At 71.4% G+C, this 47,522-nt stretch carries 42 protein-coding genes and 1 riboswitch; of the genes, 12 read left to right on the forward strand and 30 right to left on the reverse strand.

The window, feature by feature from the left end:
• Window positions 1-141 precede the first annotated feature (141 nt).
• Window positions 142-1,497, reverse strand: coding sequence for a class II 3-deoxy-7-phosphoheptulonate synthase (locus ACZ6SQ_RS04275; protein ID WP_386384815.1), 1,356 nt, complete (start codon window positions 1,495-1,497; stop codon window positions 142-144).
• A gap of 121 nt (window positions 1,498-1,618) precedes the next feature.
• Here ACZ6SQ_RS04275 and ACZ6SQ_RS04280 point away from each other — a divergent pair, with 121 nt between their 5' ends.
• On the forward strand, window positions 1,619-1,675 hold the full coding sequence (locus ACZ6SQ_RS04280) for a trp operon leader peptide (protein WP_356689156.1): 57 nt from the start codon (window positions 1,619-1,621) through the stop codon (window positions 1,673-1,675).
• 132 nt (window positions 1,676-1,807) lie between these two features.
• Window positions 1,808-3,703 (forward strand): anthranilate synthase family protein, encoded by a 1,896-nt coding sequence (locus ACZ6SQ_RS04285; RefSeq protein WP_469556632.1) that lies wholly within the window; start codon window positions 1,808-1,810, stop codon window positions 3,701-3,703.
• On the opposite strand, the gene ACZ6SQ_RS04290 is transcribed toward ACZ6SQ_RS04285, so the two are convergent.
• From ACZ6SQ_RS04290 to ACZ6SQ_RS04310, 5 genes are all read right to left on the reverse strand, one after another.
• Window positions 3,655-4,650 (reverse strand): 2-hydroxyacid dehydrogenase, encoded by a 996-nt coding sequence (locus ACZ6SQ_RS04290; protein WP_469556634.1) that lies wholly within the window; start codon window positions 4,648-4,650, stop codon window positions 3,655-3,657. The two genes, ACZ6SQ_RS04285 and ACZ6SQ_RS04290, sit on opposite strands and share 49 nt — an antisense overlap.
• A 306-nt stretch (window positions 4,651-4,956) precedes the next feature.
• The gene (locus tag ACZ6SQ_RS04295; protein WP_469556636.1) at window positions 4,957-5,985 is read right to left on the reverse strand and encodes a 6-phosphofructokinase; all 1,029 of its coding nucleotides are present in this window, start codon (window positions 5,983-5,985) and stop codon (window positions 4,957-4,959) included.
• A gap of 170 nt (window positions 5,986-6,155) precedes the next feature.
• The gene (locus ACZ6SQ_RS04300; protein WP_386384809.1) at window positions 6,156-6,833 is read right to left on the reverse strand and encodes a response regulator; all 678 of its coding nucleotides are present in this window, start codon (window positions 6,831-6,833) and stop codon (window positions 6,156-6,158) included.
• Window positions 6,830-8,044 (reverse strand): MacS family sensor histidine kinase, encoded by a 1,215-nt coding sequence (gene macS / locus ACZ6SQ_RS04305; RefSeq protein ID WP_469556638.1) that lies wholly within the window; start codon window positions 8,042-8,044, stop codon window positions 6,830-6,832. The genes ACZ6SQ_RS04300 and macS overlap by 4 nt, the downstream gene beginning before the upstream one ends.
• A gap of 32 nt (window positions 8,045-8,076) precedes the next feature.
• Window positions 8,077-8,817, reverse strand: a complete 741-nt coding sequence (locus ACZ6SQ_RS04310; protein ID WP_469557197.1) for a lysophospholipid acyltransferase family protein — start codon at window positions 8,815-8,817, stop codon at window positions 8,077-8,079.
• Window positions 8,818-9,012: 195 nt separating this feature from the next.
• Here ACZ6SQ_RS04310 and ACZ6SQ_RS04315 point away from each other — a divergent pair, with 195 nt between their 5' ends.
• On the forward strand, window positions 9,013-9,792 hold the full coding sequence (locus ACZ6SQ_RS04315) for an alpha/beta hydrolase (protein WP_469556640.1): 780 nt from the start codon (window positions 9,013-9,015) through the stop codon (window positions 9,790-9,792).
• The gene (locus ACZ6SQ_RS04320) at window positions 9,785-10,378 is read left to right on the forward strand and encodes a hypothetical protein (RefSeq protein WP_469556642.1); all 594 of its coding nucleotides are present in this window, start codon (window positions 9,785-9,787) and stop codon (window positions 10,376-10,378) included. Before ACZ6SQ_RS04315 ends, ACZ6SQ_RS04320 begins: the two co-directional genes overlap by 8 nt.
• Here the strand turns inward: ACZ6SQ_RS04320 and ACZ6SQ_RS04325 are convergent.
• The 6 genes from ACZ6SQ_RS04325 to ACZ6SQ_RS04350 form a co-directional block, all read right to left on the reverse strand.
• Complete coding sequence (locus ACZ6SQ_RS04325; RefSeq protein WP_469556644.1) at window positions 10,375-11,154, reverse strand: endonuclease/exonuclease/phosphatase family protein; 780 nt, start codon at window positions 11,152-11,154, stop codon at window positions 10,375-10,377. The genes ACZ6SQ_RS04320 and ACZ6SQ_RS04325 overlap by 4 nt on opposite strands.
• Before the next feature lie 122 nt (window positions 11,155-11,276).
• Window positions 11,277-12,230 (reverse strand): ROK family glucokinase, encoded by a 954-nt coding sequence (locus ACZ6SQ_RS04330; RefSeq protein ID WP_386384801.1) that lies wholly within the window; start codon window positions 12,228-12,230, stop codon window positions 11,277-11,279.
• A gap of 120 nt (window positions 12,231-12,350) precedes the next feature.
• Window positions 12,351-12,815: a DUF5304 domain-containing protein gene (locus ACZ6SQ_RS04335; protein WP_469556645.1), complete on the reverse strand. Its 465-nt coding sequence runs from the start codon at window positions 12,813-12,815 to the stop codon at window positions 12,351-12,353.
• Window positions 12,816-12,872: 57 nt separating this feature from the next.
• Window positions 12,873-14,048, reverse strand: a complete 1,176-nt coding sequence (locus tag ACZ6SQ_RS04340; protein ID WP_469556647.1) for an ArsA family ATPase — start codon at window positions 14,046-14,048, stop codon at window positions 12,873-12,875.
• Between the two features lie 204 nt (window positions 14,049-14,252).
• Window positions 14,253-14,693 carry an SRPBCC family protein gene (locus tag ACZ6SQ_RS04345; protein WP_469556648.1) on the reverse strand — a complete coding sequence of 147 codons (441 nt, stop codon included), beginning with the start codon at window positions 14,691-14,693 and terminating at the stop codon, window positions 14,253-14,255.
• A 108-nt stretch (window positions 14,694-14,801) separates the two neighbouring features.
• Window positions 14,802-15,590 (reverse strand): metallophosphoesterase family protein, encoded by a 789-nt coding sequence (locus tag ACZ6SQ_RS04350; RefSeq protein WP_389329714.1) that lies wholly within the window; start codon window positions 15,588-15,590, stop codon window positions 14,802-14,804.
• 319 nt (window positions 15,591-15,909) lie between these two features.
• Here ACZ6SQ_RS04350 and ACZ6SQ_RS04355 point away from each other — a divergent pair, with 319 nt between their 5' ends.
• Complete coding sequence (locus tag ACZ6SQ_RS04355; protein WP_469556650.1) at window positions 15,910-17,706, forward strand: AMP-dependent synthetase/ligase; 1,797 nt, start codon at window positions 15,910-15,912, stop codon at window positions 17,704-17,706.
• A 19-nt stretch (window positions 17,707-17,725) separates the two neighbouring features.
• Here the strand turns inward: ACZ6SQ_RS04355 and ACZ6SQ_RS04360 are convergent, their stop codons facing one another.
• Together ACZ6SQ_RS04360 and ACZ6SQ_RS04365 are read right to left on the reverse strand one after the other, a co-directional pair.
• Window positions 17,726-19,342 (reverse strand): GMC oxidoreductase, encoded by a 1,617-nt coding sequence (locus tag ACZ6SQ_RS04360; RefSeq protein ID WP_469557199.1) that lies wholly within the window; start codon window positions 19,340-19,342, stop codon window positions 17,726-17,728.
• 713 nt (window positions 19,343-20,055) lie between these two features.
• Window positions 20,056-21,198, reverse strand: a complete 1,143-nt coding sequence (locus ACZ6SQ_RS04365) for a glycosyltransferase family 4 protein (RefSeq protein ID WP_469556651.1) — start codon at window positions 21,196-21,198, stop codon at window positions 20,056-20,058.
• Window positions 21,199-21,320: 122 nt separating this feature from the next.
• Between ACZ6SQ_RS04365 and ACZ6SQ_RS04370 the strand changes: the two genes are divergently transcribed.
• On the forward strand, window positions 21,321-22,556 hold the full coding sequence (locus ACZ6SQ_RS04370) for a glycosyltransferase 87 family protein (protein WP_469556653.1): 1,236 nt from the start codon (window positions 21,321-21,323) through the stop codon (window positions 22,554-22,556).
• A gap of 168 nt (window positions 22,557-22,724) precedes the next feature.
• Here ACZ6SQ_RS04370 and ACZ6SQ_RS04375 read toward each other — a convergent pair whose 3' ends face one another.
• From ACZ6SQ_RS04375 to ACZ6SQ_RS04395, 5 genes are all read right to left on the reverse strand, one after another.
• Window positions 22,725-23,915, reverse strand: coding sequence for a hypothetical protein (locus ACZ6SQ_RS04375; RefSeq protein ID WP_469556655.1), 1,191 nt, complete (start codon window positions 23,913-23,915; stop codon window positions 22,725-22,727).
• 29 nt (window positions 23,916-23,944) lie between these two features.
• Complete coding sequence (locus ACZ6SQ_RS04380) at window positions 23,945-24,961, reverse strand: C40 family peptidase (RefSeq protein ID WP_469556656.1); 1,017 nt, start codon at window positions 24,959-24,961, stop codon at window positions 23,945-23,947.
• Window positions 24,962-25,155: 194 nt separating this feature from the next.
• A complete protein-coding gene (locus ACZ6SQ_RS04385; RefSeq protein ID WP_469557200.1) occupies window positions 25,156-26,190 on the reverse strand; it encodes a C40 family peptidase in 1,035 nt (344 codons plus the stop codon).
• 276 nt (window positions 26,191-26,466) lie between these two features.
• Window positions 26,467-27,816: an NYN domain-containing protein gene (locus ACZ6SQ_RS04390; protein ID WP_469556658.1), complete on the reverse strand. Its 1,350-nt coding sequence runs from the start codon at window positions 27,814-27,816 to the stop codon at window positions 26,467-26,469.
• Between the two features lie 35 nt (window positions 27,817-27,851).
• Window positions 27,852-28,091: a hypothetical protein gene (locus ACZ6SQ_RS04395; protein ID WP_469556660.1), complete on the reverse strand. Its 240-nt coding sequence runs from the start codon at window positions 28,089-28,091 to the stop codon at window positions 27,852-27,854.
• 155 nt (window positions 28,092-28,246) lie between these two features.
• Between ACZ6SQ_RS04395 and ACZ6SQ_RS04400 the strand changes: the two genes are divergently transcribed.
• Together ACZ6SQ_RS04400 and ACZ6SQ_RS04405 are read left to right on the forward strand one after the other, a co-directional pair.
• Window positions 28,247-28,993: a rhomboid family intramembrane serine protease gene (locus ACZ6SQ_RS04400; protein ID WP_469556661.1), complete on the forward strand. Its 747-nt coding sequence runs from the start codon at window positions 28,247-28,249 to the stop codon at window positions 28,991-28,993.
• Window positions 28,990-29,271 (forward strand): Lrp/AsnC family transcriptional regulator, encoded by a 282-nt coding sequence (locus tag ACZ6SQ_RS04405; RefSeq protein WP_386384776.1) that lies wholly within the window; start codon window positions 28,990-28,992, stop codon window positions 29,269-29,271. Before ACZ6SQ_RS04400 ends, ACZ6SQ_RS04405 begins: the two co-directional genes overlap by 4 nt.
• A 264-nt stretch (window positions 29,272-29,535) precedes the next feature.
• Here the strand turns inward: ACZ6SQ_RS04405 and ACZ6SQ_RS04410 are convergent, their stop codons facing one another.
• The 6 genes from ACZ6SQ_RS04410 to ctaE form a co-directional block, all read right to left on the reverse strand.
• Window positions 29,536-30,897 carry an aminotransferase class V-fold PLP-dependent enzyme gene (locus ACZ6SQ_RS04410; protein WP_469556664.1) on the reverse strand — a complete coding sequence of 454 codons (1,362 nt, stop codon included), beginning with the start codon at window positions 30,895-30,897 and terminating at the stop codon, window positions 29,536-29,538.
• Window positions 30,898-31,095: 198 nt separating this feature from the next.
• Window positions 31,096-31,211, reverse strand: a riboswitch (SAM riboswitch).
• Between the two features lie 74 nt (window positions 31,212-31,285).
• A complete protein-coding gene (gene trpD, locus ACZ6SQ_RS04415) occupies window positions 31,286-32,350 on the reverse strand; it encodes an anthranilate phosphoribosyltransferase (RefSeq protein ID WP_469556665.1) in 1,065 nt (354 codons plus the stop codon).
• Between the two features lie 121 nt (window positions 32,351-32,471).
• On the reverse strand, window positions 32,472-34,133 hold the full coding sequence (gene qcrB, locus ACZ6SQ_RS04420) for a cytochrome bc1 complex cytochrome b subunit (protein ID WP_386384770.1): 1,662 nt from the start codon (window positions 34,131-34,133) through the stop codon (window positions 32,472-32,474).
• Window positions 34,130-35,197: a cytochrome bc1 complex Rieske iron-sulfur subunit gene (gene qcrA, locus ACZ6SQ_RS04425; protein ID WP_386384767.1), complete on the reverse strand. Its 1,068-nt coding sequence runs from the start codon at window positions 35,195-35,197 to the stop codon at window positions 34,130-34,132. Before qcrA ends, qcrB begins: the two co-directional genes overlap by 4 nt.
• Window positions 35,194-36,006 carry a cytochrome bc1 complex diheme cytochrome c subunit gene (qcrC, locus tag ACZ6SQ_RS04430; RefSeq protein WP_386384765.1) on the reverse strand — a complete coding sequence of 271 codons (813 nt, stop codon included), beginning with the start codon at window positions 36,004-36,006 and terminating at the stop codon, window positions 35,194-35,196. Before qcrC ends, qcrA begins: the two co-directional genes overlap by 4 nt.
• Before the next feature lie 78 nt (window positions 36,007-36,084).
• A complete protein-coding gene (gene ctaE, locus ACZ6SQ_RS04435) occupies window positions 36,085-36,705 on the reverse strand; it encodes an aa3-type cytochrome oxidase subunit III (protein WP_469556667.1) in 621 nt (206 codons plus the stop codon).
• 147 nt (window positions 36,706-36,852) lie between these two features.
• On the opposite strand from ctaE, the gene ACZ6SQ_RS04440 reads away from it, so the two are divergent.
• On the forward strand, window positions 36,853-37,254 hold the full coding sequence (locus ACZ6SQ_RS04440) for a response regulator (RefSeq protein WP_386384761.1): 402 nt from the start codon (window positions 36,853-36,855) through the stop codon (window positions 37,252-37,254).
• A 339-nt stretch (window positions 37,255-37,593) separates the two neighbouring features.
• Here the strand turns inward: ACZ6SQ_RS04440 and ACZ6SQ_RS04445 are convergent, their stop codons facing one another.
• The 4 genes from ACZ6SQ_RS04445 to ctaC form a co-directional block, all read right to left on the reverse strand.
• Window positions 37,594-38,856 (reverse strand): L,D-transpeptidase, encoded by a 1,263-nt coding sequence (locus tag ACZ6SQ_RS04445; protein ID WP_469556668.1) that lies wholly within the window; start codon window positions 38,854-38,856, stop codon window positions 37,594-37,596.
• Between the two features lie 130 nt (window positions 38,857-38,986).
• Complete coding sequence (locus tag ACZ6SQ_RS04450; protein ID WP_386384757.1) at window positions 38,987-39,385, reverse strand: cytochrome c oxidase subunit 4; 399 nt, start codon at window positions 39,383-39,385, stop codon at window positions 38,987-38,989.
• Window positions 39,382-41,121 carry an aa3-type cytochrome oxidase subunit I gene (ctaD, locus tag ACZ6SQ_RS04455; RefSeq protein WP_386384755.1) on the reverse strand — a complete coding sequence of 580 codons (1,740 nt, stop codon included), beginning with the start codon at window positions 41,119-41,121 and terminating at the stop codon, window positions 39,382-39,384. The genes ACZ6SQ_RS04450 and ctaD overlap by 4 nt, the downstream gene beginning before the upstream one ends.
• Entirely contained in the window at window positions 41,118-42,077 is a 960-nt protein-coding gene (gene ctaC / locus ACZ6SQ_RS04460; protein ID WP_469556671.1) for an aa3-type cytochrome oxidase subunit II, read from the reverse strand. Before ctaC ends, ctaD begins: the two co-directional genes overlap by 4 nt.
• A 263-nt stretch (window positions 42,078-42,340) precedes the next feature.
• Here ctaC and ACZ6SQ_RS04465 point away from each other — a divergent pair, with 263 nt between their 5' ends.
• Window positions 42,341-43,726, forward strand: coding sequence for an aminotransferase class V-fold PLP-dependent enzyme (locus tag ACZ6SQ_RS04465; protein WP_469556672.1), 1,386 nt, complete (start codon window positions 42,341-42,343; stop codon window positions 43,724-43,726).
• A 254-nt stretch (window positions 43,727-43,980) separates the two neighbouring features.
• Here the strand turns inward: ACZ6SQ_RS04465 and ACZ6SQ_RS04470 are convergent, their stop codons facing one another.
• Entirely contained in the window at window positions 43,981-44,955 is a 975-nt protein-coding gene (locus tag ACZ6SQ_RS04470) for a carbohydrate kinase family protein (RefSeq protein ID WP_386384748.1), read from the reverse strand.
• Window positions 44,956-45,085: 130 nt separating this feature from the next.
• On the opposite strand from ACZ6SQ_RS04470, the gene ACZ6SQ_RS04475 reads away from it, so the two are divergent.
• Both ACZ6SQ_RS04475 and ACZ6SQ_RS04480 read left to right on the forward strand, forming a co-directional pair.
• Window positions 45,086-45,298: a hypothetical protein gene (locus ACZ6SQ_RS04475; RefSeq protein ID WP_389329775.1), complete on the forward strand. Its 213-nt coding sequence runs from the start codon at window positions 45,086-45,088 to the stop codon at window positions 45,296-45,298.
• Between the two features lie 149 nt (window positions 45,299-45,447).
• Complete coding sequence (locus ACZ6SQ_RS04480; protein ID WP_469556674.1) at window positions 45,448-47,316, forward strand: hypothetical protein; 1,869 nt, start codon at window positions 45,448-45,450, stop codon at window positions 47,314-47,316.
• The last annotated feature ends 206 nt before the right edge of the window (window positions 47,317-47,522 follow it).

The raw sequence follows: 47,522 nt of genomic DNA on the forward strand, positions 1-47,522 counted from the left end.
CGCAGGGGGTTCCCGGAGGGGGGGGGAGCCCACCCCACCCCCCCCGGGGAGCCAGAAAGGAAAAGGGGGGGGGGGGGGGGGGGTTGTGTGCCCCCCCCCCCCCACTTCATGGCCGAAAACAGCCGGTGACCGGCCGGTCCGTCACTGGTCCCGGTACATCTCCGCGACGAGGAAGGCCAGGTCAAGGGACTGGCTGCGGTTCAGACGCGGGTCGCAGGCCGTCTCGTAGCGCTGGTGCAGATCGTCGACGAAGATCTCGTCGCCGCCGCCCACGCACTCGGTGACGTCGTCACCGGTGAGCTCGACATGGATGCCGCCCGGGTGGGTGCCCAGCCCCTTGTGGACCTCGAAGAAGCCCTTGACCTCGTCGAGCACGTCGTCGAAGCGGCGGGTCTTGTGGCCGGAGGCGGCCTCGAAGGTGTTGCCGTGCATCGGGTCGGTCACCCAGGCCACGGTGGCACCGGAGGCGGTGACCTTCTCGATCAGCTCGGGCAGCTTGTCGCGGACCTTGTCGGCGCCCATGCGGACGATGAAGGTCAGCCGGCCCGGCTCGCGGTCCGGGTCAAGGCGCTCGATGTACTGCAGCGCCTCCTCGGCCGTCGTGCTCGGGCCGAGCTTGATGCCGATCGGGTTGCGGATCTTCGAGGCGAACTCGATGTGCGCGTGGTCCAGCTGCCGGGTGCGCTCGCCGATCCACACCATGTGCCCGGACACGTCGTAGAGCTGTCCGGTGCGGGAGTCGACACGGGTGAGCGCGGACTCGTAGTCGAGCAGCAGCGCCTCGTGCGAGGAGAAGAACTCGACGGTCTTGAACTCCTCCGGGTCGGCCCCGCAGGCGTGCATGAAGTTCAGCGCGTTGTCGATCTCGCGGGCGAGCTGCTCGTAGCGCTGGCCGGAGGGCGAGGACTTCACGAAGTCCTGGTTCCAGGCGTGCACCTGGCGCAGGTCGGCGTAACCGCCGGTGGTGAAGGCGCGCACGAGGTTCAGCGTCGAGGCGGACGCGTGGTACATCCGCTTCAGCCGCTCCGGGTCCGGCACCCGGGAGGCCTCGGTGAAGTCGAAGCCGTTGACGGAGTCGCCCCGGTAGGTCGGGAGCGTCACCCCGTCACGGGTCTCGGTCGGCTTGGAGCGCGGCTTGGAGTACTGGCCGGCGATACGGCCGACCTTCACCACCGGCACCGAGGCCGCGTACGTCAGGACGGCGCCCATCTGGAGCAGCGTCTTGAGCTTGGCCCGGATGTGCTCGGCACCGACCGCGTCGAAGGCCTCGGCGCAGTCGCCGCCCTGGAGGAGGAACGCCTCCCCCTTGGCGACGGCCGCCATACGGGCACGCAGTTGGTCGCACTCGCCGGCGAAGACCAGCGGTGGATAGGACTCCAGCTCGGCGATCACCGTGCGCAGAGCCTCAGTGTCGGGGTATTCGGGCTGCTGCGCCGCGGGCAGGTCTCGCCAGCTCGCTTGAGCAGCGACGGCTTGGGAATCAGCGTTCACGGTCACGACGTCAACACTACGGGGTCGGATCGGCGTCTCCGGGCCATGACCATCAAGTGAGACACCCGCTACATTCCGTGGACAGGGCTTCCGCCGGGCCCCCGGGGCATGCGGTAGGGTTCCCGGCATGTTCGCGCATTCCGACCAGAACTGGTGGTGGACCGCTCATCCGGCGGCCCACTGACTGCGCGTACGCAAGACTTCGCGAAGGCCGCCGAGGGGCGGCCTTCGGCGTTTCCGGGGTCCGTTCCTCCTGAGTGACTTCCCAGTGCGCTCCGAGTGAGCCACAAGCGCTCCCACGAGAAGGACACGGACCATGCATCTGCTCGACCTGCTCGACGACCCCCGCCCCTTCGCCCTGCTGCGCCGCCGCACGCCGGGGCACGACGAGAACACCGTCGAGGTGCTGCTCGGCCCGGTCGCCTCCTGCGAGCGGCTCGCCGACCTCCCCGACGAGGGGCTGGCGCTGATCCCGTTCCGGCAGATCCGCGAGCGCGGCTTCGACGTCCGCGACGACGGCACCCCGCTGTCGGTGCTCGTCCCCGAGGAGTCGCACACGCTCACCCTCCAGGAGGCCCTCGCCCAGCTCCCGGCGCACGAGGTCGAGGTGCGCGGGGGCGGTTTCGACGTGGACGACGAGGCGTACGGCGAGATCGTCGGCCGGGTGCTGCGCGAGGAGATCGGCCGGGGCGAGGGCGCGAACTTCGTCATCCGGCGGACCTACGAGGGTGAGATCCCCGGCTTCTCCCGGGCGGACGCGCTCGCCCTGTTCCGGCGGCTGCTGGCGGGCGAGCGGGGCGCGTACTGGACGTTCGTGGTGCACACCGGGGAGCGGACCCTGGTCGGGGCGAGCCCCGAGGTGCATGTCCGGATGTCCGGCGGAACGGTGGTGATGAACCCGATCAGCGGCACCTACCGCTACCCGGCCGGGGGCCCGACGCCGGAGCATCTGCTGGACTTCCTCGCCGACGGCAAGGAGATCGAGGAGCTGTCGATGGTCGTCGACGAGGAGCTCAAGATGATGTGCACGGTCGGCGACATGGGCGGGGTCGTGGTCGGCCCGCGGCTGAAGGAGATGGCCCATCTCGCGCACACCGAGTACGAGCTGCGCGGGAGGTCGTCGCTGGACGTGCGGGAGGTGCTGAGGGAGACCATGTTCGCGGCGACCGTCACCGGCTCGCCCGTGCAGAACGCCTGCCGGGTCATCGAGCGGTACGAGCCCCTCGGGCGTGACGGGCGCGGGCGCGGCTACTACGCCGGTGCCCTGGCCCTGCTCGGCCGGGACTCCGGCGGCGCCCAGACCCTGGACTCCCCCATCCTCATCCGCACCGCGGACATCTCCGCCGACGGCCGGCTGCGCGTCCCCGTCGGCGCCACGCTGGTGCGTGGTTCCGACCCGGCGAGCGAGGTCGCCGAGACCCACGCGAAGGCGGCCGGGGTACTCGCGGCCCTCGGCGTACGGCCGTCCCGGCCCGGGGCCGAGGGCTCGCTGCCCCGGCTGGCGGACGATCCCCGGGTGCGAGCGGCACTGGACGGGCGGCGGGCCGGGCTGGCGCCGTTCTGGCTGCGGATGCAGGAGCGGTCGGCGGAGCTGTCCGGGCACGCGCTGGTGGTGGACGGCGAGGACACCTTCACCGCGATGCTCGCGCACGTGCTGCGCTCCGGCGGCCTGGAGGTGACCGTGCGGCGCTACGACGAGCCGGGCCTGCGGGCGGCGGTGCTCGCGCACGAGGGTCCCGTCGTGCTGGGCCCCGGCCCGGGCGACCCCCGCGACCTCGACGACCCGAAGATGCGGTTCCTGCGCGGGCTCACGGCGGACGTGCTGCGCGGCCACGCCCACGGGGTGCTCGGCGTCTGCCTCGGCCACGAGCTGATCGCGGTCGAGCTGGGGCTGGACATCGTCCGCAAGGACGTGCCGTACCAGGGGGCGCAGACCGTGGTCGATCTGTTCGGCCGGCCCGAGACCGTCGGGTTCTACAACAGCTTCGTGGCCCGCTGCGACGACGAGGCGGCAGTCGAACTGGCCGCCCACGACGTCGAGGTGAGCCGGGCCGCGAACGGTGAGGTGCACGCGCTGCGCGGTCCGGACTTCGCCTCGGTGCAGTTCCATCCGGAGTCGGTGCTGACGCTGAACGGGGCCGCGGTGGTGCGGGAGCTGCTGGGTCAGGTGCGCGGCACGAGCACGTTCTCCGAGCGGCGGCCCGCGCTGTAGTCGAGGACGTTCTTCACCGTGGCGTCGATGATCTGGCCGACGGCGTCCTCGGTGTAGTACGCCTGATGGGACGTCACCAGGACGTTCGGGAACGTGACGAGGCGGGCCAGGGTGTCGTCCTCGACGGCCTCCAGGGACTTGTCGAGGAAGAACAGGCCCGCCTCGGCCTCGTACACGTCGAGGCCGACGCCCGTGAAGCGGCCCGCGCGCAGTTCGGTGACGAGGGCGGAGCTGTCGATCAGGCCGCCGCGGCTGGAGTTGACCAGGATCGCGTCGTCCTTCATCGCCCTGAGCGCGGCGGCGTCGATCAGGTGCAGGGTCTCCGGCATCAGCGGCACGTGCAGGGTGACCAGGTCGGACTCGGCCAGGAGCTGTTCCTTGGAGACGTAGCGCATGCCGAGCTGCATGCACTCGGGGTTCTCGGCGACGTCCCAGCCGAGCAGGCGCATGCCGAAACCGTGGGCGATCCGGGCGAAGGCCTCGCCGATCTTGCCGGTGCCGAGGACGCCGGCGGTGCGGCCGTGCATGTCGCGGCCCATCAGGCCGTCGAGGCGGAAGTCGAAGTCGCGGGTGCGGATGGAGGCGCGTACGACGCGGCGGTTGACGGCCATCGCGAGGGTCCAGGCGAACTCGGCGACGGAGTAGGGCGAGTAGTACGACACCCTCGCCACGGTCATGCCGAGGCGTTCGGCGACGGCCAGGTCGATGTTGTTGAAGCCGGTGGAGCGCTGGGCGATCAGCCGGGTGCCGCCCGCGGCGAGGGTCTGGAGCACGCGGGGGCCGAGGTCGGCGTTGACACTGGTGGAGATGACCTCGTAGCCGACGGCGATGGGGGCGGTGTCCTCGTTGAGGAAGACGTCCAGGCAGCGGACCTCGTGGTGGCCCTTGAAGGCGTGCTCGATGAGGGGTTTCTCGTCGGCCTGGACGCCGAACGCGAGAATCTCCACGGGGTCCCTCCGGGGGTTGGGCCGGGATCGGGGTGGTGCCGGTTTCGAATATATCCGTGCGGGTTGTGGGTGGCTGGTCGCGCCCACGCGGCGGAGCCGCACATCGATACAGCCCCGCGCCCCTGAAGGCGCCCCTTCGGCGCGCCCCGTCAGGGGCGCGGGGAACTGCGCGAACGGCCACGACGACGCCGCGGCCGAGAATCCGCCGGTCGCGGCACGGCCCCATAGGGGCGCGGGGAACTGCGCGAACGGCCACGGCGACGCCGCGGTCGGAGGACTGCCTCTGGCGGCTGCTCCGGCGGGGCGCTAGCCGAAGAAGACGCCGACCTCCTCGTACAAGGTGGGGTCGACCGTTTTCAGGCGGGTGGTCGCGGCGGCGATGGGGACGCGGACGATGTCCGTGCCGCGCAGGGCGACCATCTTGCCGAAGTCGGCGTCACGGACGCAGTCGATCGCGTGCAGGCCGAAGCGGGTGGCGAGCCAGCGGTCGAAGGCACTGGGCGTACCGCCCCGCTGGACGTGGCCCAGCACCGTGGTGCGGGCCTCCTTGCCGGTACGGCGTTCGATCTCGCGGCCGAGCCATTCGCCGATGCCGGACAGGCGGACATGGCCGTAGGGGTCGAGGGAGCCGTCCTTGAGGACCGCGCCGCCGTCCTTGGGCATCGCGCCCTCGGCGACCACCACGATCGGGGCGTACGACGCCTTGAAGCGGGAGGTGACCCAGGCGCACACCTGGTCGACGTCGAAGCGCTGTTCGGGGATGAGGATGACGTTGGCGCCGCCCGCGAGACCGGCGTGGACGGCGATCCACCCGGTGTGACGGCCCATCACCTCCACCACCAGGACGCGCATATGGGACTCGGCGGTGGTGTGCAGCCGGTCGATGGCCTCGGTGGCGATGTTGACGGCGGTGTCGAAGCCGAAGGTGTAGTCCGTGGCGGACAGGTCGTTGTCTATCGTCTTGGGCACGCCCACGCAGGGCACGCCGTACTCGCCGACGAGCCGGGCGGCCACGCCGAGGGTGTCCTCGCCGCCGATGGTGATCAGCGCGTCGATCTCCTGCTTGGCGAGGTTCTCCTTGATCCGGCGCACACCGTTCTCCTCGCGGAGCGGGTTGGTGCGCGAGGAGCCGAGGACGGTGCCGCCGCGCGGCAGGATGCCGCGCACCGCGGGGATGTCCAGCCGGACGGTGGCGCCCTCCAGAGGACCGCGCCAGCCGTCCCGGAAACCGGTGAAGGTGTAGCCGTACTCCTGCACGCCCTTGCGGACGATGGCGCGGATGACCGCGTTGAGCCCGGGGCAGTCGCCGCCTCCGGTCAGCACTCCGACCCGCATGGAAAAGTCCCTTCGCCGCGGTTGCCGAGTCCGCCCGTGCCGAACCGGCGCACGCCGGACGCGCGCGCCGTGCCGTGTACCTGTGACGCAGACAACAAGCTAACCGTGACCCAGGTCACTTCGACATGGTCTGGACCGGGCATGTCCGGTGAACCTCGGCGGCGCCGGGCTCACTCGTCGTCGAGACCCCGCTCTATGGCGTAGCGGACGAGCTCGACGCGGTTGTGCAACTGGAGCTTGCCGAGGGTGTTCTGGACGTGGTTCTGGACCGTGCGGTGGGAGATGACCAGGCGCTCGGCGATCTGCTTGTAGCTCAGCCCCTTGGCGACCAGGCGCAGTACCTCGGTCTCGCGGTCGGTGAGCCGGGGCGCGCCCTCGTCGTTCTCGGTCCCCGCGGCCGGGGCCGGTTCGGAGGCCAGCCGGCGGTACTCACCGAGGACCAGGCCGGCCAGGCCCGGCGTGAACACAGGGTCGCCGACGGCGGTCCGGCGTACCGCGTCCAGGAGTTCCCCGGTGGAGGCCGACTTCAGCAGATAGCCGGTCGCGCCGGACTTCACCGCTTCCAGCACGTCGGCGTGCTCGCCGCTGGCGGACAGCACCAGGACCCGCAGGGCGGGGTTGTGGCCGACGAGTTCCTTGCAGACCTGGACGCCGGGCTTGACGGGCAGGTTGAGGTCGAGGACGAGCACGTCGGGCGCCGCGGCCTTGGCGCGGCGGACGGCCTGTTCGCCGTCTCCGGCGGTGGCGACCACGTCGAGGCCGGACTCGGCCAGGTCGCGGGCGACCGCGTCGCGCCACATGGGGTGGTCGTCGACCACCATGACCTTGATCGGGGCCTGTTCACTCATCGCTTCTCCGCCTTCCCCCGGGAGACCTTCGGTACCTTCAGCTCGACCTCCGTGCCCTGGCCCGGGACCGAGATCAGCTCGGCGGTGCCGCCGAGATCGCGCAGCCGTCCCCTGATGGACAGGGCCACGCCCATCCGTCCCTCGCCCTCGGCCTGGGCGAGCCGGCCCTCGGGGATGCCAGGACCGTCGTCCCGTACGGTGACGATCACCTCGTCCGGCCAGTCCTCGACCAGGATCCAGGCACGGGCGTCCTCCCCCGCGTGCACTCGGACGTTGTCCAGGGCCGCCCCGACCGCCGCCGCCAGTTCGCGGGCCGCGTCGGGCGGCATCGGCACGGGCGCGCCGGGCTCGGCGAGACTGACCCGGGCGGAGGCGAACGGCGCGAGCAGGGCGCGCACATCCACCGGCCCGTCGTCGTCCGGCTCCTCCACGGCCCGTACGAGGGCCCCGTCGGCGGCGTCCTCCGACACCCGGGAGACGGGCACCAGGCCGCCGGAGACCAGGGTGCGCAGCGCGACCTCCTGCTCCCCGGCCATCCGGCCCAGCTCGGCGGCCTCGCCGCCGATGACGGCTCCGCGCCGCTGCACCATGGCCAGCACCTGGAGCACGCTGTCGTGGATGTCCCGGGCGAGCCGCTCCCGCTCCCGGGTCGCGGCCTCGATCTCCAGGGCGCGGGCGAGGGTGCGCTCGGAGGCGCGGGCGACCTCGACGACGTAGCCGATGGCGATGGCGGCGACCCAGACGAGGATGACGTTGTGGACGGTGTCACGGGCCGGGTGGCCGCGCTCGACGAGGTTGGCGACGGCGACGGCCGTGGAGGCGCCGGCCGCCCAGCGCCAGCCTCCCTTGATCGCGAAGGCGAGCACCGACCCGGCGGTCCAGATGGACGGCAGTGTCGGGCCGCCGTCCGCGATCCGCTGGGAGGTGTCGGCGAGCGGGGTGAGCAGGATGCCGCCGAGGGCGATCGTGAGGTCCACGGCGAGGAACCGCCGGGTGCAGGCCGCCGCGTTCTGCACGCGCGGCAGGGTGGCGAGCGTCCACACGACGAGCACGGCGTAGTAGCCGACGGCGAGCCAGGGGCGGGTGAACTCCTCGTACGCGGTGGCGAACAGGCCGACCGCGTACAGCATGGTCAGCACGCGGTAGGCGGTGAGCGCACGCCACAGCGGCAGCTCGACCGACATCCTCATGACTCTTACGCGCTTGGCCACCGGCCCATCCCCCCGAACCCCCGAAATCCCCGCTAGTCGCCGCTTCTGGCGGCCTTCGCGGCCTCCTTGGCCGCTTCCTTCTCGGCCTTGGCCGCATCCGCGATCTGCCGCTTGGCGGCGGTCGCGTACATGTCGACGTACTCCTGGCCGGAGAGCTTCATGATCTCGTACATGACCTCGTCGGTCACCGCGCGCAGCACGAACCGGTCGTGCTCCATGCCGTGGTAGCGGCTGAAGTCCAGCGGCTCGCCGATGCGGATGCCGGGGCGCATGACCTTCGGCACGACCTGGCCGGGCGGCTGGATCTTCTCGGTGTCGATCATGGCGACGGGGATCACCGGGGCGCCGGTGGCGAGCGCCACGCGCGCGAGGCCGCCGGGCTTGCCGCGGTAGAGACGGCCGTCGGGCGAGCGGGTGCCCTCGGGGTAGATCCCGAACAGCTCGCCGCTCTCGATCACCTCGATGCCGCTCCTGATGGCGGCCTCACCCGCCCCGCGCGCGCCGGAGCGGTCCACGGGCAGCTGGCCGACGCCCTTGAAGAAGGCCGCCGTCAGCCGTCCCTTGACCCCGGGAGTGGTGAAGTACTCGGCCTTCGCGATGAACGTCACCTTGCGGTCGAGCACCGCGGGCAGGAAGAAGGAGTCCGAGAACGAGAGGTGATTGCTCGCGAGGATCGCGGGGCCCTCGGCGGGAATGTTCTCCAGGCCCTCCACCCAGGGCCGGAAGACGAGCTTCAACGAACCCCCGATGGTGACCTTCATCGCGCCGTACAACAACCGAGTGCCTCCTGTGTCTGTGGATCAGACCTTAACCCCAAGGTCCGTCGAGTGGCCCGACGGCCCTGGTCGGTGTCAGTGCGGTCGCGTACGGTGAACCACACCTGGACTCTTGCCGGAGCACTCCTGGACTCCGGTCCCAGCACTCCACCGCACGATCCCCCAGCCCCCTGACGAACAAGGAGACCGAAGGTGCCGGTCCTTCCTGGAGCCGAGCCGTACCGCCATGAGGGCGGGGAGGTCGGCGTCCTGCTGTGCCACGGCTTCACCGGGTCGCCCCAGTCGCTGCGCCCGTGGGCGGAGTACCTCGCCGAGCGCGGCCTGACCGTGTCCCTGCCGCTGCTGCCGGGGCACGGCACGCGCTGGGAGGACATGGCCGTCACCGGCTGGCAGGACTGGTACGCGGAGGTGGACCGCGAGCTGCGCGCCCTCACCGCGCGCTGTGCGCGGGTCTTCGTGTTCGGCCTGTCCATGGGCGGCGCGCTCTCCCTGCGCCTGGCGGCCAGGCACGGCGACGCGGTCGCCGGCCTGGTGGTCGTCAACCCGGCGAACAAGGTGCACGGGCTGTCGGCGTACGCCCTTCCGGTGGCCCGGCATCTGGTGCGCACGACGAAGGGCATCGCCAGCGACATCGCCAAGCCGGGCGGCGAGGAGGTCGGTTACGACCGGGTGCCGCTGCACGCCGCGCACTCGCTGCGGCAGTTCTTCCGGGTCGTCGACGGCGAGCTGCCGCAGGTCACGCAGCCGCTGCTGCTGCTGCACAGCCCGCAGGACCATGTGGTGCCGCCCGCGGACTCGGCCCGCATCCTCAGCCGGGTCTCCTCCACGGACGTCACGGAGATCCTGCTGGAACAGAGCTACCACGTCGCTACGTTGGACCACGACGCGGACCGGATCTTCGAGGAGAGCTACGCGTTCATCGGCCGGCTCGCACCCAGTGTCGGCAAGGAAGGGACGGCGGCAGGTGGCTGAGCACGACTCCGAGCGCGAGGACCGGGAGGAGCGCGACGGCCTCGGACCGGAGGAGCAGAACGTGCCCTTCGACGAGGACGCCGCCTGGGCGGCGATCGTCGCGGGGTACGGCGACGAGCCGGTGGACCCGCCGGGCGCCAAGCCGTTCAAGTCGGTGGAGGACCTGGCACTGCTGGAGGCCGAGACCAACACGGACGGCGAGGGTGAGGGTGAGGCGCCCGTCGCGCAGAAGGAGTCGCCGAAGCCGCTGGGCAGCTCGGTGTCCTTCGCGCCCGGCGTGGGCCCGCGCGACTACGCGGTCGCCGAGCCGGCCGAGGAGGACTTCGACGAGGACGACGAGGGCCACTTCGTGCCGCCGGAGCCCCCGCCGCTGCCCGCCGCCGACACGACCGCCAAGTTCGCCTGGCTGGGCGTGATCGGCGGCCCGCTGCTGCTTCTGCTGGCGGTCGTGCTGGGCTGGGACATGACCTGGTGGCTGACCACGCTCGGCATCGGCGGGTTCCTGGGCGGCTTCGCCACGCTGGTGGCGCGGATGCGCACGGACGACGAGGAGGACGAGGACCCCGGCCGGGGGGCCGTCGTCTAGGGCTGCCGGAAGGGCGAGGACGGCAGCGGCCGTCCGGCCGGGATTCTGAGGGCGGCCAGCACCGGAAGGTGGTCCGTGGCCGCTCTCAGGTCGTCCTCGGAGATCCCGGGCTCGCCGAGCGGCACACCGCAGCCCAGCACCTCGACGCCCTTGGTCGCGAAGACCGCGTCGATACGGCGGTGGGGCGCGTCCCGGACCCAGGTGTGCTCGGCGCCCCAGGGCGCCACGGCCCGGCAGTCCTGGAGCTCGTTCGCGAGCCGCCGGAAGGTGGGGTCGGTGGGGCGTTCGTTGAGGTCACCGCCGACCACGGCGTGGTCGGTGCCGAGTGCGGCGAGCCGGTCCAGGAGCATGCCGCCCTGCTCCTCGCGCTCGGCGCGGTCCAGGGAGAGATGGCAGCTGATCACGCCGAGGCGGGCGCCGCCGAAGCGGACCACCGCCGTGGCCAGCCCACGGCGGTGTCGGCCGGGGGTGAGCGGGAGCAGGACGTCCTCCGTGCGCTCGACCGTGGCCCGCAGACCGCACAGCAGTGCCGGACCGGCCGCGGTCGCGCCGCCGGAGAGGATCACCAGATCGGCGGCGCGGGCCACACGGGCGAGTTTCTTGCGCCAGCGGAAGAAGCGGGGCGCTTCCTGGACGAGGACCAGATCGGGGGCGCAGGCCCGGACGACCCGGGCGAGGGCGTCGGTGTCGTCCCTCAGGGAGCGGACGTTGTAGCTGAGCACGCGGACGACTGCGGAACCGTCGGACTCTGTGCGGGAGTTGGGGAGCGGCGCCATGGGCGCCAATGTACGCCCGACCGGCCGGGGCGCGGCGGACGTACACGACTGACCGTTCGTCGTGGCTCGTCGTACCCACGCGGCAGGGCCGCGTGGTCGCACAGCACCGCACCCCGAGGCGGTCACATGATCGGGTCGGGCTCCCGGGCCAGGTCCGCCGCGCCGACGAGTCCGGCCTTGTTGCCGAGCTGCGCGGCGATCACGTCGGCCACCGGGCGCCAGTTGCCGCCCACCAGCCAGCGCTTGTAGGACTTGCGGATCGGGTCCAGCACGAGCTCGCCCTCGTCGGAGAGCCCGCCGCCGACGATGAACGCGGAGGGGTCGAAGAGGGAGGCCAGGTCGGCGAGGCCGGCGCCGGCCCAGCGAGCGAGCTCGCGGTAGGAGTCGACGGCGACCGGGCAGCCCTGCCGGGCGGCCATGGAGATGTGCTTGCCCTCGATGCCGTCGGGCGTGCCGTCACCGAGCGCGAGCAGGATGTCGGCCAGCTCCGGGGTGGCGTTGGCGCGCTGCTTGGCGTAGCGGACGAGGGCGCGGCCGGAGGCGTACTGCTCCCAGCAGCCCTGCGAGCCGCAGCCGCACAGCAGGCCGTCCGGCACCATGCGGATGTGGCCGAACTCGGCGGCCACGCCGAAGTGGCCGCGGCGCAGCTTGTTGCCGATGATGATGCCGCCGCCGAGGCCGGTGCCGAGCGTGATGCAGATGACGTTGCGGTGGCCCTTGCCGGCGCCGAACTTGTATTCGCCCCAGGCGGCGGCGTTGGCATCGTTCTCCACGACGACCGGCAGTCCGACGCGTGCCTGGACGGCTTCCTTGAGCGGTTCGTTGCGCCAGTCGATGTTGGGTGCGAAGTAGACGGTCGAACGCTGACGGTTGACGTAACCCGCGGCACCGATGCCCACGCCCACGATCTCGTGGCCGGCGCGCGCGCCCTCCACCGCCGAGGCGATCGCGTCGATGATGGCGTCGGGCGTGGTGGGGGTCGGCACCTTGAACGTCGAGAGGATGTTGCCTTCCTCGTCGACCACGCCGGCCGCGATCTTCGTGCCGCCGATGTCGACGCCGATGGTGAGTCCCATGAATCCCTCAGTTTCGGTCGAGCCCCGCTACGGCCAACCGTACCCGAGGCCCTGCCGTGGAATTCGCGTCGTCCACCGGCCGGGCAGGCGGGAGCCCGGCTGGTGGACACCGGTGCGGCGTCAGTCCAGGTCGATGCGCTGCCCCGGACCGCCGTCCTCACCCTGCTCGGGGTCCTTCTCGAAGTCCGCTGTACGGGTTGTCCAGCGCTTTTCCTGGGTCTGCACCGCGGAGCGGTAGGCGGCGAGGAGTTCCTGGCCGGCGGAGGCGAGGTGGTCGAAGACGTCGGGGTTGCGTTCGATGACGGGTTCGACGGCGGCCCTCGCCTGCTGGACGACCTGCTGCACGACCTGCTGGGCGGCGGGTCCGGCGACCGCGCCGAGCAGCGGGGACTGGAGGTCCGAGAGCTTGTCGGCGACGGTGTCCAGGAGCCGGCGCAGTTCCTCGGCGGCCGAGCCGGGCGGGGTGCCGTGCTGCTGCTGGCGCCGGGCCTGCTCCGCCGCGAGGTCCTCCGCGCAGGCCGCCGCCCAGGCGTCGGCGTCGGACGCGGCCGGTCGCTCCTGCGCGGTGGGGTGCTCTTCGCTCATGGCGGGCTCCTGACTACGTTTCGTCCTTACGACGTTACCCGAACGGGCGCGCGGCCCTCACCGTCCGGCCGGCCAGAGTCCGGGGTCCGGCGCGAAACGGACGCGGAGTTCGTCCTCGCGCAGGCTCGCCCCGGCCACCGTGCAGCGGCGCAGCGCCGAGGGCAGCGGCACGATCCGGCGGAACCGTCCGGCGGCGAGGACGAGTTCGTCGCCGCGCCGGATCAGGTCCAGTTCCTCGCGCCGGGCGCCGGGCAGCGGGATGTGCCACACGAGCACCCCGTCCTCGGCGAGCCGGTCGGCCACCGGCCACTCGACCGTGGACGTCCCCTCGCCGGGGCCGGGGACGTCGAGCCGCTCCAGGTCCTCGGGCCCGCGCGGATCGCGGCCGAGGTGCGGTACGGGCCGTACGCCGTGTCCGCCCTGCCACTCCTCCAGCACCTTGCGCTGCTGCGCCACGGGCCCGGCGAGCCAGCTGCCGGGTCCGGCCTCCCGCTCGGGCAGCACCCTGGCGGCGAGCAGCCGCTCGGGCCGCCGTCCGCGCAGGGCGAGGCCGAGGCCCGCGGTCCGTACGGCGTCGGCGCCCGCCGGGGTGGGTTCGGCGACGAGCCGCACATGGGTGTCGCGGTCGGCGAGCACGGCCTCGATCGCGCCGAGTTCGAGATCCCAGCGGGCCGAGGCCTCGTACAGCCACTCCGCGGGCATCGGCACCCCGGCCAGCCGTCCCAGCACGGGCCGCAGCGCCCTGGCCGCCTGCCGTTCGGGCGGCAGCAGTCGTCGCAGATAGCGGCGCAGTTCGCCGGGCAGGGCGAGCAGGTCGAGACCCCGGTCGAGCGGGGGCAGGTCGACGACGACGAGGTCGTGGGCGTCGGACAGGGCGGCGTCCCGCAGCGCCCGCAGCAGGCTCAGCTCCTCGGCGCCGGGCAGCGCGGTCATCTCCTCGGCCTCCAGCCGGGCGGCGCCGAGCAGATCGAGGGCGGAGGCGGCGCGTTCCTGGAGGGCGACGAGGTCGTCCCGGAAGCCGGACGCCGGATCGGGCCGCCAGGCGGTGAGGTGCTCGCCGGCCCGGACGGGCTCGGGACCGGTGGGACGTCCGAGGACCGCGCCGAGGGTGTCGGTGCGGTCACCGCTCAGGACGAGCGTGCGCTGTCCGGAGCGCGCCCCGGAGAGCGCGGTGGCGGCGGCGACGGTCGTACGGCCCGCGCCGCCGGGGCCCAAGATCAGGATGGTGCGCATGAGAAGGAACGCTAACCGAGACACCGCGGACGGGGTGCGGGAAACAGCGTGCCCCGCCACGGCGGACCGGCGGTCCCGGGCGGCGCGGGCGTGCCGCTCCCCGGACCCCGGGACGGCGAGGGCGTGCCGCTCACCCGGCTCCGAGGGGACCCGGAGGCGGTGCTTCCCGGACTCCGGCCCGGCGTGGACGTGCTGCTCGGCGGACTACTTGGCGGACTCGACGCGCTTCTTCAGCCCGGCGAGCGCCCGGTCGATGATGACCTTCTCGGCCTTGCGCTTGATCATGCCCAGCATCGGGATCTTGACGTCGACGGTGAGCCGGTAGGTCACCTCGGTCGAACCGGCGGCGGCGGCCTTCAGCACGTACGAGCCGTCGAGGGAGCGCAGCATCTGGGACTTCACCAGCGTCCAGGAGACCTCGTTCTGGCCGCTCCAGGTGTACGCGAGGACCTGGTCGTCCTTGATCGCCCCGGCGTCCATGACGAGCCGTACCTGCTCGGCGCGGCCCTGTCCGTCGGTCGCGAGGACCTCCGCCTCCTTCACCTCACCCGTCCAGTCCGGGTAGCGCGCGAAGTCGGAGATCACCCCCATGACGTCGGCCGGTGCCGCCTCGATCGTGATGCTCGAACTGGTGTGTTCCGCCATCGTCGTGGCTCCTTCGGATGCCGGCCGGAGGGAAGTCGTGGTGCGCACGTGTGTGCAGCGTGAAGGCTACCGCGCCTGCGACCTGCCGACTTCACCCCCTGCCACCGGTCACCATTCGAGCGCCCACGGGCGGCCCGTGCCCGCGAAGTGACCGACGTTGACGCACTCCGTCGCCCCGATGCGCATGCGCCGCACGAGGGGCTGATGGACGTGCCCGAACAGGGCGTAACGGGGGCGGGTGCGGCGGATCGCCGCCAGCAGGGCCCGGCTGCCGCGCTCGAAGCGCCGTGCGACGGTGTCGTACACGAGCTCCGGCACCTCCGGCGGGATGTGCGTGCACAGCACGTCGACCTCGCCGACGGCCTCGATCTTGGCCGCGTACTCCTCGTCGGAGATCTCGTAGGGGGTGCGCATCGGGGTGCGCAGGCCGCCGCCCACGAAGCCGAAGACCCGGCCGCCGATCTCCACGCGCTCGCCGTCGAGGACGGTGACGCCGGGGCGGACGAAGTCCTTCCACAGCGGGGGGATGTCGACGTTGCCGTAGGTGGCGTACGTCGGGGCGGGGAAGGCGGCGAACAGTTCGGTGTACTGCTTGCGCACCGCGCTCTCGATGATGGTGGCGCGGTCGCCGTCGAGGCCGGCCCACAGCCCGGCGCCGAAGGCACGGGCCTCCTCGAAGCGGCGGGCGGTGCGCAGCTCGACGATGCGGTGGGCGTTCTCGGTGCCGAACAGGTCGGGGAAGATGCCGCGCGAGTGGTCGGCGTAGTCGAGGAAGAGGACGAGGTCGCCCAGGCAGATCAGGGCGTCGGCGCCGTCCCCGGCCCGCGCCAGATCGGCCGCGTTGCCGTGCACGTCGCTGACCACGTGCACGCGGGTCCCGGCTCGTGTGGATGCCATGGCGATCAAGGGTAGGCGGCGCACGGCCGCCGTGAACAGTCACGGTCCCACCTGCGGTTACTGGCTGGTTCCGAACGCTTTCGACTACTGTGCGTGGGGAACGCCAATCCGTGTGACGCAGCGAACATCTCGCCGGGAACCCCTGTCGTAGAAGGCATACCGACGGGTAACGTCCGGGCAGTCCAGTCGTGCTCAGGTTTTCAACCAGTGGTTCCCCAGAAGGACCGTGGCCGGAAATCCGAGTACTTGCCCGAGCCTTGGACCGCACCGTCGCATCACACAAAGTCGTGGCGCCGGCGCCCTATGAGGAGCAGCAGTCTTGCGCGAGTTCAGCCTTCCGGCTTTGTACGAGGTCCCCGCGGACGGCAACCTGACCGACATCGTCCGCAGAAACGCCGCGCAGCACCCCGACGTCGCCGTCATCGCCCGCAAGGTCGACGGCCGCTGGCAGGACGTGTCCGCGCGCGAGTTCCTCGCCGAGGTACGGGCCGCCGCCAAGGGTCTGATCGCCGCCGGTGTGCAGCCCGGCGACCGGGTCGGCCTGATGTCCCGCACCCGCTACGAGTGGACCCTGCTGGACTTCGCGATCTGGAGCGCCGGCGCGGTCACCGTGCCGGTGTACGAGACCAGCTCGCCGGAGCAGGTGCAGTGGATCATGTCCGACTCGGGCGCGACCGCCTGCATCGTCGAGCTGGACAACCATGTGGCCGCGGTCGAGGCCGTGCGCGACTCCCTGCCCGCCCTCAAGCACGTCTGGCAGATCGAGGCCGGCGGCGTCGAGGAGCTGGGCCGGCTCGGCCAGGACGTGGCCGACGAGACGGTCGAGGAGCGCAGCTCGATCGCCAAGGCGGACGACCCGGCGACCATCGTCTACACCTCCGGTACCACCGGCCGCCCCAAGGGCTGTGTGCTCACCCACCGCAGCTTCTTCGCCGAGTGCGGCAACATCGTGGAGCGTCTGCGGCCGCTGTTCCGCACCGGCGAGTGTTCGGTGCTGCTCTTCCTGCCGCTCGCCCATGTCTTCGGACGGCTCGTGCAGATCGCGCCGATGATCGCGCCGATCAAGCTGGGCTGCGTCCCGGACATCAAGAACCTCACCGACGAGCTGGCCTCGTTCCGCCCGACGCTGATCCTCGGCGTGCCGCGCGTCTTCGAGAAGGTCTACAACTCGGCGCGTGCCAAGGCGCAGGCCGACGGCAAGGGCAAGATCTTCGACAAGGCCGCGGACACCGCGATCGCCTACAGCAAGGCGCTGGACGACCCGTCCGGCCCGTCGCTCGGCCTGAAGCTGAAGCACAAGGTCTTCGACAAGCTGGTCTACAGCAAGCTGCGCACGGTCCTCGGCGGCCGCGGCGAGTTCGCCATCTCCGGCGGCGCCCCGCTCGGCGAGCGCCTCGGTCACTTCTTCCGCGGCATCGGCTTCACGGTCCTCGAGGGCTACGGCCTGACGGAGTCCTGCGCGGCGACCGCGTTCAACCCGTGGGACCGGCAGAAGATCGGCACGGTCGGCCAGCCGCTGCCCGGCTCGGTGGTGCGCATCGCGGACGACGGCGAGGTGCTGCTGCACGGCGAGCACCTGTTCAAGGAGTACTGGAACAACCCGGGCGCGACCGCGGAGGCGCTCGCCGACGGCTGGTTCCACACCGGTGACATCGGCACCCTCGACGAGGACGGCTACCTCAGGATCACCGGCCGTAAGAAGGAGATCATCGTCACCGCGGGCGGCAAGAACGTCGCCCCGGCCGTGATCGAGGACCGCATCCGGGCGCACGCGCTGGTCGCGGAGTGCATGGTGGTCGGTGACGGGCGGCCGTTCGTGGGCGCGCTGGTCACCGTGGACGACGAGTTCCTGGGCCGCTGGGCGGCCGAGCACGGCAAGCCGGCGGGGTCCACCGCGGCGTCGCTGCGCGAGGACGCGGACCTGCTGGCCGCGATCCAGTCGGCGGTTGACGACGGCAACGCCGCGGTGTCGAAGGCGGAATCGGTGCGGAAGTTCCGCATTCTGTCCTCCCAGTTCACGGAGGAGTCGGGCCACCTGACGCCGTCGCTGAAGCTGAAGCGCAATGTGGTGGCGAGGGACTACGCGGCCGAGATCGAGGCGATCTACGCCAAGTAGACGGCCTGCTGACGGAACGTCATGGCGCGGTGTCCTCCACGAGGACCCGCGCCATGGTGCGTTCGGCGAGGGCGGTGATGGTCACGAACGGGTTCACCCCGATCGAGCCGGGCACCAGCGAGCCGTCGACGGCGTACAGCCGCCGGTAGCCCTTGAGACGGCCGTAGCCGTCCGTCGCCCTCCCCAGCACGCAGCCGCCGAGCGGGTGGTAGGTGAAGTCGTCGGCGAAGACCCGGCCGGAGGAGCCGAACAGGTCGTATCGGTAGATCGTGGCGTTGGCCCGGTTGATCCGGTCGAACAGCTTCTTGGCCATGCCCGCCGACACCGCGCTCTGGGCCGCGCTCCAGCCGAGCCGGACCGCCCCGTTCGCGTAACCGAACGAGGCCCGCTCCGGGTTCCTGGTGATCGCCAGATAGAGGCTGACCCAGTGTTCGAGGCCGGTGGGCAGCGGGGCGATCTCGGCGAAGACGGGGTTGGCCGGGTTGGACCAGTCGTCGATGCCCATGACCGGCATGGTGGACTGGTTCGCCCCGACGGTGTCCCAGAGGTGGTTGGCCCGCCCCAGCATCACGTTCCCGTTGGGGCCCCAGCCGGTGCCGACGCTGGTGTCCAGATCGGGCAGGGTGCCCGACTCCCGTGCGCGGACCAGGAGTTCGGTGGTGCCGAGGCTGCCGCCGGCCAGGAACAGATAGGCGCAGCCGTACTCCTTCGTCCCGACGACGGCCCCGGTCACGTCGATGCACTCGGCGCTCAGCACATACGTCCCGTCCGGGGCGCGGCGGACCGAGGTCACGCGCTCCATGGTGTGCACGGTGACGTTGCCGGTGCCGAGCGCCGCGGCCAGATAGGTCCGGTCCAGGCTGCGCTTGCCGTGGTTGTTGCCGTAGATGACCTCGCCCGCCAGGGCGGACTTCGGGGCCGTGCCGGCGGCCTCGCGGCGCATGTGCTCGAAGTCGTAGACGTTCGGCACGAAGGTGGTCCTCAGCCCGGCGTTGGCGGCGTGCTTGCGGGAGATCCGGGTGAAGCGGTACCACTCCGTGGACTCGAACCAGGCGGGGTCTACGGTGTTGACGCCCAGCATGTCGCGGGCGCGGGGGAAGTACGTGCCGTACATCTCGTCGGCGTCCACCGTGGGGAACTGCTCGGAGAAGTACGCCTTCGGCGGGGTGACGGCCATGCCGCCGTTGACCAGGGAGCCGCCGCCGACGCCGCGGCCGACGAAGACGGACATGTGGTCGTAGCGGACGCGGTCCAGGACGCCCGGGTAGCGGGAGATGTCCTTGTTGACGACGTCCAGCCAGAGGAAGGTGGCGAGGGGGGCCTCGGTGCGGGTGCGGAACCACATGCTGCGCTGGTCCGGTGCCGCGGTGGAACAGAACACCTTGCCGTCCGGGCCGGGGGTGTTCCAGAGGCGGCCCATCTCGAGGACGAGGGTGGGGATGCCGGCCTGGCCGAGGCGGAGGGCGGCCACGGCGCCGCCGTAGCCGGAGCCGACGACTATGGCTGTCGCCGACTGGGTGGGGTCGGGTTCTGTCGCCCTCGCGGACTGGAGGCCGACTCTGGTGAAGCCGAGGGTGGCTGCGGTCTGGAGCGCGGCCATGCCGAGGATGTGACGTCTTGTCAGCTGACGCTGCATCAGGTTTGCTGTCATGTTTCGCAGCATGCGTCGATTTTTCGGTTCCGCCTAGACGCTCCGCTGGGTGCGTGTGCCGGGTTCAGGTTGTCGTCCAGCCTTCCGCCGCCAGTGGGCGCTCGCGCAGTTCCCCGCGCCCCTCAAAGGCTTGCGCAGTTCCTCGCACCCCTGAAAAGACCGCGCCGTTCCCCGCACCCCTAAAGACTTGCGCAGTTCCCCGCGCCCCTTAAAGCTTGCGCAGTTCCCCGCGCCCCTCAAGACCTGCTCCGTTTCCCGTGGGGCTGGGACGCGCCCCTTCTTGGGGGCGCGGGGGACTGCGCGGCGACCAGCCCACGACGACTCGCCAGCCGACCACAGGGGGGTGCTGGAACGCCCCCGCTCTTAGGGGCGCGGGGAACTGCGCGAACAGCCCACGACGACCCGCCACCCAGCCACCGGAGGGACGCCGCAACGCCCCCGTTCCTAGGGGCGCGGGGAACTGCGCGACCAGCCCACGACGACCCGCCACCCAGCCACCGGAGGGACGCCGCAACGCCCCCGTTCCTAGGGGCGCGGGGAACTGCGCGAACAGCCCACGACGACCCGTCACCCGACCACCGGAGGGACGCCGCAACGCCCCCGTTCCTAGGGGCGCGGGGAACTGCGCGAACAGCCCACGACGACCCGTCACCCGACCACGAGGAGGGCGCGGCGGCCGGGCACCCGAACCCCGGGGGCTACAGCAGGGCCTTGAGGTTTTCTGCCAGGAGGTCCCAGCGCCACTTCCGCTCGACCCACTCACGACCCCGCTCACCCATACGGCGACGCAGCTCCGCGTCGGCGAGGAGGGCCGTGACACGGTCGGCGGTCTCGTCCGGGGAGTCGCCCCGGACGACCCAGCCGGTCTCGCCGTCCAGGACCGCGTCGGGCGCACCACCGGAGTCGCCCGCGACGACGGGCAGCCCGGTCGCGGAGGCCTCCAGATAGACGATGCCGAGACCCTCGACGTCGAGGCCGCCGCGGCGGGTGCGGCAGGGCATGGCGAAGACGTCGCCGGCGCCGTAGTGGGCGGGAAGCTCGGACCAGGGGACGGAGCCCGTGAAGCGGACCGAGCCCGCGACGCCGGTGTCGGCCGCCAGACGGCGCAGGTCCCTCTCGTAGGGGCCGCCGCCGACGACCAGGAGCACCGCGTCCGGCTCGGCCGCGAGGACGCGGGGCATGGCCCTGATGAGGGTGTCCTGGCCCTTGCGGGGGACGAGGCGGGAGACGCAGACCACGACCGGGCGGTCGGTCAGGCCCAGCCGGGCGCGGACCTCGGCGCCGCCCGAGCCGGGATGGAAGGTCTTCTCGTCCACCCCGGGCGGCAGCTGCACCATGCGCCCGGCCGCGGCCGGGCTGAGCGCGGTCGCTATCCGGGAGCGGGTGTACTCGCCGAGATAGGTGATCGTGTCGGTGGCGTCGCCGATCCGGCGCAGCAGCTGCCGGGCGGCCGGAAGCTGGGCCCAGCCCGCCTCGTGACCGTGGGTCGTGGCGACCAGGCGTTCCGCCCCGGCCCTGCGCAGCGCCGGCGCCATCAGGCCGAGCGGGGCCGCCGCGCCGAACCACACCGAGGTGCAGCCGTGCTCCCGCAGCAGCCGCACGGCGGTCCGCGTCGCGCCGGGCGTCGGCAGCAGCATGGTCGTCCGGTCGCGAACGACCGTGAAGGGCTGCTCGGCGTCGAAGGCGGCGGTCGCCTCGGCGCCCTCACGGCCGCGCTTCCAGGTGGAGGCGTAGACGACGACACGGTCCGGGTCGAGCCTCAGGGCCATGTTGTGCAGGAACGCCTGGATACCGCCCGGCCTGGGCGGGAAGTCGTTCGTCACGATCAGGGTCTTGCGCATCGCCGCCGACCTTACCCAACGTAGACTCGCGGCTCGGCACCCGGCCGCGCCGCGCTGCGGGCACCCGGGCCGCCGGGGGAACATGGTCCCGGACGACGGGCAGCGGACGAAGCGGGGCACAGGTGAACGGGACGGACGGTCGGGGCTCGCTGTTCGGGCTGCTCACGGTCTGGAGCCTGACCCGGCTGGCCCTGCTGCTGTTCGTCTTCAAGGTGATCGTCTTCCCCGGCCCCGACGTCACCAGCGACGTGTCCTTCATCTACCAGGGCTGGAACGGCGTCCTGAGCGGCGGAACGTTCCCGCAGAACGACGTCACCTGGCAGTACCCGCCCGCCGCCGCGCTGGCGATCCTCTCCCCCGCCGTGCTGCCCTTCCTGGAGTACGCGCAGGCCTTCTTCGTGCTGGCCTTCCTCGCCGACTTCGCGGTCCTGGCGATGCTGCTGTTCACCGGGCTGCGGCCGGGCCGCACGCTGCGCGGCGCCTGGGTGTGGGTGATCGGCGCGGCCCTGCTGGGCCCGACCGTCTACGCCCGCTACGACGTCATGGTCACCGCGGTCGCGGTGGCCGCGCTGCTCGCCGGGGCGCGGCGGCCGCGCCTGATGGGGGCGCTGGCCGGGTTCGGGGCGCTGCTGAAGGTGTGGCCGGCGCTGCTGCTGGTGGGCTGTGTGCGGCGCCGGGCGTGGGTCTCGGCGGCGCTGACCGCGGCCGGGCTCGCGGTGGTGTTCACGGTGGCGATGCCGGGCGCGTTCGCCTTCCTGACCTTCCAGCGCGACCGGGGCACCGAGGTGGAGTCGCTGGGCTCGCTGGTCTTCCATGTGGCCCGCCACCACGGCTGGGAGGGCCAGGTCCTGCTGAACTACGGCTCGGTGGAGTTCCTCGGCCCGTACGTCGACGTGGTGAGCACCGCCGCGCTGGCGCTGACCGGGATGGCGCTGGGCTGGCTGCTGGTGTGGCGGCTGGCGGCGGTGCGGTTCACGACGACCACGCTTGCCGACGCCGCCTTCACGGCGGTGCTGCTGTTCACCACCACCAGCCGGGTGATCAGCCCGCAGTACATGGTGTGGCTGGTCGGCCTCGCCGCGGTCTGCCTCGGCTACCGGGAGAGTCGGATGCGGCTGCCGGGCCTGCTGGTGGTGGCGGCCTCGCTGGTGACGGTGCTGGAGTTCCCCGTCTGGTTCGCGCACGTGGTCGCGAGCGACACCCTCGGCGTGACGCTGCTGGTGCTGCGCAACGGACTGCTGGTGGTCGCCTGTGTCGCGGCGGCCCGTGAGCTGTGGCGCGCCTCGGCGTCCCGCGCGGCCGGGCCCCCGCTGCCCGGTCGGCCCACCGCCGCCAGGGAGACCCCGGTCGGCTCCTGACGCCGGGCCCGCCGGAACAGCGCGGCGGCCACCGCGCCCTGGAGTCCCGTCGCGAACGCCGTCGCCGGGCACGGCCCCGCGGGGACAGGCCGTCCCCGGGCCCGCGGAGACGGGCCCTGCCCGGCCCCGGCCCGAAGAGGCCGGGCCCCGCCCCCGGCCACCGGCCGCTCAGCCCAGCTGCGCCCGCAGATACTCCCGCCACCGCACCGTGAAGTCCTCCGGCGTGGTCCCCAGCACCCCGGCCATCGCGTCCTCCACGGCCCCGGCCCGCTGCCCGTGCCGCCCGACCGCGCGGTAGAACTCGCCGAGCCGCTCCTCGCCCCACCGCTCGGCGATCATCCGGCAGGCCAGCCAGCCGCCCTCGTAGGCCCGGGCCAGCGCGGCCGAGTCGCTCTCGAAGCCGAAGTCGCCGTCGACCGGCAGCGCCGCGGGGAGGCTGCCGTCGGTGACCGCGCGGGCCAGCTCGGGGGCGGCCTCCAGGGGGGTGCGCCCGGTGCCGCGGTAGCCGACCCAGTCGGCGTACCCCTCGGACAGCCACAGCGGGGTCGCCGCGTTGGTGTGGGCGCGGGTCGCGACATGGGTGGTCTCGTGGGTGAGCACCACCTGCCGCCCGGTCGGACCGAGCAGGGCGTACGCGTCGGGGTTGACGATGACCCGGTCCGCGGGCGCCCGGCCCGAGCCGCCGACCTCGCCCGTCGTCACCGCGGCGATGCCCCGGTAGCTGGAGGCGGGCGAGCCGAGCAGCCCGGCCATGCCCTTCAGCGACCCGGGCACCAGAACCACCACGCGCCGGTTCCAGGCCCCGCCCCAAGCGTCCGACACGGCCGGTACGGCGTCGTCGGCGAGGCCCGCGAAGTCGCGCAGCGAGTCCGTGGAGCTCCCGGCGCCGAGCACGATGCTGTGCCGGCCGCGCACCACCGTCACCTCGCCCTGGTCCCAGAGCTGCTGCGCCGACTTCTTCGCGGGCCCCTCCGACACCACCCGCCAGCGCCCGTCGGGGGCACGGTTCAGGAGCAGCGTGCGCCCGGCGACGACCGGGGCCGCGTCGTAGCCGGTGAGGCGGTAGCGCAGCTCGGCCTCGGCGGTGGCCCGGTCGCCGTCCCGGCGCAGGCCCGTCACCTTGTAGTCCCAGTCCGCCAGCGGCACGGCCCGCAGCCGGTCGTACGCGGTGGTCGTCCCGGTCGCCCGCCAGGCGGCGGCGTCCCGGTCGACGATCGCGTCCGCGCGCCGGTCCAGCAGCCGCTGCACCTCGCCGCGGGCCCCGTCCTGGGGCGCGGGCCGGGCACAGCCCGCCGGGGAGACGAGCAGCGCGCAGAGCACCGCGACTCCCGCGCCCCATGTCCGCCGTCGACCAGCCATCTTTCCGATCGTACGGCCGAGCGGGCCGATCAGACCCGGGTCACCGAGGCGACGGGCATCATCCCGACCGGGTCGTAGCGCACCGGGGCGCCCGGGTAGGGGGCGTGGATGACCTGGCCGTCGCCGACGTACATGCCGACATGGCTGGCGTCCGAGCGGTAGGTCACCAGGTCCCCGGGCCGCGCCTGGGAGAGCGGCACCTGGCGGCCCGCCACGCGCTGGTCCTGCGAGGTGCGCGGGAGGGCGACCCCGGCCTGCGCGTACGACCACTGCATCAGGCCCGAGCAGTCGAAGCCGCCGGGCCCGTTGGCGCCCCACACGTACGGTCTGCCGAGCGCGGAGCGGGCGGCGGCCACGGCCGCGGCGGCACGGCCGGAGGCCGGGACGTCACCGGAGAGGCCGGTCAGGCCGGAACGGCCGGTGCGGGAGGCACGGTCGAAGGCGGCCCGCTCGGCGTCGGGCAGCGAGTTCAGCAGCCGCCGGGCCGCCGCGAGTTTGCGTTCGACCGTGCGCTTGTGGCCGGCGACCGCCGCGCGGCTGCGCTCCAGCTCCCTCAGCCTGCCGGAGGTCTCCGCGCGTTCCTGGGCGAGTTCGCGCAGGGCGCCGCGGAGGTCCTTGAGCCGGCCGGCCTGGCGGGCGGAGATCCGGCTCAGGGTCGAGGCCTTGTCCAGGTAGTCGTCCGGGTCGTCCGCGAACAGCAGGGCGACCGAGGGGTCGACGCCGCCGGACCGGTACTGGGCTCCGGCGAGCGAACCGAGCGCCTCCCGCAGGGAGTTGACGCGGTCCTGCTGCCGGGCCAGCCGGTCCCGCGCGGCCCCGACCTGGCCGCGCAGCTCGTCGGCGCGCTCGTCGGCCCGGTTGAAGGCCTCGGTGGCCTTCTCCGCCTCGGCGTAGAGGCGGTCCACCCGGGCCCGGGTGTCGTCGTGCGGCGCGGCCACGGAGGACGTGGCGGCCGGTACGGCGCCGACGGCCGCGGCGGACAGGGCGCACAGGGCGCCGATCCCCCGGTCGAACCCGGGCGGTACAAGGCGGCGATGAGAGCCCACGCTGGCCGCGCTCCTTCCACTGACTGGCTGGAAACGCGGCAGACAGTAACCCCGGGACGGGGCACCGGCCAAAGACCTTCGCGGGCACGCACGGTGACGCCCCGCCGCTGACGCAGGTCAACGACGGGGCGCGGGGTGATCGGGGGACGCCGGAATTCGCCCGTTCGGGCGGCATCCGGGTCAGGGTCCTGGCGTCAGATGCGGACGCCGAACTGGAACGGCATGTTGCCGATCGACTCGTAGCGCACGACGGTGCCGGAGCGCGGGGCGTGCAGCACCTGGCCGTTGCCCGCGTAGAAGCCGACGTGGTGCAGGTCGCCGTAGAAGATGACCAGGTCGCCGACCATGAGGTCGGACTGGCTGTAGATCCGGGTGCCGGCGTTCGCCTGGTCCTGGGAGATGCGCGGGATGCCGACGCCGGCCTGGGCGAACGCCCAGGAGGTCAGGCCCGAGCAGTCGAAGGAGGACGGGCCGGAGGCGCCGTAGACGTACGGCGAGCCGATCTTGCTCTGGGCGGCCTGGAAGGCGGCCAGGGCGCGGCCCGAGGCGGGCTTGGCGTCACCGAGGTCGACGCGCTCGGCGGAGGAGCGGGTGGCGCGTGCCTCCTCCTCGGCGAGGGCGGCCTTCTCGGCGGCGGTGAGGGAGTTGAGCAGCTTCTGCGCCTCGCCGAGCTTGCTCTGGACCTCTTCCTTCTTCTTGCCGAGCTCCTCGCGGGTGGTGGCGAGGTCCTTGAGCTTGTCGGTGGCCTCGGCGCGCTGCTGGGCGAGTTCGCGCTGTTTGTCCTGGATCTTCGTCAGCGCGTCGACCTGCTGGGCGCTCAACTGGTCGAGCGTGGAGGCCTTGTCGAGGTAGTCGTCCGGGTCGGACGAGAGGAAGAGCTGGACCGAGGGGTCGATGCCGCCGCTGCGGTACTGGGCGCTGGCCATCGTACCCAGGCCGTCGCGCAGCTCGTTGAGCTCCTCCTGGCCGCGGGCGACGTTGTCCTGGACGGTGGAGATCTCCTTCTGGAGCTTCTCCTGCTTCTCCTTGGCGCCGTTGTACTTCTCGGTGGCCTGCTCGGCCTGCTCGTACAGCGCGTCGACCTTGGCCTTGACCTCGTCCTTGGACGGCTTCTCGCTGGGGGCCGCGTTGGCGGCCTGCGCGCTGAGAGCGACGGCAGCGGCGGCTGCGGTGGTCAGCACGGTCACGCGAGTGCGGCTCGGCTGCTTCGGTCGACGGTGGGACGCCACGGGGAGCGACTCCTTCTTGGGGGTGATCACCCGATCGGAGGTTCGAGGCATGACCCTAGTGACCTTGCTGTGATCAGTTCAAATCCTGAGCCCAAAAAACTCCCTCACGGAGCGCATTCTTTGCCCGCAACTCACGTGCGGTGATATGCGGTTGACGCTACGTTGCGTAAGGACCGGGCCAATTCGGGCAATCGGTCCGTACGTTGCTCTTGGTGCGTACGTTGCCGATGGGGCAAACAGTGACGGCGGCCCGAGATCCGTCGGCGTGTTCGGGTTTCAGCCGCGCGAGAAGCGCTTGAGCAGCACCGCGGAGGCGACCGGACGCGCGCCCACCCGGGCCACTCCGTCGGCCACCTCACGGTCGGTGGAGACCACGATGACCGGCCGGCCCGGCGGCTCGGCCCGCACCAGCTGACGGATCAGCTCGTCGGCGGTCACCCCCGCCTTGGAGAACAGCACCCGCACCCCGCGCGGCGGCGCCAGCAGCACCGGCGCGGCCAGTTCGGCCCCGTCGAAGACACAGGTGACCTCGGCACCGGTCTGCGCGGCGAGCTGCGCGAGCTGCCCGAGCAGCCGCAGCCGCTGCTTCTCCAGCGGCATCTGCGGATAGCCGGTCTTGGTGACGTTGTAGCCGTCGACCACCAGATGCGCCTGCGGCAGCGCCAGCAACTGGTCCAGGATCGCCGGGTCGTCCTCCGACAGCGCCCGCGCGGCGATGTCCTTCGGCGTCATCCGCCCCGGCTCGACGGCGTCCACGGTCTCCGCGGGCCGCACCGACACCGGAGGCAGGGCGAGTTCACGGCGCAGCCCCTGGGCCGCGTCCAGCACGGTGTCCAGCAGCAGCCGCACCCGCATGTCCTCGACGCTGCGCCCCTCCCGGGCCGCCTTGCGGCTGGCCTCCAGCGCGGCCTCGGTCTCCCCCAGCCGCGCCTTGAGCCGCCGCGTCTCGCTCTCGGCGGCGGACACCTGGGCGTGCCCCTCGGCGCGCACGGTGTCCATCTCGGCCTGCGCCTTGCGCATGGCGGCCTCCCCGCGCCTGACGTCGCTGACGGCCGCGCGCAGCTTGCGGTGCAGCGCCTCGGCCTCCTTGCGGGCCGTCTCCAGCTCGACGCGCAGCCGCTCGGTCTCGGCGCGGGTGTGCTCGCGGGCGGCGGCCAGTTCCTCGCGCAGCCGCTCCAGTTCGGCCCGGCTCTCCTCGTCGGCGCGTTCGGCGTCGGCGCGCTGCGCCTCCTCGCCGGCCGCCGTCACCAGCTTCACCCAGCCGGTGGGGCGCAGTACGTAGGCCGCGGCCGCCACGTCCAGCGGGTCCGCGGCCGGGGGCGGGGCGCCCGAGTCGAGCGCGCCGGTCAGCTCGGGCTGGGCCTCTCTGAGCTTCTCGCCGATCCGCTGCCGGAACACCGGGTCGGTCTCCAGCGCCGAGGCCATCGCGTTGCCCGCGAACTTGGCGCGGCGGTTCGGGGCGAACCGGGCGTACTGCCTGAGCTGTGCGGGCAGTTCACCGACGGTCAGCCCGCCGAAGCCGTCCGAGACGATCTGCACGACCCGGCGCCGCACACCATCGGGCAGCGGACGGTCGAGCACCTCAGCGGCGCCGTCGCCCGGCCCCCCGCCTGCGGTCTCCACCATCCGTCACACCCCAATGCTGTGCGGGCCCGCCCCTCTCAGGAGGCGGCGCCCGGCCTGTCCACCAGTTCCACCTGATCCACCGCGTTGCACCAGCGGCAGCGGACCGACTCGATGGTCTCACTGACCACCTCCCGCTCCTCCACACTCGGCTCCCCGGCAAGGTCGAGGTGGACGTACTCGACGACCTTCGACGAGCGGGTCACGTCGAAGCGGGTGAGGTTGCCGCACAGGGTGCAGCGCCACCGGGTGGCGGCGGTCGGCAGGGGAACCGTCATCGTGACTGTTCGCTTCCTTCTAGTCTCCGTGACGCGTCGGCTTACCGACACGTGTGGCTCGTAACCCTACGGCCTGGTGACGTCACCGTGCCCGTCCGTCCACGGCGGCGAGGCGGTGTATCCCTATGCGTCCAGTTACGTCATGCTCTGTGTTCATGATCAGGGACTGGAACAGACGGACCGGCCGGGTGCTCGAGGGGATGCGCCGGCCGGCGGCGCCGGTGACCTGCACACTGATCGCCCTGTGCTGCCTGATCTTCCTGATCGGCCCGGCCGCCGGACTCAATCCCGCATACGGCACCGGGGACGAGCTGCTCGCCGCGCAGCGGGCCTACTTCCGGCGCTGGGGCGTGGTCCCGGCCGAACTGTTCGAGGGCTCCCCGCGCGCCGCGCTCACCCCGGCGACGGCCCTGTTCGTGCACGGCAGCTGGGTCCATCTGCTGGGGAACATGCTGTTCCTCTACGTCTTCGGGGTGATGGCGGAGGAGCGCCTGGGCCGGGTCGAGTTCACCCTCTTCTATCTGGGGTGCGGCTATCTCGCCCTGCTGGGCTACGCCGCCGCCAACGCCGACTCCGGGCAGTCGCTGGTGGGGGCGTCCGGGGCGATCTCCGCGGTGCTCGGGGCGTTCCTGTGCCTGTTCCCCCGGGCGCGGGTGACGAGTCTGCTGCCGTTCCTGTTCTTCCTGCCGCTGCGGTTCCCCGCCTGGATCGTGCTGCCGTTCTGGGCCGCGCTCCAGTGGCTCGCCGCCGGGCGGGCGCCCGAGGGGCCCGGGGTGGCCTATCTCGCCCATCTGGTGGGGTTCGGCCTGGGCTTCGCCTATGCGTGGGCCCGCCACGGCCGTACGACTAGAGTGAAGGTCACCCCGCCCGCGCCGGCCCCCGAGGGAGAGAACCAGCCGTGATCACCGCGATTGTTCTGATCAAGACCAGCGTGGACCGGATCCCTGAGATCGCCGAGCAGGTCGCTTCGCTGGATTCGGTGAGCGAGGTGTTCTCCGTGACGGGGACGTACGACCTGATCGCCATGGTGCGGGTGCGGCAGCACGAGGATCTGGCCGATGTGATTCCCGGGCGGATCAGCCGGATTCCCGGGGTGGAGGCGACGGACACGCATGTCGCGTTCCGGACGTACTCGCAGCATGACCTTGAGGCGGCGTTTGCGATCGGGCTGGACTCCTGACGTCTGACGTCCGTCGGTTGGGGGGTGGGGTTTGCGTGCGGCTGCGGGTCCGTCGTGGCTGGTCGCGCAGTTCCCCGCGCCCCTAAAGGCAGGTCGGTCGCAGCCACGCGGCGGCAGCCGCAGATCGGAAACAGCCCCGCGCCCCTGAAAGCAGGTCGGTCGCGGCCGCGCGGTGGTGGCCGTGGATCTGGCGCAGTCCTGCGCCCCTGGAAAGGCGCGGCGGTAGCCGCAGATCCGGCACAGGCCGCGCCCCCGAAGAGCGGGTCACACCGCCGGGACGCAGCGGCCTTCCACTGTGCGGTACGTCCACTTCGCGCCCTGGGTGGTGAGCTCCTTGACGGCGGTGACGAAGCGGTCGATGTGTTCGTCCGGGGTGCCGGCGCCGAAGCTCACGCGGATGGCGTTGAGGGACTTCTCGCCGGGCGCGGCCTCGGGGGCGCCGCACTCGCCCTGGGTCTGGGGGTCGCTGCCCAGCAGGGTGCGTACGAGCGGGTGGGCGCAGAAGAGGCCGTCGCGGACGCCGATGCCGTACTCGGCGGAGAGCGCGGCGGCGAAGTGGGAGCTGTTCCAGCCCTCCACGACGAAGGAGATCACGCCGACCCGCGGGGCGTCGTCGCCGAACAGGGAGAGGACCCTGACCTCGGGGACATCGGCGAGGCCCGCGCGGACCCGGGCGATCAGCCGGGTCTCGCGGGCGACGAGGTCGTCCCAGCCCGCCTCGGTCAGAGCCTTGCACGCGGAGGCGATGGAGTAGGCGCCGATGACGTTCGGGGAGCCGGCCTCGTGCCGGGCCGCGGTCTCGTGCCACTCCACGTCCACGCCGCCGTCCTCGCGCCGGGTGACACTGCGGCTCGCGCCGCCGCCCGCGAGGTAGGGCTCGGCCTCGCGCAGCCAGTCGGCGCGGCCCGCCAGCACGCCCGAGCCGAACGGGGCGTACAGCTTGTGCCCCGAGAAGGCGATCCAGTCCACGTCGAGGTCCCGCACGCTCACCGGGTGGTGCGGGGCGAGCTGGGCGGCGTCGAGCACGATCCGGGCGCCGTGCGCATGGGCGGCCGCGGCCAGCTCACGGACCGGCCAGATCTCGCCGGTGACGTTGGAGGCGCCCGTCACGCACACCAGAGCGGGACCGTACGGCTCACGGGCGGCGAGGGCGCGCTCCAGGGTCCGCACGGCCTGGCCGGGGGTGCGCGGGGCGTCGAGGTAGGTGACCCGGGCGTCCTGCCAGGGCAGCAGCGAGGCGTGGTGCTCGGTCTCGAAGACGAAGACCTGGCAGTCGTCCGGCAGGGCGCGGGCGAGGAGGTTCAGGGAGTCGGTGGTGGAGCGGGTGAAGACGACCTGGTCGTTCTCCCGGCAGTCCAGGAACTCCGCGACGGTCCGGCGGGCGTTCTCGAAGAGGTCCGTCGACAGCTGCGAGAGGTAGCCGGCACCGCGGTGCACGCTGCCGTAGTACGGCGCGTAGGCGGCGACGTCGTCCCAGACGCGCTGGAGGGCGGGTGCGCTGGCGGCGTAGTCGAGGGCGGCGTAGGTGACCTCGCCGCCGGTCACGAGCGGGACGGTGACATCCCGGCCCAGAACGGGCAGCGGGGTGCAAACGGACTGGCCGGCGGCAGCGGTGGAGACGGACATGGCGGAACTCCCGTGAAGGCAGAAGGAATTCACCCCGCGAGCGGTCGCGCGGACGCGGCTCGGGCGTGGATGAAGGAGGGGGAAAGAGAAGTGCGGGACGGGGCTCGGCAGCCCCAGGCCTGTCCGAGGGACAGGCCCTAACGCATTCGCTTGCTCACGGAAGACTCCTCGACGACCAGGACCCCTGGTTTCGCGAGGGGTCCGCGCTTGCCCTGAGCCCTGCGCTCACGGCCTGGTCTTCACCCGGGGCACCCCGCCACGGACGGAGGGTTGCCGGACAGTCGGCCGGGGCCGTATGACTGTCACTCATGACCTGTCGAGGAACGTACGCGAAATGATCGCGGTCCCGCAACCCGTGTCCGGATCGCGGGACCGTCGGGCCTGAGACTCAGGCGTTGGTCGCGGCCACCCAGCGCTCCAGGGTGCGCCGGGCCCCGCCGGAGTCGATCGCCTCGGCCGCCTTCGCCATCGCGGCGCGGATCTGCTCCGTCAGGGACGCGTCGGACGGCTCCAGGGCGACCAGGGCGGCTGCCGCGTTCAGCAGGACGGCGTCCCGCACCGGGCCACGCTCGCCGTCGAGGAGGCGACGGGCCACCTCGGCGTTGTAGGAGGCGTCCGCGCCGCGCAGGGCCTCCACGGGGACCAGGTCGATGCCGGCGTCGCGCGGGTCGAAGGTCTCCTCGGTGACCTTGCCGTCGCGCACCACCCAGACCCGCGAGGTGGCCGTCGTGGTCAGCTCGTCGAGGCCGTCGTCGCCGCGGAAGACGAGCGAGGAGTTGCCGCGCTCGGCGAAGACACCGGCCACGATCGGGGCCATACGGGCGTCCGCGACACCGATGGCCTGCGCCCGCACCTTGGCCGGGTTGGTCAGCGGGCCGAGGAAGTTGAAGGTCGTGCGGATGCCGAGCTGGCTGCGGGCGGCCGCCACGTGCCGCAGGGCCGGGTGGAACTTCACCGCGAAGCAGAAGGTGATCCCGACCTCGTCGGCGACCTCGGCCACCCGCGCGGGGGTCAGCTCCAGATTGACGCCGAGCTTCTCCAGCACGTCGGAGGCGCCCGAGGCGGAGGACGCGGCACGGTTGCCGTGCTTGACGACCTTCGCGCCGGTGCCGGCCACCACGATCGAGGCCATGGTGGAGATGTTCACCGTCTTCGCGCCGTCGCCGCCGGTGCCGACGATGTCGACGGTGGCGCCCGGCACGTCGATGACGTTGGCGTGCTCGTACATCGTGCGGACCAGGCCGGTGATCTCCTGGACGGTCTCGCCCTTGGCCCGCAGCGCGACCGCGAACCCGGCGATCTGCGCGTCCGTCGCCTCGCCGCGCATGATGCGGTCCATCGCCCAGGCGGTCGCCTCGGCGCTCAGGTCCTGCCCCTCGAGCAGGGCGTTCAGCACCTGGGGCCAGGAACGGCCCGCCGCGGTGTCGCCTCCAGCGGGGGTCACAGCGCTCATCAGCCGCTCCTGAGTGTCGTAAGGGAGTGTGATCCCAGCCTATCCAGCCCCGGGCACGGCGAAGGGCCCCCGTCCGAACACCGGACGGGGGCCCTTCGCTGTGGCGTGGCGAACGCAGCGATCAGTGGTGGCCGTGGCCGCTCGTGATCTCCTTGTACTCGTCGACGGTCGCCTTCGGGATCTGGGCGTCCTCACCGAAGTACGCCTTGCTGAGCTTGGCGCGCATCTTCTCGGAGCCCTTCACCTTGCGGGCGACACCGTTCTCGTCGACCGCCGGACCGATCTCGGCCGGCTTGTACTGCTCGTGCGCGGTGAGGGTGTAGAGCTGCTCCTGGCTGAGCGGCTCGTGCACCTCGATGTACTCACCGTGCGGCAGGCGCTTGATCGTGCCCGTCTCGCGGCCGTGCAGGACCTTGTCCCGGTCGCGGCGCTGGAGGCCCAGGCAGATCCGCTTGGTGGCGATGAACGCCAGGACCGGTCCGACGAAGAAGCCGACCCGGACGAACCAGGTGACCGCGTTGATCGACAGGTGGAAGTGGGTGGCGACGATGTCGTTTCCACCACCGATCAGCATGATGATGTAGCCGGTGACCCAGGCGACACCGAAGGCCGTACGGGTCGGGGCGTTGCGCGGGCGGTCCAGGATGTGGTGCTCGCGCTTGTCGCCGGTGATCCAGGACTCGATGAACGGGTAGAGCGCGATCACACCGAGGAACAGACCGAAGAGCACCAGCGGGATGAACACGCCCAGGACGAGCGTGTGACCCCAGAAGTTGACCTCCCAGCCCGGCATGGCACGGATCAGACCCTCGGCGAAGCCCATGTACCAGTCGGGCTGCGCGCCGGTCGAGACCTGGTCGGGCCGGTAGGGGCCGATCGCCCAGATCGGGTTCACGGTCGCGATGCCGGCCAGGGCCGCGACGGCACCGAAGACCAGGAAGAAGAAGCCTCCGGCCTTGGCCATGTAGACCGGCAGCAGCGGCATGCCGACGACGTTCTTGTTGCTCTTGCCCGGACCCGCGAACTGCGTGTGCTTGTGGTAGAAGACCAGGATCAGGTGGCCGACGACCAGGCCGAGCATGATGCCCGGCAGCAGCAGGATGTGGATCGAGTAGAAGCGGGCCACGAAGTCGGTGCCCGGGAACTCCCCGCCGAACAGGAACATCGAGATGTACGTGCCGACGATCGGCACCGACAGGATGGCGCCCTGCGTGAAGCGGACACCGGTGCCGGAGAGCAGGTCGTCCGGGAGCGAGTAGCCGGTGAAACCGGTGAACATGCCCAGGACGAACAGCAGGAAGCCGAACAGCCAGTTGATCTCACGCGGCTTGCGGAACGCGCCGGTGAAGAACACGCGCATCATGTGCACGAACATGCCGGCGAGGAAGATGATCGCCGCCCAGTGGTGGATCTGCCGGATGAGCAGACCACCGCGGACGTCGAAGCTGATCTCCATCGTGGAGTTGAAGGCTTCCGACATCAGCTGTCCCTGGAGCGGGACGTACGTGCCGTGGTACTCCACCTCGTTCATCGACGGGTGGAAGAACAGCGTCAGGTACACACCCGTGAGGATGATGATGAGGAAGCTGTACAGGCAGATCTCACCCAGCATGAACGACCAGTGGTCGGGGAAGATCTTGCGCATGTTGGCCTTGGCCAGGGAGTAGATCCCCAGCCGGCCGTCGGCCCAGTCGGCCATGCGCTCGCCGGCCCCGGCCTTGCCGCGGGAGCGGCCCGCCGTGCCGGCGGCCGATGCGGCGGTGTGGTTCTCGTTGGTGCTCATCCGCGCTCCCAGAAGGCAGGACCGACGGGCTCTTCGAAGTCGCCGAGCGCCTCGAGGTAGCCCTCGTCGTTCACGCCGATACGCAGCTGCGGCAGCGCGTGACCGGCGGGGCCGAAGATCACGCGGGCGCCGTCGGACAGGTCGAAGGTGGACTGGTGGCAGGGGCACAGCACGTGGTGCGTCTGCTGCTCGTACAGCGAGATCGGGCAACCGACGTGGGTGCAGATCTTGGAGTACGCCACGATGCCCTCGTGCGACCACTCCAGCTCTTGCTTGTCCTTGATGTCCTGCGGCTGGAGCCGGACGATCATCAGGGCGGCCTTGGCGATCTCGTTCTGGAACTCGTGGCTGTCCTCCTCCAGGCCCTCGGGCTTGGCGAAGGTCAGCGAGCCGACGGCGACGTCGGAGGGACGCAGCGGCTCGTTGGTGTTCATGTTGACGATGAGCTTGCCCTTGCGCCACAGCGTGTGACGCAGCTTGTCCTCCGGCAGCGGGCCGAGGTCGCGCAGCAGCACGAGACCGGACAGCGGGACCAGGGTGAGGGCGCCGAGCATGGTGTTCCGGATCAGCTTGCGACGGCCGATCGCGGATTCCGCGGTGCCCTGGCGGAAGTCCTCGTGGATCTGGGCACGCAGCTCGGGGGACGCCTCGATCGGGTGGCGCTCGTCGGCCATCTCCACGTCGGACATCAGGGTGCGGGCCCAGTGGACCGCCCCCGCGCCGATGGTGAACAGGGCGGTACCGAGGGTCAGACCGAGCGCGAAGTTCAGCGCGTTGATGTGACCGAGCGGGAAGACGAAGATCGCCTTGTCGTGCGGAATCGCCACGTAGGCGGCGATGAACGCGACGGTGGCCAGCATCGAGATCGTGAACAGCAGGGCGACGACGCGCTCGGACCGCCGGGCGGCCTTCTCGTCGACGTCCTGGATCCGGTGCTCGTGGGGCGGCAGGCCGGGGTCGGCGAACGGGTTCTTCTCGTCCGCGACGCTCAGCGTGCCGTGCTCGTCGTGACCTGCGGACGCCTCGGCGGGCAGGTTCTCTTCGGGAATGTCTTGGCTACTCATGACTTCTTGGCCTTTGCGGTCCGAGCGGCGACCCAGACGGCGACCGCGATCAGCGTGCCGAGGCCGAAGATCCAGCCGAAGAGGCCCTCGCTGACCGGCCCGAGGCCGCCCAGCTCCATGCCACCGGGGTTCTCGGTGTCGTCGCCGTTGACCGCGTCGAGGTACGCGATGATGTCCTTCTTGTTCTGCTCCGACAGGGTGGTGTCGGGGAAGGCGGGCATGTTCTGCGGGCCCGTCTGCATGGCCTCGTAGAGGTGCTTGGGGTCGACGCCCTCGAGCGACGGGGCGTACTTGCCCTTGGTGAGCGCACCACCCTTGCCGGTGAAGTTGTGGCACTGCGCGCAGTTGTTGCGGAAGAGCTCACCGCCCTCGGCGATGTCCGCGCCCTCCGGGCCGTACTGCTCCTCGGTCGGGACGGTCGGACCGGCACCCAGCGAGGCGATGTAGGCGGCGAGCTGGTCGATCTCGGCCTGCGAGTAGATCGCCTTCTTCTTCGGCACCTGGGCGCCCTGGGAGGTGGCGGCCGGCATACGGCCGGTAGCCACCTGGAAGTCGACGGCCGCGGCGCCGACGCCGACGAGGCTCGGACCGTCGGAGGTGCCCTGACCGCCGGTGCCGTGGCAGCTGGCGCAGCCTACGGCGTAGAGCTTCTTGCCCTCGTCGATGGCGAGAGACTGGGAGGTTTCATCGGCCTGGGCCTTGTCCGCGGGTGCGAACACGGCGTACAGCCCCCCAGTGGCCGCCAGCGCGAGGAGTAGGACGACGACCGCCGCCAGCGGATGGCGTCGTCGTGCGGAGAGCTTTTTCACGGATTACCCCGGTGTCAGGATCTTCTGCGTCGATGCTTCTGGATGTGCGCTTCGGGAAACGCGAGTGATCGGTTCCTGCTACTTGATCATGTAGATCGTGGCGAAGAGGCCGATCCAGACGACATCGACGAAGTGCCAGTAGTAGGACACGACGATGGCGGCCGTCGCCTGCTCGTGGGTGAACCTGCGGGCCGCGTAGGTACGGCCGAGGACCAGCAGGAAGGCGATGAGACCGCCCGTCACGTGCAGGCCGTGGAAGCCGGTGGTCAGGTAGAAGGCCGAGCCGTACGGGTCGGAGGAGAGCGAGAGCCCGTCCTTCTTCACCAGCTCGGTGTACTCGTAGACCTGACCGCCGATGAAGATCGCACCCATGATGAAGGTGACGATGAACCACATCCGGAGCTTCTTGACGTCACCGCGCTCGGCGGCGAACACGCCGAGCTGACAGGTGAGGGAGGAGAGCACCAGGATGGTGGTGTTCGTCGCCGAGAACGGGAAGTTCAAGGCCGCGGCCTTCTCACTCCAGAACTCGGGGCCGGTCACCGACCGCAGGGTGAAGTACATCGCGAAGAGGGCCGCGAAGAACATCAGCTCGGAACTCAGCCAGATGATGGTTCCGACGCTGGTGAGGTTCGGCCGATTGACCGACGGGTGCGCGTGCCCGGTTTCTACTGTCGTTGCTGTCGCCACGACCGACATTATGTCGGTCGCTTATCCCGCCCTCACTCCGGGGGGTGCCGTTCGGAGTGTTGCTACCCGCCGAACCGGTGTTGACGTGGTGTTCAGGGGAGTAACATCCGCCCCAAACGGCCCCGTCCGTACGACGCTGACGTCTCCGGAGGAACCATGCAGCCGACCGCCACCGTGCTGGTCTACAGCGACGACTCCAACACCCGTGAGCAGGTCCGGCTGGCGACCGGGCGCAGGCCCGCGCCGGACGTCCCCGCCGTGGAGTTCATCGAGTGCGCGACTCCGGCCGCGGTGCTCAAGGAGCTGGACCGCGGCGGTATCGACGTGTGTGTGCTCGACGGCGAGGCCGTGCCCATGGGGGGCATGGGGATGTGCCGGCAGATCAAGGACGAGGTCTTCGAGTGCCCGCCGGTGCTGTTGCTGATCGGGCGGCCGCAGGACGCGTGGCTGGCCACGTGGAGTCGTGCGGACGCGGCGGTGACGCTGCCGGTGGAGCCGGTGGAGTTCGCGGGGGCGTTGGCGGCTCTGCTGCGGGCCAAGCGGTTGTTGAGCGCGTAGGCCTCTGGCAGTTGAGCGGCTGAGCGTTTCTGTGGTGCGGGGCTGTGCGCGGGTGCCGGTTCGTCTGTGGCTTGTCGCGCAGTTCCCCGCGCCCCTTGGCGGCGGTTGGCTGCTGGGCGTTCGTAGTGCTCGCGCCCCTGCGGCGGAGCCGCATGTCGGACACAGTCCCGCGCCCCTTGGCGGCGGTTGGCTGCTGGGCGTTCGTAGTGCTCGCGCCCCTGCGGCGGAGCCGCATCTCGGACACAGTCCCGCGCCCCTTGGCGGCGGTTGGCTGCTGGGCGTTCGTAGGGGGTCGTGACGGCGCCCCGCGGTCCTGGTGGGGCGCGGGGCGGTGGTGGGCTAGACGGCTGCTGGGCGTAGGCGGGCTGCTTGTTCCGGGTTGGGGGCTTCCGGGGTGCCGCCGAGGATGGCGCTGCCTTTGCGCCATTTCTGCCAGGTGAGGTTCCAGTCGCCGAAGCCGTTGCCGAAGGTCTCCATCGTGTTGCCCTCGGAGTTGACGACCTGGACGAGGTCCCCTTCGCGGACGTTGTCGAAGAACCACTCCGCGTTGGCGGTGCTCATGCCGACGCAGCCGTGGCTGACGTTGGCGGAGCCCTGGGAGCCGACGGACCAGGGCGCGGCGTGGACGTACTCGCCGCTCCAGGTGACGCGGGTGGCGTAGTAGACCGGCAGGTCGTAGGACTCCGCGGAGCCCTCGGCGATGCCGATGCTGGTCCCGCGCATACGTACGTAGTACTCCTTGCCCAGCACGACCTTGACGCCGTTGCGGGTCTCGAAGCCCGGTTTGCCGGTGGTGACCGGGATCTTCTTGATCTCCTTGCCGTTGCGGTAGACGGTCATCTGGTGGCTGGAAGCGTCTGCGACGGCGATCACACGGTCACCGATGGAGAGCTTCAGGGGCTTGGCCCGGCCGCCCCGGAGGCGATCGCTGATCTTGACGCCCTCGAGTTCGCTGCGGACCCGGACGGTGGCCTCGGCGGGCCAGTACTCCTTGGGCCGGTAGTGGAGTTCCTTGTCGTTCACCCAGTGCCAGCCGCCGTCCGCGCGGGGGACGGACTCGACCCGCAGGGCGCGTTCGACGATCGCGCGCTGGGCGCGGTCCCCGACCGGCTTGGACAGCTCGGCGGTGATGGGCTGGCCCACACCGTAGGTGCCCGCCCTGGGGCCGAAGGTGACGTCCAGGCCCTTCTTGGTGAGGGGCTTGCCGGTGTCGAAGGTGAGGACCTTGCGCCCCGGGGCGCCGTCCTCGTCCTCGGTGCTCACCCGAACCGTGTAGCGGGCGTCCGCGGCCAGCGGTGAGGTGCTGTGCCACCTGGTGCCGTCGGCGGAGAGTTCGCCCGCCACATGGCGTCCTGAGGCGTCCTGGGCGGTGACGTCGGTGATCCGGCCGTCGGAGTCCTCGGCGGTGATCTCCAGAGGCTTGTCCGGGTCGGCCTTCTCGTCCTCGTCGTCGGGGGTGTTGAAGGAGATCTGGTCCGCGGCGTCGTACGGCGCCGCCGACAGCGGGTTGCCGTCGCCGCCGCAGGCCGCGAGGGCGGAGCCCAGGGTCATCGCCAGCACGATGCAGCCGGCGACGGTACGGGTGCGCGGGGAGGTGTTCATGACCTCACGCTAGGAAGCTTCGTCAACGACGGCGCGCCGGGAGACTCGTAAGGGGGACGCGCATTCGGCGAAACGGCGGAACCCGGACCCTCCTGACGGAGTGTCCGGGTTCCGGTGCGCTCGGGGCGTGTTACTGGGTGCGGTTCTCACCGCGGTAGTACTCGAAGACCCAGCCCCAGATGCCGATCAGGATGATCGGCGCGGAGAAGTACAGCAGCCACCAGCCCACGGCCACGCCGAGGAAGGCCAGCGCGCCACCGAAGGCCAGCGCGAGCGGCTGCCAGCTGTGCGGGCTGAAGAAGCCCAGCTCGCCGGCGTCGTCCGCGACGTCGGCCTCCTTGTTGTCCTGGGCGCCGGTGTCGACCCGCCGGGCGGTGAAGCCCAGGTAGAAGCCGACCATGACGCACAGGGCGAAGGCGAGGAACAGCGCGGTGGTACCGGCCGGCTCCTGCGACCAGAGGCCGTAGAAGACGGCCATGGCGAGGACGAAGACGCCCAGCCACATGAACATCTTGCCCTGGATCTTCACTTGCCGGCCTCCTTGCCGCCCGCCAGCGCGGCGGCTTCCCGGCCACCGTGACCCAGCTGCTCCAGCGCGGCGATCTCAGGGTGGTGCAGGTCGAACGCCGGGGATTCGCTGCGGATCCGCGGCAGGGTGAGGAAGTTGTGCCGCGGCGGCGGGCAGGACGTGGCCCACTCCAGGGAGCGGCCGTAGCCCCACGGGTCGTCGACCGCGATCTTCTTGCCGTACTTGGCCGTCTTCCAGACGTTGTAGAAGAACGGCAGCACCGAGGCGCCGAGCACGAACGAGCTGATCGTCGAGATCGTGTTCAGGGCGGTGAAACCGTCCGCCGCCAGGTAGTCGGCGTAGCGGCGCGGCATGCCCTCGGCGCCCAGCCAGTGCTGGACCAGGAAGGTGCCGTGGAAGCCGACGAACAGCGTCCAGAAGGTCATCTTGCCCAGACGCTCGTCGAGCATCTTGCCGGTGAACTTCGGCCACCAGAAGTGGAAGCCGGAGAACATCGCGAAGACGACGGTGCCGAAGACGACGTAGTGGAAGTGCGCCACCACGAAGTACGAGTCCGAGATGTGGAAGTCCATCGGCGGCGAGGCCAGGATGACGCCGGTCAGACCACCGAAGGTGAAGGTGATCAGGAAGCCGGTCGCCCAGAGCATCGGCGTCTCGAAGGACAGCGAGCCCTTCCACATCGTTCCGATCCAGTTGAAGAACTTCACACCGGTCGGAACCGCGATGAGGAACGTCATGAAGGAGAAGAACGGGAGGAGCACGCCACCGGTGACGTACATGTGGTGCGCCCACACGGTCACGGACAGACCCGCGATGGCGATGGTCGCCGCGATCAGACCCTGGTAGCCGAACATCGGCTTGCGGGAGAAGACCGGGATGACCTCACTGATGATGCCGAAGAACGGCAGGGCGATGATGTACACCTCTGGGTGGCCGAAGAACCAGAAGAGGTGTTGCCACAGCAACGCGCCGCCGTTGGCCGCGTCGAAGATGTGGGCGCCGAACTTGCGGTCCGCCTCCAGGGCGAACAGCGCGGCCGCCAGGACCGGGAAGGCCAGCAGGACCAGGACACCGGTCAGCAGGACGTTCCACACGAAGATCGGCATCCGGAACATCGTCATGCCGGGAGCGCGCATGCAGATGATCGTGGTGATGAAGTTGACCGAGCCGAGGATGGTGCCGAAGCCGGAGAAGGCCAGACCCATGATCCACATGTCGGCGCCGAGACCCGGCGAGCGGACCGCGTCGGACAGCGGGGAGTAGGCGAACCAGCCGAAGTCCGCGGCGCCGTCCGGCGTGAGGAAGCCGGCCACGGCGACCAGCGAGCCGAACAGGTAGAGCCAGTAGGCGAACATGTTCAGCCGCGGGAAGGCGACGTCGGGGGCACCGATCTGGAGCGGCATGATCCAGTTCGCGAAGCCGGCGAACAGCGGCGTCGCGAACATCAGCAGCATGATCGTGCCGTGCATCGTGAACGCCTGGTTGAACTGCTCGTTCGACATCATCTGCAGACCCGGGCGGGCCAGCTCCGCACGCATGAGCAGCGCCATGACGCCACCGATGCAGAAGAACGCGAACGACGTGACCAGGTAGAGCGTTCCGATCGTCTTGTGGTCGGTGGTCGTCAGCCACTTCACCACGACGTTGCCGGGCTGCTTGCGCCGGACCGGCAGCTCGTCCTCGTAGTACGAGTCTTCGGCTGCCCCGGCACCCTGAGGTTCGTTGAGGATGCTCACAGTTGGTTCGTCTCCCGGTTCTTCTCATGGGCGGTCTGCTCGATGCCCGCGGGAACGTAACCGGTCTGCCCCTTCTTCGCGAGGTCCTGCAGGTGCTGCTCGTAGCGCTCCGGCGAGACGACCTTCACGTTGAACAGCATCCGGGAGTGGTCGACACCGCAGAGCTCGGCGCACTTGCCCATGAAGGTGCCCTGACGGTTCGGGGTCACCTGGAAGGCGTTGGTGTGGCCGGGGATGACGTCCTGCTTCATCAGGAACGGCACCACCCAGAAGGAGTGGATGACGTCGCGCGAGGTCAGGACGAAGCGGACCGTCTTGCCCTCGGGCAGCCACAGGGTGGGGCCGGGGTTGCCGGTCTGCGGGTTGCGCTCGCCCGGGGTGCCGCAGGCGTAGACGCCGCCGGCGTTGTCGGGGAACGCTTCCTTGTAGCGGTCCGGGATCGCGTTCAGTTCCTTCGACGTCTTGGCGTCGCCCGCGGAACCTTCGACGTTCTCGATGTAGTTGAAGCACCAGCTCCACTGGAAGCCGACCACGTTGACCGTGACGTCGGGCTTCTTGGACAGGTCGAGGAGCTTCGTCTCGTCACGGGCCGTGAAGTAGAAGAGGACCGAGACGATGATGATCGGGACCACCGTGTACAGCGCCTCGATGGGCACGTTGTAACGGGTCTGCGGAGGTACCTCGATCTTGGTGCGGCTGCGCCGGTGGAAGATGGCACTCCACAGGATCAGGCCCCACACCAGCACGCCGACGGCGAGCGCGGCAGCCCAGGAACCCTGCCACAGGGAGAGGATCCGCGGAGCCTCTTCTGTGGTGGGGGTGGGCATGCCAAGGCGGGGGAAGTCCTCCCATGTGCAACCGGTGGCGGTCGCCAGGACCAGGCCCGCGGTCAATGCCTGCAGCAGCTTCCGCCGCATCGGGCGCCGCGGCGAGCGGTCGGAGCCGTTGGGACTCACGTAGCGCCTTCCCGAGAGTCTCGCCCGCGCGATCGGCTGCGGCCTGCCTTGCTCGGTGGTCGGTCGCCGCCCTGCGTCGGGCAGGGGTTTGGATGTTTATGCGGACCAAACCCTAGCCGACGCCCTCCGGGGGTTCGCGGGGAGGGGGGCCTAGTGAAGAGGGTGGTTCGCTTGTTTGGCGGGTGCGGGTTGTCCGTGGCTTGTCGCGCCGTTCCCCGCGCCCCTTGGGGACGTTGTCCTTCGCGGCGATCTAACGTTGCGGTGTGCCCTACTTTGACGCCGCTTCCAGTGCCCCCCTTCATCCCGTAGCCCGTCAGGCGCTGTTGGCCTCTTTGGATGAAGGGTGGGCGGATCCCGCGCGGCTGTACCGGGAGGGGCGGCGGGCGCGGATGCTGCTGGACGCGGCTCGTGAGGCCGCCGCGGAGGCGGTGGGCTGCCGGGCGGACGAGGTCGTGTTCACGGCGTCCGGCACCAGGGCCGTACACACGGGCGTCGCCGGGGCGTTGACCGGACGACGGCGCGTCGGACGCCACCTGATCGTGTCATCGGTCGAACATTCCTCGGTACTCCATTCGGCGGAGGTGCACCAGGCCTCGGGCGGGACGGTCGAGGAGGTTCCGGTGGGCCGCGAGGGCCGCGTCTCCGCCTCCGCGTACGCCGACGCCCTGCGGGAGGACACCGCGCTGGCGTGTCTTCAGTCGGCCAACCACGAGGTGGGGACGGTGCAGCCGGTGGCCCAGGTGGCCGAGGTGTGCCGGGCGGCGGGGGTGCCCCTGCTGGTGGACGCGGCGCAGTCGCTGGGGTGGGGGCCGGTGGAGGGCGACTGGTCCCTGTTGACGGGCAGTGCCCACAAATGGGGTGGTCCGTCCGGGGTGGGGCTGCTCGTCGTGCGCAAGGGGGTGCGGTTCGCCGCTCAAGGACCGGTCGACGAGAGGGAGTCGGGGCGGGCCGCCGGGTTCGAGAACATCCCCGCGATCGTCGCGGCCGTCGCCTCCCTGCGGGCCGTGCGCGCGGAGGCCGCCCAGGAGGCGGGGCGACTGAGCGAACTGACGCAGCGCATCCGCACGCGGGTGCCCGAGCTGCTGACGGACGTGGAGGTCGTCGGCGACGCCCGGCACCGGCTGCCCGGCATCGTCACCTTCTCCTGTCTCTACGTCGACGGGGAAGCGCTGCTCACCGAACTGGACCGGGTGGGCTTCTCCGTCTCCTCCGGGTCGTCCTGCACGAGCAGCACCCTGACGCCGAGCCATGTGCTCAAGGCAATGGGGGTGCTCAGCGAGGGGAACGTACGGGTCTCGCTGCCGACGGGGACGCCGGCGGAGGAGGTGGACCGCTTCCTGGACGTCCTGCCGGGTGTGGTGACGGGGGTACGGGAGAAGCTGGGAGCCCCGACGTCCGCCCCGCCGGCCCGCCCGGCCCAGGCACAGGAGGTCGTCGTCGACTCCCTCGGCAAACGCTGCCCCATCCCGGTCATCGAACTGGCCAAGGTCATCGGCACCGTCCCGATCGGCGGCACGGTCCGCGTCCTCTCCGACGACGAGGCCGCCCGCCTGGACATCCCGGCCTGGTGCGACATGCGCGCCCAGCAGTACCTGGGCGAAGAACCGGCCGAAACGGGAACGGCCTACCTGATCCGCAGAACCACCTGACCCCCACCCGTCCGGGCGCGCGAGGAACGGCGCAATCCTTATAAGGGGCGCGGGGAACGGCGCATCTCTTGAGGGGCGCGGGGAACGGCGCACGCTTTCAGGGGCGCGGGGAACTGCGCAATCTTTATAAGGGGTGCGGGGAACTGCGCGACCCGGGCTGCGAGGAACCGGTCAATCCTGAGGCTCGCGAGCGCAGAACCCACCCCTGAGGGGTGCGGGGCCGCGAACAACGCCCCCGCACCCCCGGAGGAACGTCAGCCGAGGTGCCCCCGAACCTCGTCCGCCGCGTCATGCCCGTACGCCTTGGTGAACCGATCCATGAAGTGCGCCCGCCGCAACTGGTACTCCTGCGTACCCACCGTCTCGATGACCAGCGTCGCCAGCATGCACCCCACCTGAGCCGCCCGCTCCAGCGAGACACCCCACGCGAGACCGGAGAGGAACCCGGCCCGGAAGGCGTCACCGACCCCCGTGGGATCGGCCTTGCGCTCCTCCTCGGGGCAGCCGACCTCGATCGGGTCCTCGCCCACCCGCTCGACACGGACACCGCGCGAGCCGAGCGTGGTGACCCGCACACCGACCTTGCCGAGAATCTCCTCGTCGGTCCAGCCGGTCTTGGACTCGATGAGGCCCTTCTCGTACTCGTTGGAGAAGAGGTACGTCGCCCCGTCCAGCAGGATGCGGATCTCCTCGCCGTTCATCCGGGCGATCTGCTGGGAGAAGTCGGCGGCGAACGGAATCCGCCGCGAGCGGCACTCCTCCGTGTGGCGCAGCATGCCCTCGGGGTCGTCGGCGCCGATGAGGACCAGGTCGAGACCCCCGACGCGGTCAGCGACCGTCTTCAGCTCGATCAGCCGGGCCTCGCTCATCGCGCCGGTGTAGAAGGAACCGATCTGGTTGTGGTCGGAGTCGGTGGTGCACACGAAACGGGCGGTGTGCAGCGTCTCCGAGATCCGCACCGACTCGGTGTCCACGCCGTGGCGGTCCAGCCAGGCCCGGTACTCGTCGAAGTCGAAGCCGGCGGCGCCGACCAGGATCGGCTCGGTGCCGAGCTGGCCCATGCCGAAGGCGATGTTCGCGCCGACGCCCCCTCGCCGTACATCGAGGTTGTCGACCAGGAAGGACAGCGAGACGGTGTGCAGCTGGTCCGCGACGAACTGATCGGCGAACCGACCGGGGAAGGTCATGAGATGGTCGGTGGCGATGGAGCCGGTGACTGCGATGCGCACGGCGAGGGTCTCCTGGGTGGAGGGTCATTGACAATCCACGCTACCCGTTGGGCGGCGCGGCCTAGAAGACGACAAAACTACCCGATAGTAGATCTTTCTTCGTGAGTACGGACGTGCATACGGTGCGTCCATGACGAACCTCAAGGCTCCCGCCGCCCCCGCACCCGCCGACCTCGAGGGCGATCTGGCCTCGCTGCGCGGCGACTGCGCCCGGATGGCCCGGCACTGGGCCGCCCCCGACCGGGGCACGGCACGTCCTGTCTCCCCGTCCAGCATCCACGGCGTGACCGTACCGTCGAAGTCGGCGCGACTGCTGGACGCGATGTCGGACTACGGGGACTGACCGGCTCCTCACCCCCGCGGCGCAACCGGGCTCACCCAGGAGGCTGAACGCCCGCGCCGGAGGGAACCGCACGCTCCTCCGCTACGTCTCATCGCCGTCCCCCGTGGTGGGGATGTGGGATACGACCCTCCAGCAGCAGGAGCGATGCGGTGAACACCGAGCGACCCGACAACCCCGACCGCGACGACGCCGTCACGGGTGAGGCCGGCGCCGCCGACAGCCCCGGCGCGAGCGACTCCGCCGGGGCCGCGGAGCGTCCAGTCGACACGGCAGGGTCGGCCGAGACGTCCCCGGCCGACGCGAGCACCGCCGACCCGACCGAGGCGGAGGCGGAGGCCGACGTCGAGGCCGCCGCCGCGGCCGAGTCCGAAGCAGGAACCGAGGCGCCCGACGCCCCGGACGCCGCCGAGCCCGCCGCGGCCGCCGAGCCGCCCCAGAGCCCCCCGTCGCCCGAGCCCGTGCCCGCGCCCGCGCCCGCCGCAGGCGACGACCCCAACGAGCACACCGTGCGTCTCGCCGCGCGGACGTCCGGCGAGGCGCCGTCCATGGGCGGGCGGCGCCGGTCGCCGCTGGTCGCGGCCTCCGTGGCCGCCGCCGTGCTGCTGGTCGCCGGCGGCGGGGCCTATCTCGCCGCGTCCGCGGCGGACCGCTCGGGCGGCGAGACCGCCTCCGGTGCGGCCGGCGGCGACGGCACTCCCCCGCCGCTCCCCATCGACGGCTACTCCGAGGGCGGCGGCGAGGGCATCGCGCCGGGCGAGCCGAACCCGTACGGCGCGGTCTACCAGGCATCGGGCGAGCTGCCCGACGGCCCCGACTCCGCGGCCGTGTTCCGTGCCCAGGGCCAGGTCGACAAGGCCGAGGTGGCCCGGCTCGCGGCGGCGCTCGGGGTGGAGGGGACGCCGGTGCTCCAGGGGCAGTCCTGGCGGATCGGCGCGAAGGACGGCTTCGGCCCGACCCTCCAGGTGAACCTCAACGCGCCGGGTACCTGGACGTTCCACCGCTACGCGCCCGGCACGGACAACTGCAAGAGCACCACCGAGTGCCCGCAGCGCGGCCCGATGGCCCCGGCCGACGACCCGGTCAGCGAGGAGGCGGCGAAGAAGGCGGCCGCGCCGGTGCTGAAGGCGGTCGGCCAGGACGACGCGAAGGTCGACGCGAGCCAGGTCATGGGCGCGCAGCGCGTGGTGAACGCCGACCCGGTGATCGGCGGGCTGCCGACGTACGGCTGGATGACCGGGCTGACGATCGGGGTGGACGGCGAGGTCGTCGGCGGCAGCGGGCAGCTCGAGGCGCCGGTGAAGGGCGACACGTACCCCGTGCTGGGGGCGAGCGAGACGCTGGAGCAGATGAACGCGGGCCAGACCGGCCAGGGTTCGGGCGTCGGCGGCTGTGCGAGCCCGGTGCCGCTGGACGACGGGACCGAGCCGGCCGCGCCGTGCGAGCCGGAGCCGGCGCAGCCGCAGGAGATCGACGTGCGGGGCGCGGTGTTCGGTCTCGCGTCGCACTACGTGGGCGCGCGGCAGACCTTGGTGCCGTCGTGGCTGTTCGAGGTGCGGGCGCCGGGCGCGCAGGACTCCTTCACGGTGACGCACCCGGCGGTGGAGCCCCGCTTCCTGGTCGCGCCGACGCCGGTCCCCTCGGACGTTCCGCCCGGTGAGCCGACCGAACCGCCGAGCCCGCGGCCGACGGGCCCGGACGAGCCGACCGCGGCGCCGGCGCCGCGGGACGTGCAGGTGGAGGCGTACGCGGCCGAGGGCCGTGAGCTGACCGTGCGCTTCACCGGCGGGGTGTGCGCGGACTACACGGTGAAGGCGGCGGAGGACGCGGAGCGGGTGACGGTGACGGTGACCGAGAAGCCGTGGCCGGACAAGGTGTGCATCATGATCGCCAAGGAGTTCCACCGGACCGTGCAGCTGGACGAGCCGGTCGGCGACCGCCGGGTGGTGGACTCGGGCGGCCACGGGGTCCCGCTGGACAAGCCGGGTGCCCGGCTGCCGAAGACCTCCATGGTCCGCTGACCGCGCCCCGAAAAGGGGCGCGGGGAACTGCGCGAGCGGCCACGACGGCGCCGCGGACGCCGGACGGCACATGCGCGGCACACGCTCGGCGCACACGACGAAGGCGGGGGGGGGGGGGGGGGGGGGGGGGGGGGGGGCGGGGGTGGGGGGGGGGGGGGGGGCCGGGTGGGGCGCCACGTGGTGAGCTCCTCGAAGCCGACGCCGAG

Source organism: Streptomyces sp. NPDC048600, assembly GCF_055587025.1.

Excerpts from the sequence above, each read along its gene's own strand:
- ACZ6SQ_RS04285 (WP_469556632.1), top strand. The coding sequence starts at position 1,808 with ATGCATCTGCTCGACCTGCTCGACGACCCCCGCCCCTTCGCCCTGCTG.
- ACZ6SQ_RS04295 (WP_469556636.1), bottom strand. The coding sequence starts at position 5,985 with ATGCGGGTCGGAGTGCTGACCGGAGGCGGCGACTGCCCCGGGCTCAAC.
- ACZ6SQ_RS04300 (WP_386384809.1), bottom strand. The coding sequence starts at position 6,833 with ATGAGTGAACAGGCCCCGATCAAGGTCATGGTGGTCGACGACCACCCC.
- ACZ6SQ_RS04325 (WP_469556644.1), bottom strand. The coding sequence starts at position 11,154 with ATGGCGCCGCTCCCCAACTCCCGCACAGAGTCCGACGGTTCCGCAGTC.
- ACZ6SQ_RS04330 (WP_386384801.1), bottom strand. The coding sequence starts at position 12,230 with ATGGGACTCACCATCGGCGTCGACATCGGCGGCACGAAGATCGCGGCC.
- ACZ6SQ_RS04335 (WP_469556645.1), bottom strand. The coding sequence starts at position 12,815 with ATGAGCGAAGAGCACCCCACCGCGCAGGAGCGACCGGCCGCGTCCGAC.
- ACZ6SQ_RS04340 (WP_469556647.1), bottom strand. The coding sequence starts at position 14,048 with ATGCGCACCATCCTGATCTTGGGCCCCGGCGGCGCGGGCCGTACGACC.
- ACZ6SQ_RS04345 (WP_469556648.1), bottom strand. The coding sequence starts at position 14,693 with ATGGCGGAACACACCAGTTCGAGCATCACGATCGAGGCGGCACCGGCC.
- ACZ6SQ_RS04350 (WP_389329714.1), bottom strand. The coding sequence starts at position 15,590 with ATGGCATCCACACGAGCCGGGACCCGCGTGCACGTGGTCAGCGACGTG.
- ACZ6SQ_RS04360 (WP_469557199.1), bottom strand. The coding sequence starts at position 19,342 with ATGCAGCGTCAGCTGACAAGACGTCACATCCTCGGCATGGCCGCGCTC.
- ACZ6SQ_RS04365 (WP_469556651.1), bottom strand. The coding sequence starts at position 21,198 with ATGCGCAAGACCCTGATCGTGACGAACGACTTCCCGCCCAGGCCGGGC.
- ACZ6SQ_RS04375 (WP_469556655.1), bottom strand. The coding sequence starts at position 23,915 with ATGGCTGGTCGACGGCGGACATGGGGCGCGGGAGTCGCGGTGCTCTGC.
- ACZ6SQ_RS04390 (WP_469556658.1), bottom strand. The coding sequence starts at position 27,816 with ATGGTGGAGACCGCAGGCGGGGGGCCGGGCGACGGCGCCGCTGAGGTG.
- ACZ6SQ_RS04395 (WP_469556660.1), bottom strand. The coding sequence starts at position 28,091 with ATGACGGTTCCCCTGCCGACCGCCGCCACCCGGTGGCGCTGCACCCTG.
- ACZ6SQ_RS04400 (WP_469556661.1), top strand. The coding sequence starts at position 28,247 with ATGATCAGGGACTGGAACAGACGGACCGGCCGGGTGCTCGAGGGGATG.
- ACZ6SQ_RS04410 (WP_469556664.1), bottom strand. The coding sequence starts at position 30,897 with ATGTCCGTCTCCACCGCTGCCGCCGGCCAGTCCGTTTGCACCCCGCTG.
- trpD (WP_469556665.1), bottom strand. The coding sequence starts at position 32,350 with ATGAGCGCTGTGACCCCCGCTGGAGGCGACACCGCGGCGGGCCGTTCC.
- qcrB (WP_386384770.1), bottom strand. The coding sequence starts at position 34,133 with ATGAGCACCAACGAGAACCACACCGCCGCATCGGCCGCCGGCACGGCG.
- qcrA (WP_386384767.1), bottom strand. The coding sequence starts at position 35,197 with ATGAGTAGCCAAGACATTCCCGAAGAGAACCTGCCCGCCGAGGCGTCC.
- ctaE (WP_469556667.1), bottom strand. The coding sequence starts at position 36,705 with ATGTCGGTCGTGGCGACAGCAACGACAGTAGAAACCGGGCACGCGCAC.
- ACZ6SQ_RS04440 (WP_386384761.1), top strand. The coding sequence starts at position 36,853 with ATGCAGCCGACCGCCACCGTGCTGGTCTACAGCGACGACTCCAACACC.
- ACZ6SQ_RS04445 (WP_469556668.1), bottom strand. The coding sequence starts at position 38,856 with ATGAACACCTCCCCGCGCACCCGTACCGTCGCCGGCTGCATCGTGCTG.
- ACZ6SQ_RS04475 (WP_389329775.1), top strand. The coding sequence starts at position 45,086 with ATGACGAACCTCAAGGCTCCCGCCGCCCCCGCACCCGCCGACCTCGAG.